The organism is Pseudomonas sp. K8, assembly GCF_014889455.1.
Classification (GTDB): Bacteria; Pseudomonadota; Gammaproteobacteria; order Pseudomonadales; family Pseudomonadaceae; genus Aquipseudomonas; species Aquipseudomonas veronii.
The window spans coordinates 1-52,745 of the sequence record NZ_VJWO01000043.1 but is presented as its reverse complement, the minus strand read 5'-3'; the positions used below and the strand labels follow the sequence as shown (position 1 = coordinate 52,745).

General features: G+C 64.0%; 40 protein-coding genes and 3 pseudogenes. 32 read left to right on the top strand and 11 right to left on the bottom strand.

The window, feature by feature from the left end:
* Positions 1 to 124 precede the first annotated feature (124 nt).
* Together INT12_RS23695 and gspH are read right to left on the bottom strand one after the other, a co-directional pair.
* Positions 125 to 715: pseudogene (locus tag INT12_RS23695) on the bottom strand (type II secretion system protein GspJ); the annotation flags it as partial.
* Positions 712 to 1,164, bottom strand: coding sequence for a type II secretion system minor pseudopilin GspH (gene gspH, locus INT12_RS23690; protein WP_017849132.1), 453 nt, complete (start codon positions 1,162 to 1,164; stop codon positions 712 to 714). The gene gspH and the pseudogene INT12_RS23695, both read right to left, overlap by 4 nt.
* A 92-nt stretch (positions 1,165 to 1,256) precedes the next feature.
* Between gspH and INT12_RS23685 the strand changes: the two genes are divergently transcribed.
* Positions 1,257 to 1,688 carry a type II secretion system protein N gene (locus tag INT12_RS23685; protein WP_046383041.1) on the top strand — a complete coding sequence of 144 codons (432 nt, stop codon included), beginning with the start codon at positions 1,257 to 1,259 and terminating at the stop codon, positions 1,686 to 1,688.
* On the opposite strand, the gene gspI is transcribed toward INT12_RS23685, so the two are convergent.
* Positions 1,675 to 2,061 (bottom strand): type II secretion system minor pseudopilin GspI, encoded by a 387-nt coding sequence (gene gspI, locus INT12_RS23680; RefSeq protein WP_017849134.1) that lies wholly within the window; start codon positions 2,059 to 2,061, stop codon positions 1,675 to 1,677. The genes INT12_RS23685 and gspI overlap by 14 nt on opposite strands.
* A 148-nt stretch (positions 2,062 to 2,209) precedes the next feature.
* Here gspI and gspG point away from each other — a divergent pair, with 148 nt between their 5' ends.
* From gspG to INT12_RS23570, 22 genes are all read left to right on the top strand, one after another.
* Positions 2,210 to 2,659, top strand: coding sequence for a type II secretion system major pseudopilin GspG (gspG, locus tag INT12_RS23675; RefSeq protein ID WP_017849135.1), 450 nt, complete (start codon positions 2,210 to 2,212; stop codon positions 2,657 to 2,659).
* A gap of 8 nt (positions 2,660 to 2,667) precedes the next feature.
* Positions 2,668 to 3,558, top strand: a complete 891-nt coding sequence (gspK, locus tag INT12_RS23670) for a type II secretion system minor pseudopilin GspK (RefSeq protein WP_158243620.1) — start codon at positions 2,668 to 2,670, stop codon at positions 3,556 to 3,558.
* Complete coding sequence (gene gspL, locus INT12_RS23665; RefSeq protein ID WP_193041103.1) at positions 3,555 to 4,637, top strand: type II secretion system protein GspL; 1,083 nt, start codon at positions 3,555 to 3,557, stop codon at positions 4,635 to 4,637. Before gspK ends, gspL begins: the two co-directional genes overlap by 4 nt.
* Complete coding sequence (gspM, locus tag INT12_RS23660; protein ID WP_017849138.1) at positions 4,630 to 5,142, top strand: type II secretion system protein GspM; 513 nt, start codon at positions 4,630 to 4,632, stop codon at positions 5,140 to 5,142. The genes gspL and gspM overlap by 8 nt, the downstream gene beginning before the upstream one ends.
* Positions 5,139 to 7,442, top strand: a complete 2,304-nt coding sequence (gene gspD / locus INT12_RS23655; RefSeq protein WP_193059044.1) for a type II secretion system secretin GspD — start codon at positions 5,139 to 5,141, stop codon at positions 7,440 to 7,442. Before gspM ends, gspD begins: the two co-directional genes overlap by 4 nt.
* A 501-nt stretch (positions 7,443 to 7,943) precedes the next feature.
* Entirely contained in the window at positions 7,944 to 9,362 is a 1,419-nt protein-coding gene (gene gspE / locus INT12_RS23650; RefSeq protein WP_046489235.1) for a type II secretion system ATPase GspE, read from the top strand.
* A complete protein-coding gene (gene gspF, locus INT12_RS23645; protein ID WP_017849141.1) occupies positions 9,362 to 10,573 on the top strand; it encodes a type II secretion system inner membrane protein GspF in 1,212 nt (403 codons plus the stop codon). Before gspE ends, gspF begins: the two co-directional genes overlap by 1 nt.
* A 459-nt stretch (positions 10,574 to 11,032) precedes the next feature.
* On the top strand, positions 11,033 to 12,205 hold the full coding sequence (locus INT12_RS23640; RefSeq protein ID WP_046489233.1) for a substrate-binding domain-containing protein: 1,173 nt from the start codon (positions 11,033 to 11,035) through the stop codon (positions 12,203 to 12,205).
* Positions 12,206 to 12,433: 228 nt separating this feature from the next.
* A complete protein-coding gene (locus INT12_RS23635; protein WP_193059043.1) occupies positions 12,434 to 25,054 on the top strand; it encodes a filamentous haemagglutinin family protein in 12,621 nt (4,206 codons plus the stop codon).
* A 436-nt stretch (positions 25,055 to 25,490) separates the two neighbouring features.
* Complete coding sequence (locus INT12_RS23630) at positions 25,491 to 26,084, top strand: transposase (RefSeq protein ID WP_046489232.1); 594 nt, start codon at positions 25,491 to 25,493, stop codon at positions 26,082 to 26,084.
* Between the two features lie 59 nt (positions 26,085 to 26,143).
* Positions 26,144 to 27,730: a ShlB/FhaC/HecB family hemolysin secretion/activation protein gene (locus INT12_RS23625; protein WP_104902986.1), complete on the top strand. Its 1,587-nt coding sequence runs from the start codon at positions 26,144 to 26,146 to the stop codon at positions 27,728 to 27,730.
* Positions 27,731 to 27,754: 24 nt separating this feature from the next.
* Positions 27,755 to 29,554, top strand: a complete 1,800-nt coding sequence (locus INT12_RS23620) for a DUF2341 domain-containing protein (protein WP_193059042.1) — start codon at positions 27,755 to 27,757, stop codon at positions 29,552 to 29,554.
* An 11-nt stretch (positions 29,555 to 29,565) separates the two neighbouring features.
* The gene (locus INT12_RS23615) at positions 29,566 to 29,991 is read left to right on the top strand and encodes an ExbD/TolR family protein (protein ID WP_017849147.1); all 426 of its coding nucleotides are present in this window, start codon (positions 29,566 to 29,568) and stop codon (positions 29,989 to 29,991) included.
* 3 nt (positions 29,992 to 29,994) lie between these two features.
* On the top strand, positions 29,995 to 30,699 hold the full coding sequence (locus INT12_RS23610) for an energy transducer TonB (protein ID WP_017849148.1): 705 nt from the start codon (positions 29,995 to 29,997) through the stop codon (positions 30,697 to 30,699).
* Positions 30,700 to 30,741: 42 nt separating this feature from the next.
* Entirely contained in the window at positions 30,742 to 32,442 is a 1,701-nt protein-coding gene (locus INT12_RS23605) for a putative porin (protein ID WP_017849149.1), read from the top strand.
* Between the two features lie 18 nt (positions 32,443 to 32,460).
* Positions 32,461 to 33,087 carry a hypothetical protein gene (locus INT12_RS23600; RefSeq protein WP_046489225.1) on the top strand — a complete coding sequence of 209 codons (627 nt, stop codon included), beginning with the start codon at positions 32,461 to 32,463 and terminating at the stop codon, positions 33,085 to 33,087.
* A 20-nt stretch (positions 33,088 to 33,107) separates the two neighbouring features.
* The gene (locus INT12_RS23595; RefSeq protein ID WP_102618446.1) at positions 33,108 to 33,578 is read left to right on the top strand and encodes a YbjN domain-containing protein; all 471 of its coding nucleotides are present in this window, start codon (positions 33,108 to 33,110) and stop codon (positions 33,576 to 33,578) included.
* Entirely contained in the window at positions 33,575 to 34,525 is a 951-nt protein-coding gene (locus INT12_RS23590; RefSeq protein ID WP_046489222.1) for a peptidylprolyl isomerase, read from the top strand. The genes INT12_RS23595 and INT12_RS23590 overlap by 4 nt, the downstream gene beginning before the upstream one ends.
* Positions 34,526 to 34,576: 51 nt before the next feature.
* Entirely contained in the window at positions 34,577 to 35,554 is a 978-nt protein-coding gene (locus INT12_RS23585) for a LysR family transcriptional regulator (RefSeq protein WP_046489220.1), read from the top strand.
* Between the two features lie 85 nt (positions 35,555 to 35,639).
* Entirely contained in the window at positions 35,640 to 36,194 is a 555-nt protein-coding gene (locus INT12_RS23580; RefSeq protein WP_193040587.1) for a histidine phosphatase family protein, read from the top strand.
* Positions 36,195 to 36,239: 45 nt separating this feature from the next.
* On the top strand, positions 36,240 to 36,995 hold the full coding sequence (gene cobF, locus INT12_RS23575; RefSeq protein ID WP_108525161.1) for a precorrin-6A synthase (deacetylating): 756 nt from the start codon (positions 36,240 to 36,242) through the stop codon (positions 36,993 to 36,995).
* 11 nt (positions 36,996 to 37,006) lie between these two features.
* Complete coding sequence (locus tag INT12_RS23570) at positions 37,007 to 37,726, top strand: alpha/beta hydrolase (protein WP_046383057.1); 720 nt, start codon at positions 37,007 to 37,009, stop codon at positions 37,724 to 37,726.
* A 131-nt stretch (positions 37,727 to 37,857) separates the two neighbouring features.
* Here the strand turns inward: INT12_RS23570 and INT12_RS23565 are convergent, their stop codons facing one another.
* The 3 genes from INT12_RS23565 to INT12_RS23555 form a co-directional block, all read right to left on the bottom strand.
* Positions 37,858 to 38,412, bottom strand: a complete 555-nt coding sequence (locus INT12_RS23565) for a hypothetical protein (protein ID WP_193059041.1) — start codon at positions 38,410 to 38,412, stop codon at positions 37,858 to 37,860.
* 76 nt (positions 38,413 to 38,488) lie between these two features.
* A complete protein-coding gene (locus INT12_RS23560; RefSeq protein WP_193059040.1) occupies positions 38,489 to 40,297 on the bottom strand; it encodes a monovalent cation:proton antiporter-2 (CPA2) family protein in 1,809 nt (602 codons plus the stop codon).
* A 143-nt stretch (positions 40,298 to 40,440) separates the two neighbouring features.
* Positions 40,441 to 41,325 (bottom strand): EamA family transporter, encoded by an 885-nt coding sequence (locus INT12_RS23555; protein WP_104902991.1) that lies wholly within the window; start codon positions 41,323 to 41,325, stop codon positions 40,441 to 40,443.
* A gap of 102 nt (positions 41,326 to 41,427) precedes the next feature.
* On the opposite strand from INT12_RS23555, the gene INT12_RS23550 reads away from it, so the two are divergent.
* From INT12_RS23550 to INT12_RS23540, 3 genes are all read left to right on the top strand, one after another.
* Positions 41,428 to 42,210, top strand: a complete 783-nt coding sequence (locus INT12_RS23550) for an AraC family transcriptional regulator (RefSeq protein ID WP_193040585.1) — start codon at positions 41,428 to 41,430, stop codon at positions 42,208 to 42,210.
* A 94-nt stretch (positions 42,211 to 42,304) separates the two neighbouring features.
* Positions 42,305 to 43,858: a DUF726 domain-containing protein gene (locus INT12_RS23545; RefSeq protein ID WP_193040584.1), complete on the top strand. Its 1,554-nt coding sequence runs from the start codon at positions 42,305 to 42,307 to the stop codon at positions 43,856 to 43,858.
* Positions 43,859 to 43,899: 41 nt separating this feature from the next.
* Positions 43,900 to 45,219 carry an Nramp family divalent metal transporter gene (locus tag INT12_RS23540; protein WP_193059039.1) on the top strand — a complete coding sequence of 440 codons (1,320 nt, stop codon included), beginning with the start codon at positions 43,900 to 43,902 and terminating at the stop codon, positions 45,217 to 45,219.
* Between the two features lie 26 nt (positions 45,220 to 45,245).
* Here the strand turns inward: INT12_RS23540 and INT12_RS23535 are convergent, their stop codons facing one another.
* Positions 45,246 to 45,623, bottom strand: a complete 378-nt coding sequence (locus INT12_RS23535) for a type II toxin-antitoxin system VapC family toxin (protein WP_026140307.1) — start codon at positions 45,621 to 45,623, stop codon at positions 45,246 to 45,248.
* Positions 45,620 to 45,979 carry a type II toxin-antitoxin system Phd/YefM family antitoxin gene (locus INT12_RS23530; RefSeq protein ID WP_226926289.1) on the bottom strand — a complete coding sequence of 120 codons (360 nt, stop codon included), beginning with the start codon at positions 45,977 to 45,979 and terminating at the stop codon, positions 45,620 to 45,622. The genes INT12_RS23535 and INT12_RS23530 overlap by 4 nt, the downstream gene beginning before the upstream one ends.
* A gap of 111 nt (positions 45,980 to 46,090) precedes the next feature.
* On the opposite strand from INT12_RS23530, the pseudogene INT12_RS23525 reads away from it, so the two are divergent.
* The 5 genes and pseudogenes from INT12_RS23525 to INT12_RS23505 form a co-directional block, all read left to right on the top strand.
* Positions 46,091 to 46,225: pseudogene (locus tag INT12_RS23525) on the top strand (DMT family transporter); the annotation flags it as partial.
* 89 nt (positions 46,226 to 46,314) lie between these two features.
* The gene (locus tag INT12_RS23520) at positions 46,315 to 46,485 is read left to right on the top strand and encodes a metallothionein (RefSeq protein ID WP_079444133.1); all 171 of its coding nucleotides are present in this window, start codon (positions 46,315 to 46,317) and stop codon (positions 46,483 to 46,485) included.
* A 76-nt stretch (positions 46,486 to 46,561) separates the two neighbouring features.
* Positions 46,562 to 47,326, top strand: coding sequence for an AraC family transcriptional regulator (locus INT12_RS23515; protein WP_046383065.1), 765 nt, complete (start codon positions 46,562 to 46,564; stop codon positions 47,324 to 47,326).
* A gap of 90 nt (positions 47,327 to 47,416) precedes the next feature.
* Positions 47,417 to 47,590: a DUF1427 family protein gene (locus INT12_RS23510; protein WP_017849167.1), complete on the top strand. Its 174-nt coding sequence runs from the start codon at positions 47,417 to 47,419 to the stop codon at positions 47,588 to 47,590.
* A 30-nt stretch (positions 47,591 to 47,620) separates the two neighbouring features.
* Entirely contained in the window at positions 47,621 to 48,580 is a 960-nt protein-coding gene (locus INT12_RS23505) for a quinone oxidoreductase family protein (protein WP_193040583.1), read from the top strand.
* 48 nt (positions 48,581 to 48,628) lie between these two features.
* Here INT12_RS23505 and INT12_RS23500 read toward each other — a convergent pair whose 3' ends face one another.
* The 3 genes and pseudogenes from INT12_RS23500 to INT12_RS23490 all read right to left on the bottom strand — a co-directional run bounded on the left by INT12_RS23500 (position 48,629) and on the right by INT12_RS23490 (position 51,080).
* Entirely contained in the window at positions 48,629 to 49,657 is a 1,029-nt protein-coding gene (locus INT12_RS23500) for a purine-nucleoside phosphorylase (protein ID WP_046489210.1), read from the bottom strand.
* Positions 49,658 to 49,711: 54 nt separating this feature from the next.
* Positions 49,712 to 50,100, bottom strand: a pseudogene (locus tag INT12_RS23495) (outer membrane protein OmpK); the annotation flags it as partial.
* A 41-nt stretch (positions 50,101 to 50,141) separates the two neighbouring features.
* Positions 50,142 to 51,080: an AraC family transcriptional regulator gene (locus INT12_RS23490; protein ID WP_193041168.1), complete on the bottom strand. Its 939-nt coding sequence runs from the start codon at positions 51,078 to 51,080 to the stop codon at positions 50,142 to 50,144.
* 268 nt (positions 51,081 to 51,348) lie between these two features.
* Here INT12_RS23490 and INT12_RS23485 point away from each other — a divergent pair, with 268 nt between their 5' ends.
* Complete coding sequence (locus INT12_RS23485; RefSeq protein WP_193059038.1) at positions 51,349 to 52,122, top strand: L-iditol 2-dehydrogenase; 774 nt, start codon at positions 51,349 to 51,351, stop codon at positions 52,120 to 52,122.
* The last annotated feature ends 623 nt before the right edge of the window (positions 52,123 to 52,745 follow it).

The following is a 52,745-nucleotide window of genomic DNA, read 5'->3' as shown; positions in this document are numbered from 1 at the left end:
ACTATCAACCGTCCATTTTCTTTTTTCTGATCCGGACCCACTCCACCAACACACACCCCCACCAATCCTCCGCCACGCCACAAAGTTTTAAAAAGCACCCCCCCCCCAAACCCGCCCCACCCCCCTGCCGATACCGCTCCACCCCCTGCGCCGTCTGCCGCACCAGGCTCACCTCCAGCCCCAGCGGATCTTCCCGCCGATTCCCGCTCAACTGCCGCCAGCCCTTGTCCGCTTCCCACACCCGCACCTGCAGATCACTGACCCCGGTCAACACCACCACCCCATCCTTAGCCGCCGGCAACGGAAAGCGATCCCGCGCCGGTGCGGCTGCGCGGTACAGGCTGTCGCCCTTGAGCCACCACCGCACCCGTTGCAGCCCATCCGCCGCGACCGGCGCGCTGCGGATCACGTCCAGGCGAAAGCCCTTGCTGTCGGAACTGCGCACCGTCACCGCCGCCAACCCGCTGGGCTTGGTTTTATCGGCTTGCAGAGAAGCCGGCACGCTCAGCTCCACGCTGGCGCGCATGTTGAGATCGCGCTGCAACTGGTTCAGCGCCCGCAACAACGCCTCGGTCTGTTCCGTGCTGGCCTGCAAGTGCTGATCCGCGCGGGTCACGCTGTCGAGGCCGCGCCAGGCGATGAGGCTGACCAGCGCCATCAGCATGATCGCCACCATCACCTCAATCAGCGTGAAGCCTTTCTGCGAGGCACTCATGGCTGGCTCACCACGCGTATCAAACCGGCGGCATCACGTTGCAGGCTGAGGCGGTGTTGCCCGTCGGACAGCTCGACCCGCACCGGCGGGTTGATCCATTCGGCGTCGAGCACCAAGGTTTGCCGGGGCTCGATCGTGACCTGCATCGGCGTGCTCTCCCATAGGCGCGGGCGCAGTTGGGTGTCGCCCTGGAATGACTCCACGCCGAGGCCGTCATCGCTGCGACGGTTGAAGCGGAAACCCTTGGCGTCCGCGCGCCAGGTGATCGGCCGCCCATCGGCGCGGGCTTCGGCCTGGGCCACTTGCAGCAACTGACTCAAACGCTCGGCATCCTTGCGCAGCAGGTGCAGCGGGTCGGGCTTGATGGTCAGGCTGATGGCGGCGCTGGCAATGCCGATGATCACCAGCACCACCATCAGTTCGATCAGGGTGAAACCTTGCTGTTTCATGGGGCGGCACCTGGAAAGCTGGCGAGGTTATGAAATAAAAACGTGCGAATTGGCCTGTAGGCTGATGCCACGGACAAACAGGAGGTCCACCCATGGCACTTGCCCTTCGTTTTTCTCCCGCCCTCGGCGTGCAGGCACTGGCCGTGGTTGCCGCGTTGGCCGGCGTGGCGGTCTGGACGCCGTTGCTGCTCACTTCCGCCGAATCCCACACGCCGCCGGCGGCCGCCGAGGCGTTGGCGGCGCGCAGCGATAACCCGGCGTTGCAGTGGTTTTCCACGGCGCCGACGGCATTGCAGGTCAAGGTCTCGGGGGTCTTGGCCGGAGCGCGGGGCGCGGTGGCGATCCTCAGCCTCAACGATGGCCCGCCGCGCAGTTTTCTGCTCGGCGAGCGCCTCAGCCCCGGCGTGCGCTTGACGGCCATCGCGGGCGACGGTGTCGAGATCGAGCGCGGCGGCGAGAAGGTGCGCGTGCAGCTCGACACGTTGCCGCAGGCGCCCGCATTGCCACGCCTCACTCGGCCTTGACCTGCGGCCTGGCCAGGGTCGTCGCCAGGCGCGCCAACGGCGGCGCCTCGCGGCTGGCGTCCCGCACCTGCACATCGACCTGCACCAACTGACTGTCGGGGCTGTTGCTGAGGGTCTGCTCGCAACGCAGTTTCAAGCGGCCCTGATCGCACGCGAAGGTCTTCTTACCGCTGCTCAAACGCCCCTCCAACTGCAACTCTGCCAGCCGGCTTTGCGCCGCCAGCATCGCCATCGACTTGTCGCGCAGCAGGCCGTTGCTCTGGGTCATCAACCCGGCCACGCGCACGGCCGCGGCCATGGCCACCGCGATGATCGCCAGCGCCACCAGCACTTCAATCAGGGTAAAACCTCGCTCGTTGCGGTGCCTGCGCATGGCGTTCTCAAAGCCTGGAAACAGGTGCGCAGCCTAGCGCTGGCAGTTGACCGATTGGCGACCGAAACTCCCGAGGATTTTCAATACGACTGACATGTGTTCTTGCAACACTGCGCCCCGAAATGCACTCAAGCCAAGGAATGTCGAGATGGATATCGCACGCCTAACATCCCCACTGCCAGGCCCTCGCGGCCAGCGTGGCTTCACCCTGATCGAGATCATGGTGGTGGTGGTCATTCTCGGGATTCTGGCGGCGATGGTGGTGCCCAAGGTACTTGACCGTCCGGACCAGGCGCGGGCCACCGCGGCGAAACAGGACATCGGCGGGTTGATGCAGGCGCTGAAACTCTATCGCCTCGACCACGGCACTTACCCGACGATGAACCAGGGCCTCAAAGTGCTGGTGGAACGCCCGGCGGATGCGAAAAACAGCAACTGGCGCGCCTACCTCGACCGTCTGCCCAATGACCCGTGGGGCCATCCTTATCACTATCTCAACCCAGGCGCCAACGGCGAGGTCGATGTGTTCTCCCTGGGTGCCGACGGCCAGCCGGATGGCGACGGCGTGAATGCCGATATCGGCTCCTGGCAGCTGTAAGGCGCGCGATGAAACGGGATTCGCCCGCAGCGGCGAAGCAGCGCGGCATGGCGATTATCAGCGCGTTACTGATCGCGGCGGTGGTGGCGGTGATCGCCGGCGCCATGCTCACGCGCCAGAGCGTATTCACCCGCAGCGTGGAGGCCGAGCAATTGCGCATTCAGGGTCAGTGGCTGTTGCAAGGCCGCCTGGAACACAGCCGCCTGTTGCTGTGGGAGGCGCGCCAGAAGGACGTGCTGACGCGCCTCGATCAGCCGTGGGCGCGGCCCCAGGGCGGGGTATTTGAAGGGCGCCTGGAGGACGAGCAGGGCAAGTTCAACCTGCGCAATCTGGTCAATCACCAGCGGCTCGACGCCGAACAACTGCAAGCTTTCGAGCGCCTGTGCCGCCTGATTGACATCGACCCGGCCGTGAGCCGACGTATCAGCCGGCGAGTGATCGCCTCCTATGATCAACGTACCGACAAGACGCTGCTGCCGGCGCGCTACCCGATGCTGCGCAGCCTGGATGACCTGAGCGGTATCGAAGGGCTCGACCCGCTGCTGCTGCGACGCCTGCAGACCTTCGTCGGCGTGCTGCCCGGCAATACCTGGGTCAACGGCAACACCGCCAGCGCCGAAGTGCTCAGCGCGGTGGTGCCGGAACTCAGCCTGGCCCAGGCCCAGGCATTGGTGGCCGAGCGCGACAGCGGGCGCTGGTTTATCAACCGTGGCGATTTCGTCAACCGCCTGCACCTGCCCCAAGTGGCGGTGGACAGCGTGCAAGTGGGCATCACCAGCGAGTGGTTTCGCCTGCAGGGCCAGGTACGCCGTGAACAGCGCCGGGTGACAATCGACGCGTTGTTGCATCGCCCTGAAGACCGCCGGCCCCAGGTGATCTGGTCGCGGGTGGGCGCATGAAACGCCTGCGGATCGGCTTGCCGCCACTCGATCAACTGACGGTCGACAGCCAGGTGCAATTTGCCTGGCTGGAGCGTGGTGCCGTGGTGAGCGAGGGCGGCGAAAGCCTGCTGCAGTTGGGCCGGTCCAAGCCGTCGGTGGAGTGCTTTCTGCACCCCGCCGACAGCCTGTCGACCAGCCTAGAGCTGCCGCCGCTGGCCGCCGCCAAAACCGCCGCCGCCGTGGCCTGTGCCGCACAGGCGTTGATCCTCGGGCCGGTGGAGCAGATGCAGGTGGCCCACGGCCCGCGCGACAGCGATGGGCGCGTGCAGGTGGCCTGGGTGTCCACTGCCGGGTTGGAGCGCCTGGGCCAGGTGTTGGTGCAGGGCCAGTTCAGGTTGCGCGGCCTGTACCCGGCGCCGTATGCCTTGCCGCTCGGCGCCGCGGCCATGCACGACGGTTATTTGCTGACACGCCATAGCCTGCACCAAGCGGCGGTGCATCCGCTCGGGCAACAGGTGTTGGATCAAGGGCTGGAGGTGCCGCTGGCGCCGGAGGCGCAACGCTGGAGTGGCGCCGTGCCTGGCTGGGGCTTGCACGGCCGCCTCAACCCAACGGCGAGCGGTGGCTGGGGCAGGGCGCTGGCCGCTGTCGCCCTGGCCACTGCCGTCTGGACCCTGGGCCTGAACCTGTACGCCGCGCGCCAGGCGGGCGAAGGCCAGCAGCTCAAGGCGCTGCTGAGTCAGCAGGTGCGCCAGGCCTTCCCCGAATTACCGGTGATACTCAACCCCTTGCAGCAGGCCCGCCAACAGTTGGCCGCCCGCCAAACCGGCGCCGCCGCCGACCCCGCCCAGCGCTTTGGTAGCCTGCTGCAAGTGGCCGGCAGCAGCCTGCCGTTCATGGTCGGCAACGTCGACAACCTGAGCTTCGAACAGGGCCGCTTGCATGTGGGCTTGCTGGCCGACAGCCGTAGCCCGACGGCGCCGGGCGATGGGCAAGCGGCGCTGGCCCAGGCCGGGTTTAGCGCGACCCGCGATGAGCACGGCTGGACGTTGGGCCCGGTGGAAACCGCCGAAAAACCGGGAGCCGCCGATGAATAAGTGGCGCCGTCTACGCAGCCAGGCCCAGGCGTTCTGGAGCGGCCTGGCCCTGCGCGAACAACGCATGCTCAGCGGCGCCGGCCTGGTGCTGGCAGGTCTGTTGACCTGGCTGGTGCTGATTCAGCCGCCCTTGAAGACGATCGCGTATTGGCAGGCCGAAACCCCCAAGTTGCGCACCCAGGCGGCCACCTTGCACGCGCTGTTGCAGGGCGTCGCGGCGCCGCGGCCCGCCGATGCCGCCACGCTGCAACAGGCCCTGGACAGCGCCGGCCTGCAAGGTCGTTACCAGTTGCAGGCGCTGGATGCCGGCGCCTGGCGCCTGAGCTTCGACAACGCGCCGGCCGATGCGGTGATGGACTGGTTACTGGGCAATCCCCGTTCGTTTTCCCTGGAGGTGTCCGAGGCGCGCTTGCAGCGTAGCGCGGACGCTATCGACAACTCGGCCGGCACTGTGTCCGGGACCGTTCGCATGGATCAGGCGCTTGGCGCTAAGGAAGCTTCATGAAGTGGTCAGTCCCCAACCCTGCGCCTTTTCGCAAGGTCGCGCCGCTGCTGTTACTGGCCTTGAGCGCGTGCAGCAACACCCCGTCGCCGACCAAGCCGTTGCAGGTGGACAGCGAACTCGGCCAGCCCCTGGCCGACACCCGGCGCAGCAGCGAGAGCGTGCTGGAGCGCCAGCGCGAGCCGGCGCCCAAGCCCCGCGTCCAGCACCCGCTGACCAACAGCGCCCGTGGCCACGCGCCGGCTGCGGTCAAGACGCGCAACCCGCTGGGCGATCAGCCGGTGCAGTTGAATTTTGTCGACGCCGATATCCAGGCGGTGGTGCGCGCGCTGTCCCGTGCCACCGGCCAGCAGTTTCTGGTCGACCCTCGAGTCAAAGGCAACCTGACCCTGGTCAGCGAAGGCCAGGTGCCGGCGCATCAAGCCTACGACATGCTGCTGGCGGCGCTGCGCATGCAGGGCTTCAGCGTGGTCGACGTCGGCGGCGTGGCCCAGGTGGTGCCGGAGGCCGATGCGAAGTTGCTCGGCGGGCCGATCTACAGCGCCGGCAGCAGCGGCATGCAGACCCGCACCTTTCGCCTGCAATACGAAAACGCGGTGAACCTGATCCCGGTGCTGCGCCCGATCGTGTCGCCGAACAACCCGATCAACGCCTACCCGGGCAACAACAGCATCGTCATCACCGACTACGCGGAAAACCTTGCGCGGGTGGCGCAGATCATTGACGGCATCGACACCCCCAGCGCCATCGACACCGACGTGGTGATGGTGCAGAACGGCATCGCCGTGGACATCGCCGCCATGGTCAGCGAACTCCTGGAAACCCAGGGCGCCGACCAGACCCAGAAGATCAACGTGATCGGTGACCCGCGCTCCAACTCGATCATCATCCGTTCCGGCAGCCCCGAGCGCACCGAGCTGGCGCGCAACCTGATCTACAAACTCGACAATGCCCAGAGCAACCCGAGCAACATGCACGTGGTCTACCTGCGCAACGCCCAGGCCGGCAAGCTGGCGCAGTCGCTGCGCGGCTTGCTCACCGGCGAGAGCGAGTCCGGCGTCAGCGACGAGGCGCGGGGCAAGCTCAGTGCCATGGGCGGCAATGCCCAAGGCACCCAGGGCAACAGCACCGCGCAGAACAGCAGCGGCACGCTCACCGGCAGCGGCGTGCAGGCCGGGTATGGCCAGGACAAACCGGCGACCGGCAGCAGCCCCAGCGATCAGAACACCGCGTTCAGCGCCGGCGGCGTGACGATCCAGGCCGACGCCACCACCAACACCTTGCTGATCTCCGCGCCGGACCCGCTGTACCGCAACCTGCGCGAAGTGATCGACATGCTTGACCAGCGCCGCGCCCAGGTGGTGATCGAAAGCCTGATCGTCGAAGTCAACGAAGACGACGCCAGCGAGTTCGGCGTGCAGTGGCAGGCCGGCAACCTCGGCGGCAAGGGCGGTTTTGGCGGGGTGAACCTGGGGGGCAGCGGGGTGAATGGCACGTCGACCAGCAAGACCAGCATCGATGTGCTGCCCAAGGGCCTGAATATCGGCCTGGTCGATGGCAGCGTCGACATCCCCGGGATCGGCAAGGTGCTCGACCTCAAAGTGCTGGCCCGCGCCTTGAAGAGCAAGGGCGGCACCAACGTGCTGTCGACACCGAACCTGCTGACCCTGGACAACGAAGCCGCGAGCATTTTTGTCGGGCAGACCATTCCGTTCGTCACCGGCAGCTATGTGACTGGCGGCGGCGGCACCAGCAACAACCCGTTCCAGACCGTGCAGCGCGAAGAAGTGGGGCTCAAGCTCAACGTGCGCCCGCAGATTTCCGAAGGCGGCACGGTGAAGCTGGATATCTACCAGGAAGTCAGCAGCGTGGACGCGCGGGCGTCGGTGGACGCGGGCACGGTGACCAACAAGCGGGCGATCGATACCAGCATCCTGTTGGACGACGGGCAGATCATGGTGCTCGGCGGGTTGTTGCAGGACGGCTACAGCCAGAGCAATGACGCGGTGCCGTGGCTGTCGGATATCCCGGGGTTGGGCGCGTTGTTCCGCAATGAAAAGCGCAGTGTGAACAAGACCAACCTGATGGTGTTTTTGCGCCCCTACATCATTCGCGACAGTGGCGCGGGGCGCAGTATCACGTTGAACCGCTATGAGTTCATGCGCCGCGCCCAGGGAGGCTTGCAGCCGGAGCGCAGTTGGGCAATGCCGGATGTGCAGGCGCCGCAGTTGCCGTCGGTGGAGAAGGCGATTCCGGGGGCTGGGCCGAGGGCGGTGATCAGGGCGGTGCCGGCTCGTGATTGATGTTGAGCGAGTGCATATCCGGGTCTTCGGGAATGGCGGCTTATGGTTCCGCCCTTACGGCGGGTCACTTTGGAAAAGCCCCAAAGTAACCAAAGGGCTCTTGCCCCACCGCTCGGCACCTCGCCTAGGCTCGGTGGGCCCGAACGCAGGCTTGCGTGGTTTAAGATCAAAAGCGGCTCGCTTCGCATCGTGTTTACGCGGGGGGGCGGTGTTTTTTCATGGCCTGGATTTGTGCCACAACCCCGCTGCAATCAATGCAGTGCCCAGACGGGTGCTGTCGGATTTGACTGAAAACTCCTGGGCACCCACCGCTTCAAAATGTGGGAGGGGGCTTGCCCCCGATAGCGGTGGTTCAGTTACAGATGAATTGACTGACACACCGCTATCGGGGGCAAGCCCCCTCCCACATTTACACTGCGCGGCGGCCCGCCGTAAGGGCGGAACCATAAGCCGCCGTTACCGCAGCAACGGATATGTACTCAATCCAAAAGGGTCAACCCCATGAGCCTGCTGCCCTACGCCTGGGCCAAATCCCAGCGCATCCTCCTGCGTCCCGGCGAGGCCGGCCTGCTGCTGACGGTCTGCCCGTCGACCCCCGGCTGGTCGATCAGCGAAGTGCAGCGTCAGTTCGGCCAGAGCCGCCTTGAACAGGTGCGCGATGATGAGCTCGACGGCCTGCTCGCCAGCGCCTATGCCGACACCGGCAGCGCCGCTGCGGTGGTCGGTGCCGCCGAAAACGAAGTCGACCTCGACCGCCTGATGCAGGACATGCCCGAGATCACCGACCTGCTCGACACCCAGGACGGCGCGCCGGTGATCCGAATGATCAACGCCTTGCTGACTCAGGCCGCCCGCGATGAGGCCAGTGATATCCATATCGAACCCTACGAAACCCACTCCGTGGTGCGCTACCGCGTCGACGGCACCCTGCGCGACGTGGTCTCGCCGCGCAAGGCGCTGCATGGCGCGCTGGTGTCGCGGATCAAGATCATGGCCCAGCTCGACATTGCCGAAAAACGCCTGCCCCAGGACGGCCGCATCGCCCTGCGCGTGGCCGGGCGGCCGATTGATATCCGCGTGTCGACAGTGCCCACCGGGCATGGCGAGCGCGTAGTGATGCGTTTGCTGGACAAGCAGGCCGGGCGCCTGCAACTGGAGACCCTGGGCATGGAGCCGCAACTGCTGGCCCGCCTCGACACGCTGATCCGCCAGCCCCACGGCATCGTGTTGGTCACCGGGCCCACCGGCAGCGGCAAGACCACCAGCCTCTACGCCGCGCTGGCACGGCTGGATGCGAGCACCAGCAATATCCTCACCGTCGAAGACCCGGTGGAGTATGACCTGCCGGGCATCAGCCAGATCCAGGTCAACGCCAAGATCGACATGACGTTCGGCCTGGCTTTGCGTGCGATCCTGCGCCAGGACCCGGACATCATCATGATCGGCGAAATCCGCGACCTGGAGACCGCCCAGATCGCCGTGCAAGCCTCGCTCACCGGCCACCTGGTGCTCGCCACCCTGCACACCAACGACGCGGTGTCGGCGGTCAACCGCCTGATCGATATGGGCGTCGAACCGTTCCTGCTGGCGTCTTCATTGCTGGGCGTATTGGCCCAGCGCCTGGTGCGGCGCCTGTGCCCGCACTGCAAGCAGGCAGACCCGGCCGTGCCGGGCACCTGGCGCCCGGTGGGCTGCGCGCAGTGCAACCAGATCGGCTACAGCGGGCGTACTGGTATCCATGAATTGTTCTGCGTCGACGACGAGGTGCGCAGCCTGATCCACCAGGGCGCCGGCGAGCAGGAGCTGCGCCAGGCGGCACGCCGCGCCGGCATGTTCAGCATGCGTGAAGACGGCGAGCGCTGGGTGCGCAGCGGCACCACCGCGGCCGAAGAAATCCTGCGCGTAACACGGGACGCCTGATGAATCGCTATCGCTATGAAGCCGCCGACGCCAGCGGCAAGGTCGAGGCCGGGCACCTGGAGGCGGACAGCCAGAGCGCGGCGTTTGCCGCGTTGCGCAGCCGTGGCCTGACCGCGCTTCTGGTGCAGGTCGAAGGCAATCAACAGGCCGCGGGCGGCAGCAGCCTATTCAGCGCCAAGCTGTCGGACAACGACCTGGCCTGGGCCACGCGGCAACTGGCGAGCCTGCTCGGCGCCAGCCTGCCGTTGGAAGCGGCGCTGAGCGCGACGGTGGAGCAGGCCGAGAAAAAACACATCGCCCAGACCCTGGCCGCCGTGCGCGCCGATGTGCGCGGCGGCATGCGCCTGGCCGATGCCCTGGCGGCACGGCCACGGGACTTTCCGTCGATCTACCGTGCGCTGATCGCGGCGGGGGAGGAGTCCGGCGACCTGGCCCAGGTGATGGAGCGCCTGGCCGACTACATCGAGGAGCGCAACAACCTGCGCGGCAAGATCCTCACCGCTTTTATCTACCCCGGCGTGGTGGGGCTGGTGTCCATCGGCATTGTGATTTTCCTGCTCAGCTACGTGGTGCCCCAGGTGGTCAGCGCGTTCTCCCAGGCGCGCCAGGACCTGCCGGGGCTGACCCTGGCGATGCTCAACGCCAGCGACTTTATCCGCGCCTGGGGGTGGCTGTGTTTTGCCGGGATCGTCGGCAGCTTCTGGGGCTGGCGCCTGTACCTGCGCGACCCGGTGGCGCGCTTGAACTGGCACAGCCGCGTGCTGCGCTTGCCGCTGATCGGGCGCTTTGTGCTGGGCCTGAACACCGCCCGATTTGCCTCGACCCTGGCGATCCTCGGCGGTGCTGGCGTGCCGCTGTTGCGCGCCCTCGAAGCCGCGCGCCAGACCCTGTCCAACGAGCGCCTGAGCCAGTGCGTCAACGACGCCACCGCCAAAGTGCGCGAAGGCGTCAACCTCGCTCCGGCGCTGGCGGTGGAGAAGGTGTTCCCACCGGTGCTGATCCACCTGATCGCCAGCGGCGAAAAAACCGGCTCACTGCCGCCGATGCTCGAACGCGCGGCGCAGACCCTGTCGCGGGACATCGAACGCCGCGCCATGGGCATGACCGCGTTGCTCGAGCCACTGATGATCGTAGTGATGGGCGCCGTGGTGCTGGTGATCGTGATGGCGGTGCTGTTGCCGATCATCGAGATCAACCAACTGGTGACCTGAATGTGGGAGGGGGCTTGCCCCCGATTGCGATGGGTCAGTCTATGCATCTTTGGCTGACACTCCCTCATCGGGGGCAAGCCCCCTCCCACATTGGACCCTACCTGTTCAGTTGATTTTGGGGTGGGCCGATACCGCCAGCCCGCAACCTCGGGTTCATCGTTTCGTCACAGCCAAGCCCCTCGCCGCAGCCTACGCCGCCTTGACGAAACCCCCACTGAAACCGCGCTGTCACCTGCCTCCAAACCGCTCAAAACCATGACCAAAACACCCGAGAATCTTTTTAAAAATCAAGCCCTTCCTCCCGAGGTTTTTTCCCTTAGCTGTCATCGGAAGCTGCGAAATTCTCTAGCCATGGCCTCACCCGCAGCCACCCCCGAGACACGGCTTGGGACCGGAGCCATGGCGTCATGCAAGAGCCATCTACCTCAAACGTACAAACACGACGAAAGGAGATTCTTCATGTTTAAGCGCACTATGATCGCGGCCTCTTTGGCAGTTGCAGCACTGGCTTCGGCCCAATCCATGGCCGCAGTGGTCGGTGGCGGGGCCACCTTGCCGGAAAAACTCTACGGCAGCACTGCCACATCGACGACGGCTACCGGCATCCTCTCTGCCAGCATTCCAGGTTTTAGCCCCTACATCGGTGTGGGCAGCGGCGACGGCAAGAAGGCGTTCTTCGGTAACGATTCGACCAAGCTGAAATTGGCCGCGGGTATTACCATTGATTATGCCGGTAGCGACTCGGTGGTGAGCGCCGCGGAACTGGCTGCTTACAACGCTGACACCGTTAAAGGCCGCGCCGCCTATGGCCCGCTGGTTCAAGTCCCGGCTGAAGCCACTTCGGTGACCGTGCCTTACCACATCGACGGTAAAACCTCGCTGCAGCTCACCAGTGCTCAGTTGGCCGATATCTTCGCCGGCAAGATCACTAACTGGAAAGACGTGCAATTCAACGGGGCTGCCGGTCCAGACCTGCAGATCAAAGTGGTCTACCGTCAGGAAACCAGCGGTACCACCGAGATTTTTACCAACCACCTCAAAGCGGTAAAACCCGCATCGGTACCGAATGTCAGCAACAGCTTCGTCACCGCCATCGGCTTTGACCCAGCCACCAGCGCTCCGGTCGGTTCAAGCTACCTCGCTGTAACCGGCAGTCAAGGTGTCGCCACTGCTATCACCAATAACAATGGTGCCATCGGTTACGTCAGCCCTGACTACGCAGCGTTCAACAGCGCCGCCGCCGTTGCCTCGGTCAATGGCTTCCTGCCGACTGAAGTGAACGTTCAAGCTTCTCTCGATACTATTGCGCCACCGGCCGTCGGTTCCACCGCCGCCGCCGACCCGTTGAACTGGGTCCCTACGTTTGCCAACCCGACTGCGGGCTACCCCATCGTCGGCTACACCAACCTGGTCTTCAGCCAGTGCTACAAAGACTCCACTGACAACATCCGCATCCAGACTTTCCTGAAACGTCACTACACCGGCGTGAATAACGCGGCTATCAGCAGCCACTCGTTCATTCCGTTGTCCACCACCTGGCAGAAAGCGGTCTACGACAACTTCGTTGCCACCACCAGCTCGCTGCGCATCGGCGACACCAACACCTGCAACGGTATCGGTCGTCCGCTGTAACACCCCGTCTCGACAGGGTTGGCCCCACAACCGGCAATGACTTCGCGTCATTGCCGGTTTTGTCGTTGTGCATCGCGACCCGCCAGTTGAACCGCGTTGTATGAACATTGTGTGACATCAGTTCGGTCGCACCCCTCGGCAACCGCCTTAAGCAATAACCACAACACGTGCCCGCGCAGTGTTCGCGCGCCCGTCGTTCGCCTGCCCCGTCAAAAGGACCTGTAAGTGATGCGTTCCCGTCTGAAGCTGCCTGCCAACCGCGCTGCCAACGTGCCTGCCACTGCCGGTCAACCGGTGTTGCGCCTTAAACCCCTGGCCCATGTGATCGCACTGCTGGTGTTTACCGGCGGTGCCCACGCGGCGCAGCCCCATGCGTTCAGTTCGGGTTGGTTTGCCGCCAAGGGCGTGACGCAGGTCGATGGCGGCGCACGCCCTGGCGCGACGTCGCCGGGAACGCCGCCGCCGTTGGCCCAGCAACAGGCGCTTGGTCAGCAGTTGCAACGCTCCTTTCAGACCCTCAACACCAGCGTCGCCGCAATTGCCGCGCAACAGGCGGCGCAGGCCGCTGCCCGCAATAACGCCAGCGCGGGGCCGGAGACGATCCATAACGGTCTGGGCGGCAACGGCTTGAATGTGGTGATCGGCGCGGATGGCAAGCCGCTGTTCGTCAACGCCGAGGGGCCGGTGCAAACCGATGCCAACGGCAAGACGCTGGTCTCGATCAAGCAAACGGCCGATAAGGCGATCCTCAATTGGGACACCTTCAACATCGGTCGCAACACCACCGTGCAGTTCCAACAGAACAGCGATTGGGCCGCGCTCAACAAGGTCAACAACAGCACGGCGCCGAGCCAGATCCAAGGGGCTCTCAAAGCTGACGGCACGGTGCTGATCCTCAACAGCAACGGCGTCGTGTTCAGCGGCAGCAGCCAGGTCAACGTGCGCAACCTGGTGGCTGCCGCCACGGGCTTCAGCGATGAGCAATTCACCGCCAAGGGGCTGTACAGTTCAAGCAACAGCGCGCCCGGATTCACCCAGGCCGCCGGCAAGGTGACGGTCGAGCGTGGCGCGCAGATCCAGACCCAGGTGCCCGCCACCTCCACTGCGGGCGGCGGTTATGTGCTGTTGCTCGGCAAAGAGGTGGAGAACGCCGGGACCATTTCCACCGCGCGAGGCCAGACCACCCTGGCGGCGGGCGACAGCTTTGTGATCAAGAAGGGCTACAGCACCGATGGCAATGTCGCGTCCACCACGCGGGGCAATGAAGTCAGCGTCACCGGCAACGGCAAGGTCAGCAACAGCGGGCTGATTCAGGCCTCTACCGGTGACATCACCCTGGCCGGCCAGCAGGTGTTGCAAAACGGCGTGTTACTTGCCAGTTCGTCGGTGGAAGCCCGGGGTACCCTGCATGTAAAGGGCACGGGCAACAACGCTAGCGTGACCCTGGGCGAGGGCAGCCTCAGCGCGATTTTGCTCGACAGCAGCAGCGCCCTCGACAGCCAGCGCGCTGGGCTGATGACGCCGTCGCTTGATCAGAACGGCAACATTGTGCCGGCCGATACCTACCGCCGTGACCAGTCCCTGGTGGAAATCACCAGCGACGGCACGGTGGATTTTCGCAGCGGTTCCGTGACCCTGGCCACTGGCGGCCAAGTCGGTATCAAGGCTGCGCAGCGCACCCTGGTGCGCGACGGCGCGGTGATCGACGTGTCCGGCGCCACCGGGGTCAAGGTGTCGATGGCGTCCAATAGCGTCAAGGTCAATATCCAAGGCAACGAGCAGCGCGATGCGGCGGTCAATCGCGACGACAAGTCCCTGAATAACAACGATGTGTGGGTGGATGTCCGCGACTTGATTTTTGTCGCGGCTGGCACCAATGGCTATGCCACCGACCGCTGGTACACCGCAGGCGGCCTTCTGGAAGTGGGCGGTTATTTGGGCACCCGTAACCACGGCATTGGCGAGTGGATGGCCCAGGGCGGTACGGTGACCTTCAGCGGTAAGGACGTGGTGACCCAACAGGGTTCGCAGATCAACTTGTCCGGCGGCACCCTCGATGTGCAGGCGGGCAAGGTCCAGCAAACCTGGCTCAAAGGGCCTGACGGGCGTTTGTATGAACTGTCCACCGCGCCGGGGGACTTGCTCTACAGCGGGATTTACAAAGGCTATGAGGACCACAGCCAGCGCTGGGGCGTGACCGAGTATTACTACAACCCCTTGATCGCCCCGCGTGAGCGTTCAGAAGGTGCCTACACCGTAGGGCGCGATGCCGGACGCCTGGTCGTCAGTACCGCCAGTGCGGTTCTGGAGGGCCAGGTTGTGGGTGACACCTATCAGGGCGAACGCCAGACCCAGGCCGCGCAAAAAGGCCTGGACGGTTATTTGCAGTCGCAAAAAGCCGTGGCCCGCGGTGCCCAATTCGTGGTCGGTAGTTACGTGCCGTATTACGTCAAGGACAGCGCCACGTTGCAGTACGCCCTGGGGGCGGATGCCAGCACCGTGAAAAACGTCGTGCTCGGGCAGCGGGCGGCGGCTATCGCCGCAGGTCTGGACTTGACCACCGCACTGCCGGCTGATCGGGTGTCCACGCTCTATCTGGACACCGATGCCTTGAACGCGACGGAGCTGGGCACGATCAAAATCGCCAGCACCGGTTCGATTCTGGTCAACGGTGCGCTGGAGGTGGCCGCAGCCGGCGACATCACCCTGTTTGCTCCGAAAATCGAGGTCAATGCCAACCTGACCGCGCATTCCGGCAGCCTGCAACTGGGTAACGTACAAACGCAGATCACCCCCGCCGGCAAAGTCGATGTGACCCTCGGTGGGCGTGGCAGCCTGACGGTGAACAACGGCGTGTCCCTGGATGCCAGCGGCCTGTGGAGCAATCAGCGGCTGGGCACCGGCGATGGCAGCCGTTTGCCCTATCTCAACGGCGGCAGCGTGGCGTTGCGCAGTAGCGGTGATATGACCCTGGCGGCAGGTAGCCAGGTCGACGTGTCATCCGGCGCAGCCCTGGATGCCAAGGGCCAGCTCACTGGCGGCAAGGGTGGTGACCTGACGCTCGCGGCCAACGCCAATAGTGGCGACAGCCGAGGCAGCCTGGCCCTCGACGGTGAGTTGCTCGGGTATGGGGTCAATGGCGGCGGGCGCCTGAGTGTGCAGGCCGGCCAGGTGCTGATCAGCGATTCGGCGGTTACCCCAGGTACCGGGACGTTGCAGCTCGGCAGTGGGTTCTTCAATAAGGGCTTTGGCGCCTATGACATTACGGGCAATGAAGGTCTGGTGGTCGCCGATGGCACCCAGCTTGCCGTGACAACCCCGGTGTACCGCCTCAATGACAACGCACAAAGCGTGGCGAGCGGTGCAGCGCCACGCACTGCGCTGGAGATCTGGACCCCGCCGCAGTATCAGGAAAACCCCACCAAGGGCCTGTTGACCCCCCGCAAAGGCGCGAGCATGAGCTTGCAAGCCGGTACGTTGTTGTCGACAGCGGCGCAGATGGCGTCGGCGCAACTGCGCATCGGCCAGGGCGCGCGGATTGAGGTTGATCCGGGTCAAGCGATCAGTCTACGCAGCATTGGCCAGTTGACCGTGGATGGCAGCCTGAATGCCTGGGGTGGCAGCATCACGCTGGGCGCCGTCAGCGTGCAACCCAACGTGGCCGATGGCGTTGAAAACCAGGGCCATGGCCGTTCGATCTGGATCGGTGAACACGCAGTACTGGACGTGGCCGGGCGGGCGTTCACCGCAGTGGACAGTCTCGGCCGGCGCTACGGTACGGTCGGCCAGGGCGGCACTATCGTGATTGGCGGGGTGATCGACCCGGCCACCGGGATCGCTTCCGCCGCCAACCTGTTTGTGGTGGTGCGCGAAGGCGCGCGCCTTGACGCTTCCGGCAGCCAGGCGGTGCTGGACCTGGACGGTGCCGGCCCGAGCGTGATCGCCAGCCGTGGCGGCAACATCTCCCTGGCATCCAACACCGGCGTGTACCTCGACGGTACGCTCAAGGCCGGCAGCGGTGGTGCCGGTGCGGCGGGTGGTTCCCTGAGCCTGGCCTTGGAAACGCCGCTGTACGCCGAATCAGCCGCGGCTCGCGTGCGGCAAGCCCGTGAATTGATTGTCAGTGCCGCCGATCCGGGCGTGCCGTTGCCCGCCGGCAGCACCCCCGAATCGGCCGCGGGCAGCCTGGTCTACGGTCATGGCCGGCTCACGGTCAGCCAGGTCGACGCCGGCGGCTTCGATAACCTGTCGCTGTTGAGCAATGGTCTGATCAGCTTCGACGGTGACGTGTCCCTGCGTCTGGGGCAGAGCCTGAGCCTGTATTCCGGGGCCATGGCGTTGACGGATGGCGCGCCCCGACAGTCCCAGGTGCTCCTGGCGGCGCCTTATGTACGCCTGGCCGGGGTTGGCAACAACAGCCAGGGCAGTGACGGCGCCGTTCGTCCGACGGTCCAGGGTGGCGTTTCCACGCAGGGTACAGCCGGGCTCTTGAGGGTTGAAGCGGCAAACGTGCTGGATGTGCGTGATAGCCTCAACTTCGGTGCCCATGCCGAGCGCTCCAAGGCGTTGGCCAACGGCATTGACCGACGCGCCTTCGATCAGGCCCAGTTGGTCAGCCTGGGGGATATGCGCTTTCTGGCCCGCAGCGCGAACAATACTAAAACCGCCTTGACCACCCAGGCCGACTTGAGCCTGACGGCGGCGCAGATTTACCCGGCTACGGGGGCCGTTGCCGAGGTCACGGCCGGCTACACGGGGCCTAACAGCGACTTTGACCCGACACGCACCTTGCGCATCGGCCGGGTCGGCAGTGAGGCCCCGGCGCAACCTTATTCAGTGTTTGGCAGCTTACTGCTGAGTGCCTCGACCATCGAACAAGGCGGCGTGTTGCGGGCGCCCATGGGCGTGCTGACCCTGGGCATGGATGGCGGCATCGTCCGTTCCACCAAAGTGATCAACCTGTTGCCTGGCAGCCTGACCTCCGTCAGCGCCGGTGGCCTGGTGCTGCCGTATGGCGGGACAGTCGACGGCGTGACCTGGCAGTACAACGGCAAACAGGTGGAGTTGCTGGGCGTCGGCGGCACCTATAACACGGGCAGTCTGGCCGTTGGTATGCAATTGGTCGGGCGCTCGCTGAATGTGCAGCAGGGCGCGGTGCTGGACCTTGCCGGTGGCGGTGAGTTGCTCGGCGCGGCGTTTGTCTCCGGGCGCGGCGGCTCCACCGATGCGCGCTACAACCCGTTGGTGCAAATCGGTGCGGACGGGCGCTTTACCTTGCCGGGGCTGGCCACCAACCCGATCTATGCGATTGTTCCCGGCGCCCAGCCGGGAGTCGCGCCCAGCGGTGGCGAGCCGGGTGCGACCCAGCCGCTGGTGGGGCAACAAATCAGTATCGGTGCCGGGGTTCCAGGCTTGCCGGCGGGGACCTACACCTTGCTGCCGTCTAGTTACGCCTTGTTGCCTGGGGCGTTTCGGGTCGAGATCAACGGCTTGGCAACGGCGTTTGCCGCAGGTTCGATGCCGAACGCTTCGGCCATGAATAACGGTTCCTGGTCAACCGAGGGCTTCCTGTCGATTGCCCACACCGGCATTCGCGACAGCCTGTCGAGCCAGGTGATCGTCACGCCGGCGGCGGTATTGCGCCGGTATTCCCAGTACAACGAAACCCGTTACGCAGACTTCGTGCGCGCTGACGCCGCGCGCCTGGGCGTCCCGCGTGCGGCCCTTGAAGCCGACGCCAAAACCCTGAAGTTGCAACTGATCGCCGGTCAAAAAGACGTGGGGTTCACCTTTGATGGCGAGGGGCGTTTTAAACCCGCGGAGGGTGGATTCGGTGCCACTGTAGCGGTGCAGGGCAACGCCATCGAGGTGATTTCTGACACTGCCCAAGCCAGTACCACACCGTCGACGGTGGCGGTACGCGCCAGCGATTTGAATGCCTTGGGGGCCGCCCGTTTGGTGGTGGGCGGCTTGACGACGGTGATGTACGGCCAGGGTGGTAATTTCGTCGGGTTCGACACAGGATCCAGCGCGAACTCGGTGATTGTGCGTCAGGGGGCGAGCTTGGCGGCGCCGGAAGTGTTCTTGATGACGGGTACGTCCTCGGGCGCCATTGAGATCGAACAAGGTGCGTCGATCAACACCCTGGGGCTCGGCAAGGCTGCCTATGACTCGGATGATGGTTTTATCTATCGACCAGGCGCTCATAGTGTCCTGGCAGTGTCCAACGGGCGCTTGCAGATGCTGGCCCCAACCGCTGGCGACAATAATAGAGGACCAGGCAGCATCCTGATCGGCCAGTGCAATCCAGGGGCTTGCAGCGGTGAAACGTCACTGTATTCCGAGGGCTCGATTGCCTTTGCCACCACCAACCGCTTTGCCTTGGGTGACGGTGTGCGCTACGGCACCCGTCATCTGGCGCTGGCGGTGGGTGGGATCAACGTCGGCAGCCCGGAGGCGTTGGCCGAGGCAGCCGCGCGCGGCGTGTTGCCGTCGGGCTTGACCCTCAATCAGCAAGTGATGGATCGTCTGTTGCGCGGCGATACCTCACGCGGCGCACCGGCCCTGAAAAGCCTGGCACTGACAGCTGGGCAATCCTTGAACTTCTATGGCAGCGCAACCCTGAGCACCCTCGACAGCTCGGGTAAGTCACTGCTGGATGAACTGTTACTGACGACTCCGGCGATCTATGGCTATGGCAACGCGGCGGATGTGGCGTTGATCCAGACCGGCACCTTGGTGTGGGGAGGCGATACCAGTGCGCCGCCGGCCGTGATCAACCAAGGCGCGGGCACTGGCAGCGGCACCCTGGAGCTGCAGGCTCGGCGCATCGAATTCGGCTATGGCCGCAACGCCCAGCCCGATGGCCTGACCGAGAATGGCCGCATGACCCTGGGCTTTGCCAATGTCCACCTCAACGCCGACGAACGCATTACGGCCAACCACAAAGGCAGCCTGGCGGTGCATCAGTCCCAGGGCGCTTATGAAGCGGGCAAGGGCTTTGCCTACAGTGGCGGCAACTTGACCATCACCGCGCCGTTGTTGACCGGTGAAGCCGGTTCGATCAACCGGATCACCGCCGGTGGCGCAGTGACCGTAGTGGCCCCGGCCAACGGTGCGGCCCCGGCGGATGCGACGGCCATCGACGCGTTGGGCGCCGAGTTATTGCTGTCCGGGCGCAGCGTGGCGGTCGATACGGCGGTGGTGTTGCCCAGCGGCAAGCTGACCCTCAGCGCCGATGAAGCGCTGACCCTGGGCGCCTCTTCGCGTCTGGACCTCAGTGGTCGCACCGTGCGGAACAACGACGTGAGCAAATACAGTTGGGGCGGTGACGTCAGCCTGGAAAGCCGCCACGGCAACATTTATCAGGCGGCAGGTGCGCTCGTCGACCTGTCAGCCCGATACAACCAAGGTGGCCTGCTCAAAGCCGTGGCGGTGGACGCCGGAGCAGGGCAGGTCGACTTGCCAGGGCAGATCCGCGCCGGTAGCAGCGGCTATTACGATGCCGGTGGCACCCTGGTACCGTACCAGGCGGGCGGGGTGGACATTCGTGCGCAGCAGATGGGGGATTTCGCCGCGTTGAACCAACGCTTGAACCAGGGACAGGTGTGGGGTTCGCGCAGCTTCCAGCTCAAGCAGGGCAACCTGGTTATCGGCGATGAACTCAAGGCCAATCAGGTCAACGTCTCGGTGGATAACGGCAGTTTGACGGTGGTGGGCACTATCGACGCCAGTGGTGAGCGGGTCGGCAGTATCCGCCTGGCCGGCAAGCAGGGTCTGACCCTCGCCGGCAGTGCGGTGCTGGATGCCCACGGTACGGCGTTGCGGGTCGACAGCTACGGCAAAATCATCGATGCGCCGAACCGGGCGATGGTTGAACTCAACAGCGGTGACGGTCAATTGACCTTGGCCGATGGCGCGCGTATCGACGTGCGCCACGGCATGGCTGCGGTCCTGGGCCGTGGCCCGGGGCAATACGACGGCCTGGCCCGTGGCACCCTGGAACTGAATGCCCCCCGGCTGAATGCCAATGATGTGGCCATCGATGCGCGCGGGCGCGTCGATATCCTTGGCGCTCGCTCCATCGCGCTGAACGCCGTCGCCCGTTACACCGATGCGCCGCCCGGCGTTGAGCCGTCGGTCAGTGGCCGGCCGTATCAGATGATCGATCAGGATTACCTGAATAAAAAACACGCGCTCAGTGAAACCTTTATCAACAATGCCTTGAACAACCTCGGGTTGACGCAAGGCAAGCTGGCGGGCTTGAACAACAGCCGCTACGCCGACGCCTTCCACCTGCGCCCAGGCGTGGAAATCGTCGCCGAAGGCGATGTGGTGGTCAGTGGCGACCTGGACCTGTCGGGCATGCGCTATGCCAGCCTCAACCGCAATACGCCGAAGACGTTGGTGTATGGTTCGGGCGAGGTCGGCAGCCTGGTGGTGCGTGCCGGTGGCAATCTGGACGTCTACGGCAGCATCAACGACGGTTTTGCCCCGCCGCCGCCCACCCCGGACGACAACGGCTGGGTGCTGACCCCCGGCCTGCAAGGGTTCGGCAGCGATGTGATAGTGCCCGGCCCTGGTGTGGTGCTGGCAGAGGGCAGTGCATTCCCCACTGGCAAGACCCTCAACTACTCGTTACCGATCCAGGCCACCACGCTGGCGCAAGGCACTGTGCTGCCGACGCAGGGCATCCTCGATGCGCCACTGACCCTGCCGGCCAATACCGTGTTGAGCGCGGCGGTGCGCGACAGCGCCGGCAACCTGCTGTATGCCGCCGGCACGTTGTTGCAACAACCTGTGGTGCTCGCTGCCGATACACGACTGGACGCCGGCACCGTATTGGCGGGCGCTGCCGCCCTGCGCGCGATGACCTGGCCGGCCGGCGTGCCGTTACCCAGCCGAGGGGTGCTGATCGGCAGTGCGACCGACGGTGTTTTGCTGGCTGTGAACCTGGCTCTCAAGGTTGGCGCGCTGATTCCTTATGGCACGGACGTCAAACTGCCGAACGGCGCGATATCGGTGCCGTTGCGCACCGTGACCGGCGCCACGGCACGCCAGAACTGGGCTGTGGCGCCGATGTTGGCCGAAGGCTCGCAGTCGTGGTCGTTGCGTCTGGTGTCCGGTGCTGATACCCAGGCGGCCGACACGCGTTCTATCCAGCCGGCCTTTGCCGGCGACCTGACCCTGGCGGACACGCACTACGGCATTTACGAGACTCACAGTAAAACCATCATCCCGGGGCAACCGGCCCGGCCAGGCGGCGCCTGGTACTGGAGTGACTTTGCCGCCGAGCTGTTCGGCGTCACGGCGGGTACTCCGGTGCCGGAGTCCGAGTGGGCTTCTTGCCCGGACTTGTGCGTGCGCGTCAACTACGTGTGGAGCGACTTAGCCGAGTTGTTTGGCTTTACTCCCGGGGCGCCGGTGTCACCCGAAAACGAAAGCACGTGCGACGCAGATCTGTGCGTTTCCTTGGGCGAACCCACTCCAGCAATCCCTGAGCAGGTGATCGTCGGTCCGGTCAAACTGGTTTCACCCGTGAGTCAGCATTTCAGTGTGCTGCGCACCGGCACCGGTGATCTGGATCTGATCGCTGCGGGCAACGTCTCAATGCAATCGCCCTACGGCGTGTACACCGCAGGGGCGTCCAGCGCGTCTCGCGCAGGTGGTGCCGCCGCCGACTTCAACCAGGCTCGCGTCACCGCTGCGGATGGGACGGTGCTGGGCAGCGCGGCCAAGGCGTATGAAGCCTTGGTCGATGAAAGCAGCGCCAGCCCTTACGCCGCCTGGTACCCCGACGGCGGCGGCAACGTGTTGCTGCGCACCGGCGGTAGCCTGACGGGCGCTGTCTGGACGCCGATGCAAGATAGGCCAATGGACAATGACGGTCGCAGCCAACTCAACAGTGCGAACCTGGGCAACTGGTTGTGGCGCCAAGGCACAGGCAGCACGGCGGGTGTCACCCCGATACCGACCAGTTGGTGGATCAACTTTGGCACTTATATAAAGGGCAAAAGCGGCACTGCCAACCGGTATTTTGACGACGCTGCACAGATAGACCAGCTGCCACGCCTGGTGGGGTTCACCGGTGTCGGCACGCTGGGGGGCGGCAATCTGACCCTGGACCTGGGCAGCGATGGTGGCATGCAGACGCGCCGTGGCTCCGTGGATGGCTTGAGAGCACCGCGCAGTGAAGGCCTGGTGTTGGCAGTGGGGAGTACCGGGCGGGTGGTGGACGGTCAATTGCTGTTGACGGGGGGCGGCGACCTGGATGTACGCATGGGAGGCGATTTGAACCCTGGGCTGGACGCTCGTGCGACCCGCAGTAATACCGCCAGCTTGCAATCAGTCGACTATAAGGCACAAACACTCAGCCTCAATGGCGTGCTGACCAACCTGCGTGGCGCCTTGAACCTGCAGGCAGGCAGTCTGGGGGGCATTGCCTTGAATTACGGCAGTATGCGTAACGATCAGGATGTCAAGGAAAGCCGAGCCTACTCGCCGTACACCGCAAGCCTGGGCACGGCCACGGGCGGGATCACCTTGATGCTGGGCGACGCCACGGCCACGCTGTCGACGCGAGGTGACCTGGTGTTGGCGGGGACCGGCGACCCTGGACGCGTCTCTACCGAAAATACCCAAGCGTTCAGTTACAACGGTAGCGCTTATGGCAATGGCACCACATGGTTCTCATTATGGACCGAACGTACCGCCATCGACTTGTTCTCCGCAGGTGGCAGTTTGACGCCTAGCGTGCAGAGCATGTCGCTGAGCGCCAATGGCCAGCTGAATCCTCTGCCCGAGCAAAACTACTCCAGTTCGGACGGGCGTTTCATCTTCCCCTCCAAGCTCGGCGTGGTAGCAGCCAATGGCAGTATTTATCTCGGCGCATCCGCGCTGGGTGCTGGCCCGCTGCCTAACAATCCCGCTTATTCGCTGTTATTGGCGCCGTCGAGCAAAGGACGATTGGCCATGTTGGCCGGGGACTCAATTTACGCCAGCGGTTATGCGGTCAACCAGTCGGGTGACAGCCAGGGTGCTATACCGACGCCGTTCGCGCCAGCCTTTGTCGGCAGGAATGGGTTCAGCCTGGTCGTCAACAACCTGGGCAGTGACGCGATACAGGACGACCTTTCCTTGTTCGCCTTCCGCAGCGCGACTGATCTTGCGCGTCCGGCTTCCCAGGCAGAGCCGGCCAGGTTTTATGCCCAGCAGGGCGACATCGTAGGGTTGCGCAGCGGTGAGATCCTGACATTCGGCAGCCCGCGTCAAGGCCAGGTCCGCTATGAGTCCGCAGGCCCGGTCTGGATGCGGGCGGGGCGCGACATTGTCAGTTCAGGTACCGATATGGGCTCGTCGACGGTGCTTCCTAAACTGTTGGGTTACAACGGCGATTACTTGGGTGAAAGCCGCGGCAACCTGTTCGTTCACAGCCGCCCTGAGGACGTGTCAGTGGTTTCCGCCGGGCGCGACATTCTCTACAGCAGCTTCAACGTCGCCGGCCCCGGCACCCTGGAAGTCAGTGCCGGGCGCAACCTGTTGATGGCCGACAAAGCATCCATCACCAGCCTGGGACCGGTGGCGGTGGGCGACTCCCGTCCGGGGGCATCCATCGTGCTGGAAGCCGGGGTCGGGCTCAACGGCCTGGATTACCTGAAGTTCGTCACGCCCTACCTGGACCGCGCTAATCAGGCGGTCGAGGGTGTCGCGCTGGCCGCGCAAGCCGGCAAGGTGGCGAAAACCTACGAGGCCGAACTGTTGCAATGGCTCAACGAGCGCTACGCCTTCAGCGGCGATGCCGAGCAGGCGCGGGCGTACTTTGCAGGCTTGGGCCCCGAGCAGCAACGCATCTTCGCCCGTTCGGTGTACTTCGCCGAAGTGCGCGAAGGTGGTCGCGAATACAACCTGGCCGCTGGCCCGCGTTCCGGTAGCTTTGTCCGCAGCCGCGCGGCCATCAACGCACTGTTGCCGAGCAAGGACGTGGCGGGTAACCCGATCGTGTACAACGGCGACATCACCCTGTACGGCGGTGCCGGGGTGCATACCCTGTTTGGCGGCAATATCCAGATGCTCAGCCCGGGCGGGCAGCAGGTGTTCGGGATTGAAGGCAACGTGCCGCCGGCCAGTGCTGGGGTCCTCACGCAGGGTGCCGGGGATATTCAATTGTATTCCCGGGGCAGCATCCTGCTAGGCCAGAGCCGGATCATGACCACCTTTGGCGGGGCGATTCTCGCCTGGTCCAACGAAGGCGACATCAACGCCGGCCGTGGCTCGAAAACCACCGTGCTGTACACACCGCCCAAGCGGCTCTATGACACCTGGGGCAACGTGACCTTGTCACCCAGTGTGCCAAGCGCCGGTGCCGGTATTGCCACCCTGGCACCGATCGCCGAAGTGCCGGCCGGTGACATCGACCTGTTGGCTCCGGCCGGCACCATCGACGCGGGCGAGGCGGGCATTCGGGTCTCGGGCAACGTCAACATCGCCGCCTTGCATGTGGTCAACGCGGCGAACATCCAGACCCAGGGCAAGTCGTCCGGGGTGCCGGTGACGGCCAGCGTCAATACCGGCGCCATGAGCTCGGCCAGCGCGGCGGGGGCGGCGGCGTCCCAGGCGGCGGAAGACGCGGCGCGCAGCCAGCAGGCGGCGGCCAAGCAGGGCAGGGCGTCGATCGTGACGGTGGAGGTGTTGAGCTTTGGCTCCGAGCCGGTGCAGCGCGAGCCGCAGGAACAGCCGAAGACCTCGGGGTACAACCCCAACAGCCCGGTGCAGGTACTGGGCGCCGGGCCGCTGAGCGAACAGGCGCGTGCGCGGTTGACGGATGAGGAGCGCAAGCAGATCACGTTGTAGGTGGAAGGACCTCTCGATGTACGTTTGGGGCAATCAGTGATTGCCCCGTTTTTTTTGCTGTTGGCGCGGCGGCCTAATAGCCGGCTGGTGGTTCATGGCTAACTCGGCTGGAAGGGTGGGAGGGGGCTTGCCCCCGATGGCGGTGGATCAGTCATGCATGTAGTGACTGACACACTGCCATCGGGGGCAAGCCCCCTCCCACATTTTGATCTCCATGGATCAGATATCTCCATGGATCAGAACCCAAAGAACCGGACATGTAGCCGATCATCCCCTCCCCAAAAAATGCCCCCCACTCAATCCAAAATGAAGCTTTCGTGACAAAAGTTCGGTAGTGCCCGGCCACGCCCGTCTTGCCTATGTAACGCGCTGGAGGCGGCCACAAGTCGTCTCCCCAGCCGTCAGCAGGACGCCAGGAGTGGGGCACATGGGAACTATGGAACGTTACTCGAAAGTCGGCATGCAGGAGCTCGATCAGCGCCTGTCGAAGATCGTCGAAGCCGCGCGCAAGAAGCCGGTTTCGGTGTACCGCTACGGCGCGCCCTGGGTGTGGATCGTTTCGCAGGACGATTGGCAGGGCGCTTTGAAGGAAGTCTCCAGCTACATCCCCGCCGGCCATTCGCTGGTGTTGTTGCGCCCGCAGATCGATGCGGTGTTCGACCGGCACCACGACCTGCTGCAGCCCGCACCCGGGATGCAGATCGCGCCGCGCACCGTGTTGCAGATCCTGCTGCTGCAATTGCTGTACTCCGTGCCCAGCGAACAGCAACTGCACGAACAGCTCAATTACAACCTGCTGTTCCGCTGGTTCGTCGGCCTCGACCTGCACCAGAAGGTGTGGGGCATCCAGGTGCTGCAGCGCGATATCGCCACCCTGTTGAGCAACCCGCGGGCGGTGCAATTGATCCAGACCGTCATCGGTGAAGTGTTTTGTGGCGCCTTGCTGCACATGCCGGAGTTCTCGTTGAACTTCGCCTTGTTGCACACCTGGCTGGCACGGCACAGCCAACTTTCGATAACCCGCAATTGAGCAGGCCAAACGCCGTGCAATCGGCGAGGGCGCAACATTTTAGATATTTAGGGGGCGGTGTGGAGCATCTGTTCAAGTCAACGCTGGCGCTGTGTTGCCTGGCGCTGGGCACCTTGGTGCAGCCGGCGCTGGCCGAAGAGGGCGATGCCCCGGCGCGCCGGGTGGACGTCAACGAGTACTTCGTGCGCGGCAATACCGTGCTCGATGCGGCAACGATCGAAGAGGCGGTGTACCCGTTTCTCGGCCCGCAAAAGACCCTGAACGATATCGAAGGCGCCCGCGACGCGCTGCAGAAGATCTACCAGGCGCGTGGCTACCAATCGGTGTTTGTGGAGCTGCCGGAGCAGAAGGTCGATGACGGCATCGTCTACCTGCAAGTCAGCGAAACCAAGGTCGGCCGCGTGCGGGTGGTGGGGGCCAAGCATTACTCGCCGGTGGAAATCCGCGAGGAAGTACCGGCGCTCAAGGAAGGCGCCGTGCCGGATTTCGCCAGCGTGCAAACCCAGCTGGCCGGGCTCAACCGCAGTGCCGGGCGCCAGGTCACGCCGCTGGTCCGCGAGGGGCAGCGCCCCGGCACGATGGACGTCGACTTGCAGGTGGAAGACCAGAATCCGTGGCACGCGAGTATTGGCCTGAACAACGACTACAGCGCCGACACCGAGAAGCTGCGCTCGGTCGCGACCCTGGGCTACGACAACCTCTGGCAACTGGGCCACAGCATCTCGCTGACGTATTTCACCGCGCCCCAGGACAGCTCGAATGCCAAGGTCTGGTCGGGTTCCTACAGCGCGCCGTTGGATGAACGCTGGACCTTGCAGTTTTCCGGTTATCAGTCCGACAGCAACATCGCCACTATCGGCGGCAGCAACGTGTTGGGCAAGGGCCATTCCTACGGGGTGTCGGCGATCTACAACCTGCCGCTGGACGGGAACTGGGCCAACTCGTTCTCCTTCGGCATCGACTTCAAGGACTTCGACGAACAGCTGAAATTCGGCGCCAGCAGCGACCAGGTGCCGCTCAAGTATGCCCCGTTCACCTTTGGCTACAACGGCTACCGCTACAGCGAAAAATCCCAGCTGGGCCTGGGGTTGAACCTGGTGGTGGGCACCCGGGCGTTCTTCGGCTACGGCAGCGATGCCGAAGAATTCCGTGCCAAGCGCTGGGACTCCAGCCCGAGTTTCGCCGTGCTCAAGGGCGATGCCAATTACACCTACACCTTCGCCAACGACTGGCAGTCGGCGTCCAAGGCCGGCTTCCAGCTGGCCTCGGGACCGCTGGTGTCCAACGAGCAGTATTCCGCTGGCGGCGCCACCTCGGTGCGCGGTTACCTGGCGGCCGAGCGCACGGGGGATGAGGGGTTGCTGCTCTCCCAGGAGTTGCGCACACCGTCTTTGGCCAAGTTCCTCGGCAGTTATGTGCAGGAGTGGCGCTTCTACGCGTTCGCCGAAGGCGCGCGCCTGCGTCTGCACGACCCGCTGCCCGAGCAGGAAGACGAATACAGCCTGGCCAGTGTCGGCCTTGGCACCCGCGCCAGTTTGAGCAAATGGTTGTCCGGCAGCCTGGATTGGGGCTACCCGCTGCTCGACGGACCAAACACCCAGAAACAGGACTCGCGACTGCACTTCAGTGTGCAGGCGACCTTCTGACCCTTTTCCCCGGAGATTCTTCCCATGCAACGCCTATTCCTGAGCCTGTTGATCTGCCTGGGCTTCGCGCTCCCGGCCACCGCCCATGCCTGGTGGCAGGACGATTGGCACTACCGCAAACAGATCAGCGTGGACACCACCGCCCAAGGCGCCGCGATCAACCAGGCCCTGGGCCGCACCGCGCTGCTGGTGCGCCTGCACACCGGCAACTTCACCTTTGACGGGGTCAAGGATGACGGCAGCGACCTGCGCTTTGTCGGTGCCGATGACAAGACCGTGTTCAACCACCAGATCGAAAGCTTCGACCCGCTGATGGGCATGGCGCTGATCTGGGTCGATGTGCCCAAGGTCGAAGGCGCTCAGCGCCAGGACCTGTGGATGTACTACGGTAACCAGAAGGCCCCGGCCACCGCCAACGGCCAGCTGACCTTCGACCCGAATTACACCGCGCTGTATCACTTTGACGGGGCCAGCGGCACACCGCCACGGGACACCACGGCCTACGCCAACACCGCGCTGAATGCCACCGGCAGCAGCATCGACGGCGTGGTCGGGCGGGCCTTGCAGTTCAGTGGCCAGCCCTTGCTGTTGCCGGCCAGCCCGTCGCTGCAACATGCCGCCGGTGGCGCCTTCACATTCAGCGCCTGGCTGCGCCTGGACCAGACCAGCGGCGAGCAGATCGTCCTCGCCCGGCGTGAGGCTCCGCATAGCCTGTTGCTCGGGTTGAACCAAGGCATGCCGTTCGTGGAAGTCGACGGCCAGCGCGCCGTCTCGACCCAGCCATTGAACCCTGGTCAATGGCAGCACCTGGCGTTCACCGCCGAGGGTGAAAAAGTCACGCTGTATGTCAACGGCCGCGAAACCGCGAGCCTGGCGGTGGCGATGCCGGCGTTCAATACACAACTGGCGATCGGCGCCGATCTGCCGGAAGCAGCCGGCCCGCACTTGCCGTTTGCCGGGGCGATGGATGAGCTGCGCCTGTCCAAGGTGGCCCGCCCGGCGACCGTGTTGCTGGCCGATGCGAGTGCCCAGGGCGCCGAGTCGAAACTGGTCGCTTACGGCGTGGATGAAGAACAGTCGGGCTTCGGTTTCGGCAGCCTGGGCTTTCTGCTCAACGCGGTGCCGGTGGATGCCTGGGTGATCATCCTGGTGCTGGTGGCGATGATGTTCCAGTCGTGGGTCATCATGATTCGCAAGAACCGCATGGTCAGCCGTGTGAGCAGTGCCAACGAGGCGTTTCGCGAGCAGTTCGCGCAGATCGGCACCCGCCTGGAAATGTTCTACGACGACAGCGTACTCGCCGAACGCCTGAGCCATTCTTCGCTGTGGCGCCTGTACTGCGTGGCGGTCAAGGAGATCCGCACCCGCCGCGCCCAGGGCGCCGACACCTCATCGGTGTCGGCGGCCACCATCGAAGCCATCCGTTGCTCCATGGACGGCGTGCGTACCCGCGAAAACCAGGCACTCAGTTCCAAACTGTCGACGCTGTCCAACGCCATCGCCGGCGGCCCGTACATCGGCCTGCTGGGTACGGTGCTGGGCATCATGGTGGTGTTCCTCGGCACGGCCATGGCCGGCGACGTGAATATCAATGCGATCGCCCCGGGCATGGCGGCGGCCTTGCTGGCCACGGCCATGGGCCTGTTCGTCGCGATCCCCGCGCTGTTCGGCTACAACCGTCTGATCACGCGCAACAAGGAAGTCAGCGCCGACATGCGCGTGTTCGTTGACGAGTTCATCACACGCCTGGCGGAGATGCACGGCGAGAGCCAGTTCAGTGACGCGGCGCACCGCGTGCCGCACCACGCGCCGGTTTCGGCCTGAGGAGAATCGCCATGGCTTCCGTAAATGCCTCCCACGACGATGACGACGATGCCGCCGTCGACAGCATCAACATCACGCCCCTGGTGGACGTGCTGATGGTGGTGCTGGTGATGTTCATCCTCACTGCCACCGCCCAGGTCTCGGGCATCCAGATTCACCTGCCCAAGGCCAGCGCCTCGGTGTCGCTGTCGGAGGCCAAGACCAAGGCCATCTCCGTCAACGACGGCGGCCAGGTGTTTCTCGATGCCTATCCGGTCACCCTCGGCGAGCTGGAGGAGCGCCTGCGCATCGAGAAAGCGCTGAACCCGGATTTCCCGGTGATCGTGCGCGGCGACGCCACGGTGCAGTACCAGAAGGTGATCGAGGTGCTCGACCTGCTGCGGCGGTTGGAGCTGTCCCAGGTCGGGCTGGTCACCGGCAAACCGAGCCAGGGCTGAGTCATGACCGCACAGATCCCGATGCCGCCGTTGCCCGTGAAGAACAAGCCGCCGCTGCGCCCGCTGAAGTGGGGCGCCGGCCTGCTGCTGGGCGCCGTGGCCGCCTGGTTTCTCTGGCAATGGGCCAATGACATGAGTGGGGTACGCCGCGAAGCACCCAAGGTGCCGACCATTATCCCGTTGCCGCCACCACCGCCACCGCCGCCGGAAAAACCCAAGGAACCCGAGCCCCAGGTGGAAGAAAAAGTACCCGAACCGGTGCCCACGCCCGAGCCCGAAGAGGTGAAGCCGGCGGAAGAAGCACCGCCTTCGCCGGCCGATGACTTGGCCAACCCGATGCAGATTGATGGCGATGCGCAGTCCGGCAATGACGGCTTCAACATCGGCGCGGGCAAGGGCGGTGGCATGGCCGGTTCCGGCGGCGGTGGCCTGGGTGCCGGCACGTACAAGCAATACCTGGCGGGGGTGTTTCAACGCCTGCTGAGGGAAGACCCGGAGTTACGCAAAAAGGCCTACGCGGTACAGGCGGATGTGTGGTTGAGCGCCGAGGGCCAGGTCACGCGTGTGGAGCTGGCCAAGTCCAGCGGCGACCGCGAGACCGACGCCCAGGTGCTGGCGGCGTTGCGTGTACCGCATGCCGCGCAACGCGTTCCAGCCTCGGTGAGCATGCCGGTGCGCCTGTCCCTCAAGGGTCGGCGTCCGGATTGATCGAACCCATTTTTTGCAGTTTTTTACAGGAGTTGCTTACGAATGATTTCCCCCGTGAATCGCCTGACTCTGGCGGTCGGCATGGTCATCGCGACCCTGGTCGGCCAGGCGACGGCCGCCCCGGTCGCCCCTTCGGAAAACGTCACGATCAACCTGATCCGCCTGCTGGTACAGCAAGGCGTGCTCACCCAGGACACCGCCAATGGGCTGATCGCCCAGGCGGAAAAAGAAGCCCAACAGGCACGCCAGGCCAATGCCGCGCCGGTGGTCGCCAGCGGCCCGACGGCGGCACCTGGCGATGTGCGCGTGCAGTATGTGCCGCAAGCGGTACGCGACCAGATCCGCGATCAGGTCAAGGCCGAAGTCATGGCCACCGCCAAGCAGGAAAACTGGGCCCAGCCCAATACCTTCCCGGATTGGGTCTCGCGCATCAGCTTTGATGGCGATATCCGCCTGCGTGACGAGTCGCGCTATTTCTCGGGTAACAACAGCAATGAAATCCTCGATTACGCCAAGCTCAATGAGAACGGGCCTTACGACGTCAACCGCAACTCCAACACCAAGTTGCCGCCGCTGCTCAACACCCGTGAAGACCGCGAAAGCCTGTTCCGCCTGCGTGCGCGCCTGGGCATGAAAGCGGTGATCTCGCCGGAATGGACCGCCGGCATTCGCCTGGGCACCGGCTCTGACAATAACCCGGTGTCCACTACCCAGACCCTGGGCGGTGGCTTCGGCAAGAAGGACATCTGGCTCGACCAGGGTTACCTGAGGTGGAAAACCACCGACTACATGACCTTGACCGGCGGGCGAATCGCCAATCCGTTCTACGCCACCGACATGATGTATTCCAACGAGCTCAATTTCGACGGCGTGGCCGCGATCTTCAACCACAAGCTCAACAACGAGTGGGGCCTGTTCGGCACCCTCGGTGCATTCCCGGTCGAATACACTGCGGATGCCGCCAGCAGCAACGGCATCGACAAGGAAGACAGTCAGACCAAATGGCTGTTCGGCGGGCAAATCGGCGCCGATTGGAAGATCAACCGCGGCAACAGCCTTAAGCTCGCCGCGGCCTATTACCAGTTCCAGGACATCCAGGGTGAGCGCTCCAGCCCTTGTTCGCCGTGGGCCGGCGCCCCCGGTTGCGACACCGACGGCACGCGTGTGGCCTTTATGCAAAAAGGCAACAGTGTGTTCCTGCTGCGTAACAACACCACCAACCCGGCGGACCCTGTCAGAACGCCAGACCCGCAGTACGTAGGCCTGGCGTCCAAGTTCGACGTGCTGGACCTCAACCTGGTCTGGGACAGCGAACTGCCCAGCGACTTCAAGTTGCGCACCCAAGGCAACTACATCCGCAACCTGGCCTACGACAAAGGCGAGATGCTCAAGCGCAGCGAAGGCCAGATCGTCAACAACATCAACAGCAAGGGCCAGTTTGAAAGTGGCGGCAACGCCATGATGGTGCAGTTCACCCTCGGCAGTGCGCTGGAGATGCGCAAACGTGGCGATTGGAACGTGCTGGCCGGCTACAAGTACATCCAGCCTGACGCCTTGCCCGACGGTTTCAACGACTCCTCGTATCACCTCGGCGGCACCAACGCCAAGGGCTACTTCATTGGCGGCAACTACGGCATCGACAAGAACATCTACGCCAGTGCGCGTTGGTTGAGCGCGTCGGAAGTGTATGGCGCGCCGTTCGAAGTCGATGTGATGCAACTGGAACTCAACACGCGCTTCTGATGCGCAGGGAGATGCCCCATGAACACGCGAATATGCGCGCTGCTGTTGCTGCTGGTTACCACCGGTGCTTCGGCCGAAGGCATGGAAGAGCGCCTGCGCACGCAACTGCGCAGCACCACCCAGCAGTTGCAGGCGCTGCAAAGCGAGCAGGCCCAGGCCAGTGCCGCGCGCCTGGCGGCGGAAAACCAGGCCAAGCAGGCCCAGGTGCAAATCAAGCAATTGACCGCCGAGCTGGAAAAGGCCCGTGGCGTGGCCGAGCAACTCGCCGGCCAGCAACAGAACCTGCACAGCCAGGCGCAAGCCCAGGCGGCGGCGAGCAACGAGCAGATCGGCAAGTTCAAGAAGGCTTATGACGAACTGCTGGTGTTGGCCAAGGGCAAAGAAACCGAGCGCGCACGCCTGCAGGCGCAACTGAGCGAACGTGACACACAAGTGCAGCAATGTTCAGCCAAGAATCAGCAGATGTACGGCGTGGCTCAGCAGTTGCTCGCGGCCTACGAAAAAATCGACGTGGCCGAGGTGATGAGTATTCGCCAACCCTTCGCCAGCGGTGCGCGGGTCAAGTTCGAGGAACTGGCCCAGGGTTTTGGCGACGATCTGTACAAGACCCGCTTCGATGCGCCCCAGGCGGGCGTCAATCATTGATCCACAAGGAAGAGCAGACCATGAACGAATTGATCACCAGCGTCACCGCCCAGAGCCTCACCGAGTTGCTGCAAGAGGCCGGCTACCGGGTCAACCAGAGCGAGCAGAACGGCATCGTGCAACTGCTCAGCGCCAGCCAGGGCATCGGCTTTGCGGTGCGTTTCGGCAACCCGGCGACGGAGCCGGGCAGCTACGTGGATTTCACCTACAGCTGCGCGCTGCGCGTGCAGGGCGACTTGCCCGAAGGCCTGGCCCAGGTGTGGAACGCCTCGCGCCGTTTTGCGCGGCTGTCGGTGCAGGGTGAATTTCTGCTGATGGAAATGGACGTGGTGGTGGCCGGTGTCGGCGCCACGCACCTGCGCAGTCAGTTGGAACTGTGGGACCGCCTGCTGCAGGAATTTATCGTCTACCTGCGTGAGTACAGCCAGCACGCCGCGCAGTTGCAGGCCCAGGCGGCTGAACCTGTAGCTGAAGAGGTACCGGTGCTGTGAAGAAGCGAACCGTGGTTGTCGGCGCGGGGGCGCTGACGTTGCTGGTGGTGGCGGTGGGGTTGAGCCTGCGACCGGGCAGCGACCCGGTCGCCGCTCAGCAACCGGCACCTGTCGTCACGTCCTCGCCCAACGAGCGTGGCGCGCCGGCGGTGGCGCGCCTGGGCAACCAGCAGATCGACGTGCCTGAACTGAAAAGCGTGCTGGCGAGCCTGCCGGCCGAATCCCGTGAGCAACTGCGCGGCAATCGTGGCGCCCTGGAGAGCTGGCTGCGTTCGCGCCTGGCGCAAAAGGCCGTGCTCGAACAGGCCGACGCCCAGGGCTGGCGCCAACGTCCGGAGGTGGAGCAACAGACCCGCGCCGCCACCGAACAGATCGTGTTTCGCGACTACATGCTCTCGGTCAGCCAGGTGCCGGCCGACTACCCCAGCGCCGCTGAATTGCAGCAGGCCTACGACGCTGGCAAAGCACAATGGATGACGCCGCCGATGTACCGGGTCAGCCAGATCTTCCTGGCGCTGAATGACCCGCAAAGTGTCGACGCGGTACGTCGCCAGGCCCAGGAACTGAGCCGCAAGGCCCAGGCCGCGCCGGGGGATTTTGCCGCCCTGGCCACGCAATACTCGCAAGACCCGGACACCGCCCAGCGCGGCGGCGACTCGGGCTTGCAGCCGTTGCAGCAACTGGTGCCGGCGGTGCGCGAAGCGGTGTCGCGGCTCAAGGTCGGCGCGGTCTCGGAGGTGGTGCAAAGCCCGGCGGGGTTCCATGTGCTCAAACTCACCGCCCAGCAACCGGCGCGCACCGCCACCCTCGACGAACTGCGCGAGCGCCTGACCCAGGCCCTGCGCGCGCAACGCCAGGAACAGATCGCCAAGGCGTATCTGGAAGGCATGCTCAATACCGCGACCTTGAGCATCGACGGCGCGCAGTTGAACCAGGTGCTGGAGTAACCCGCGTCAAGCGCATTGGATGCACAAGACCTACAAGACAGGGAGTCTCCCATGGCATTTCTAGAACCGTCTGGCCCCCAGGGGCCTGCACCCTATCGCGAGCCGAGCCAGTCCCGCAGCGCCTGGTTGGCTCTGGCCAACGACATCGAGCCGGAGGTCGCGCGCTACTTTCTGGTGAGTGCGCGCTGCGGCTGTTTCATGCAGGCGGCGCGCAGCCTGAATATCAAGGCGACGCTGCTGCGCAAACGCCTGGCGCAACTGGAGGAACAACTGCGCCATGTGTTGTTCATTTTTCAGGGCAACGGCCTGGTACTCAGCCGCGATGGCCAACTGCTGCAGGCGCAATTGATTGCCCTGGCCCATGCGCGGCGCCTGCCGGTGGTGGAGCAGCCGCTGATTCGCCTGGCCGTGGCCGAGCCGATCCTGCACGACATCCTCGGGCGCGACCTGATCGCCTTGCTGCGCCGCAACGCCAGCGTGCGCCTGGAAATCATCTCCATCGACAGCCAATTGTCCCTGCAAGCGGTGGACGTTGACGTGGTGCTGTGGCTCTCCGACGCCGATGGCCCCACGCCCGGCCCGAGTTTCCCCACTGCGCCGCCTCAAGTGCTGGCGCGCTTGGAGTACCTGCCGCACATCGCCAAGCGTTACTCGCGGCTGACAACCCGCCCCGACAGTGTCGAAGACCTGGATGACTACATGCTGGTGCAGTGGCAGCCGGATGGGCAGGTGAACGCCTTACAGCCATGGAACACGGTGGTGGCACAGCGCCTGGCCGCGGTCGTGCAGGTGCATGCCTATTCGTTGATGCTCGAGATGATCCGCTGCGGCGCCTGCATCGGTTTGCTGCCGCGCTACATGGGCAGCTTCGACCGTGGCCTGGTGGCCTTGCCGGGATTGCTCGCCGAGCCCATGCAGCGCCAGGTGTGGCTGGCGGTGAAAGCGCAGGTGCAGCATGCCGAGGCGGTGCAGATGATCGTCGAGTTGATCACCAGTACGTTCGAGGGGCGGCGGGAGTGGTTTGATTAGTGCAGGATCCGGCCCCGGACGTTGCGTGATCGCCCCAACTGCGCCAGTCTTGGCGGTCTCATCTTTCCTGTAGCTGCGATCCGCGATGCAAGCCACCCGTTTGACTCTGATCTGCCATGCCGTCACGCCATTGCAAAAGCGCGGCTGCTTTGCCGATGACGAATCGTTGGTGATGGATTGGCAAAACGCGGCGTTATCCCTGGCCGGTCGCTTCAAGAAAAACGTGCGGCTGTGCTGTGGGCCCGAGGCGCGAACCCGTCAGACGGCGAGCTTGTTCGGTGATCGGGCGCAGATCGATGAGGCCTTGCGTGATGGCGATGTCGGGCACTGGAAAGGCCAGGACATCGCCGCGCTCGACAGCGCCGAACTGACGACCTGGCTCACCGACAGCGCGAGCGCACCCCACGGTGGCGAGTCGGTGGATCGGCTCTGCGCGCGCGTCGCGCGGTGGATGCAGTCGCTGCAGACCGAATCCGGCCATGTCGTGGCCATCACCCATCCGTTTGTCATCCGCGCCGCGTTGCTCTACGTCATGCAGTTTCCCGTCGCGATGTTTTATCGCATCGATGTGGAACCGCTGTCTTGCACGGAGCTGCGTTTCAACGGCGTCTGGCGCCTGCGCCTGGAAACTCACGCCTGAGTGCGTGAACATGGCAAAATCCACGCCCCGCAATGAGAGCAACCCATGAAACGCATCCTGATCATCGGCATTGGCGCCGGCAACCCTGACTACATCACGATGCAGGCCGTGAAGGCGCTGAACCGCACCGACGTGTTTTTCCTGATGGACAAGGGCCAGAGCAAAGACAAACTGATCGACCTGCGCCGTGAGATCTGCGCGACCTACATCACCGAGCCCGGCTACCGCTTCGTCGAGGCCGATTGCCCCGAGCGGGTGCGCGGGGACATCGACTACACCCGCGCCGTGCAGGACCTCAACCGCGATAAGCAGCAGACCTTCGAGCGCATGATCAACGAAGAAATGGCCGACGGCGAAGTGGGGGCTTTTCTGGCTTGGGGCGATCCGGCGTTGTACGACAGCACCATCCGCATTCTGCAGGCGATCCTGGCCAGTGGCCGCTGCGTCTTTGAATTCGAAGTGATCCCCGGCATCACCAGCGTGCAGGCCCTGGCGGCCCAGCACAAAGTGCCGCTGAACCGCATCGGCCGCTCCATCGAGATCACCACCGGGCGCCGTTTGGCGGCGGGGCAGGCGAGCGATGCCGACACCCTGGTGGTGATGCTCGACGCCGAAGACTCCTACCGCACCGTGGCCGATCAGGATCTGGACATTTATTGGGGGGCCTACCTCGGCACGCCGGATGAAATCCTCATCAGCGGCAAGGTGAGTGAAGTCGCTGAAGACATCCAACGGGTGCGCAAGGCTGCGCGTCTGGCCAACGGCTGGATCATGGACACTTATTTGCTGCGCAAACCCTGAGGTCGATCTCCATGTTCAAACTGTTCGCGCTGGTGTTGACCCTGGTGGCCGGTGCCGCCCACGCCGATTCCGACCTGCACACCGACTTGCCGTTGTTGTACCTGGAACAGACCCAGGGCGATGCGCGCAACCAGCCGCTGGTGATTTTCCTGCACGGTTTTGGCAGCAACGAGGAAGACCTGTTCGGCATCAAGGATGCGCTGCCGTCCACCTGGACCTACCTGTCGGCGCGCGCGCCGATGCCGGTGGACGCCCAAGGGTTCCGCTGGTTCACCAAGACGCCGGGTGACGGCGATTACGATGGGATGACCGACGACCTGCAGAGCAGCGCCAGGCTGATCAAGGCGTTTGTCGCCAAGGCTACCGTCAAATACCACACCCAGCCTGACCGGGTGTTCCTGGTGGGGTTCAGCCAGGGCGCGATCATGTCTTACGAGGTGGCGTTACGTGACCCTGAGTTGGTGCGCGGGATTGCGGCGCTCAGTGGCAGCGTGCTGCCGGTGCTCAAGGCGCAGCTCAAGCCGGATGAGCGATTGGGCCAGCTGGCGATTTTCATCGGTCACGGCACGTTGGACCAGGCGCTGCCGTATGCCTCGGCGACGCGGGCGAACGAGGTGTTGTCGGGGTTGGGGCTCAAGCCGCAGTTTCATACTTATCCGGGCATGAACCACACCATCAGCGCAGCGGAAGTGCAGGACTTGAAGGCCTGGCTGGAAACCAATGTGAAGTGAACACCGCTAAAAATGTGGGAGGGAGCTTGCTCCCGATAGCAGTGTGTCAGCCAACACATGCATGACTGATGCACCGCCATCGGGATGCAAGCCCCATCCCACAGTTGATCGGTGTGGTTTTAACGGTCGGTTTACTTGCTGCCAGTGATCAGTTTCACCAACTGCGCATGCCCCTTCACATCATCCGCCCGCGAAATCGCCTGGATCACCAGTAAGTGATTGCCGGAACCGCCGAGGAAGGTGGAGTTCAAGGTTTTGCCGCCGCCTTGGGTGGCCGTGCTGTCCACCTGGCGCAGGCCGAGGCCCTTGAAGGTCAGTTTCTTTTCGTTCTGTTTCTTGAAGTCGGGCAGGGCGGCGCTCTGGTCCTTGACGAACCCGGCGACTGCGCCGTCGAGAAACTGCGGGTCATTATCGTTAATGGTCACCCCGTTGTTGCGCACGGTTTCGGCGACGATGACCACACTTTTCGTGGTTTGGTTCGCGTACATCGTACCTTGGGTATCCCCGGTGCCGTCTGCTGCCTTGCCGGCTGGCAGGGTGTCGGCGACATAGGCCTTGGGCAGGTCGAAGCTGAACTTGCCGCCCAAGGTGGAGATGGTCTGATCCGCCGGCTTGGCCGCGGCGAATACGCTGCCGGCGCTAAGCGCCAGGGCCAGCAGGACGGCGGTCTTGGTGAAAGTGGCCATGAAGAAGCGCTCCGGTAGATGAACGAAATTGCGCCGTATTCTGTCAGAAAATTCGCAAGATCGTTCATCTGCACCATCACACCTTGTCGGACTCTTCCTCAAGACGGTCCATTTCAAACAACCGCGCCAGTTCCGCACGGGCTTCCTGGGCGGTCTGCATGACCTTGGCCGCGTCGTCGTACACCGCGTGCTGGGCGGCGAGGACCTGCAGGTCGTGGTTCTTGAACCGGGTGATGCGCGCGTCGGCCTGGGCTTGGCTCAGGCCTAGGCCCACCAGGGTGCGGCGGCTCATTTCCAGGCTGGAATAGAAGGTTTCGCGCACCGGTGACGCGTCGAGGTCCACCAAACGGTGGACGTGCTGGCGGTTACGGGCGCGGGCGATGATCTTCATGTGCGGATAGAGGCTGCGCACCAGTTCGGCGGGTTTTATGTTTATCTCCGGGTCATCCATCGCGATAACGAAGAACTCCGCCCGGTCGACCTTGGCCGCGTGCAGGATCTCCGGACGTTGCGGGTCGCCGTAGAACACCGGCATGCCGCCGAAGCTGCGGGTCAGCTCGATGGTTTCGACCGAGGTGTCCAGGGCGATAAACGAAATGTTCTGCGCGCGCAGGATTCGCGCGACGATCTGCCCCATGCGGCCCATGCCGGCGATGATCACGCGCGGCGCATCGCTTTCGATGGTGCGGTATTCCTCGGGGACTTCCACGGGTTTGACCTTGGGCTTGAACAGCTTCGGGCAGACCAGCAACAGCAGCGGCGTCACGGCCATCGACAGGGTGATGGTCAGCACCAGGATGTCGTACAGGTGCGGTTCGAACAGGCCCTGGTCGCGGCCGATCTTGAACACCACGAAGGCGAATTCACCACCTGCCGCCAGCACCACGCCCAGGCGCAAGGCGCTCTCGCGGTTGAGATCGCCCACCAGCCGGCCGACGGCATACAGCAGCGGCAGTTTCAAACCGATCAACAGCAGGGTCAGGCCGATCACCACCAGCGGCGAGCTGAGCAGCAGGCTGAGGTTGGCGCCCATGCCCACGCTGATGAAAAACAGGCCGAGCAGCAGGCCCTTGAACGGTTCGATCTGGGATTCCAGTTCGTGGCGGTATTCCGAGTCCGCCAGCAGCAGGCCGGCGAGGAACGCGCCCAGGGCCATGGACACGCCGACCAACTCCATCAGCCAGGCGGTGCCGATCACTACCAGCAACGCGGTGGCCGTGGACACTTCGCGCAGGCCGGTCTTGGCGACGACGCGAAACACCGGGCGCACCAGATAGCGCCCGCCGATGATCACCACGGCGATGCTGCCGAGGATCTGCAACACGTGCTGCACGCCCTGGGCCTGGGTGCTTGGGTGATCGCCCCCGGCCAGCAACGGCACCATGGCAATCAGCGGGATCGCCGCAATGTCCTGGAACAGCAGAATCGCAAAAGCCAGGCGCCCGTGGGGCTGGTTCAGTTCCTTGCGCTCGGCCAGGCTTTGCAGGCCAAAGGCGGTGGACGACAGCGCCAGGCCCAGGCCCAGCACGATTGCGCTGTTCCACGACTGGCCGAACAGCCACAGCGCGACCCCGCCCATCACCAGGCCGGTGAGCAGCACCTGGGCCAGGCCGACACCGAATACCGCCTTGCGCATCACCCATAAACGTTTCGGCGACAGCTCCAGGCCGATGATGAACAGCAGCAGCACCACGCCCAACTCCGAGAACTGCGCGACGCTTTGCGGGTTGCCGATCAGGCCCAGTACCGACGGGCCGATGATCACACCGGCGAACAGATAGCCCAGCACCGCGCCCAACTGCAGGCGCTTGGCAAGGGGCACGGTCAGCACGGCGGCGAGCAGGAACACCACGGCTGCTTGTAACAGGTTGCCTTCATGGGGCATTGCGAACTCCAAAATCTTTAAAGCCAATCAACAGGCGGCTATTAGAGCGCTTTTTACATGTCGATAATTGTGTTTTTGCAGTGTGGGATCGTGCTGGGCAGGTGATTTTTTGCTGGGCGACCGCGTTCTCGCGGGCGTGTCTTTCACTGGCTGAGTGTTTTTCCAGGCGCACTGGCGGGCGTGCGGTACAACCCCACGGCCAGTCCCGTGATGATGAGCGCAATCGAGAGCAGGTTGGGCGTGGATATGCGCTCGCCGATGATCAGCATCGAACTGGTCATGCCGAACACCGGAATCAGCAGGGACAGCGGCGCTACGGTGGATACCGGGTATGCCTTGAGCAGTGAGTTCCAGCCCCAGTAGGCAAAGTGCGTGGCCAGGTAGACCTGGAACAGGATGGAACCCGCCGCCGTCAGGTCGAGGTTGGCGCCCACGTTGGCGAACGCTGCGCTGCCGTGCAGCCACCAGGCCATGAGCCACAGCGGAATCGGTGGGAACAGACTGGCCCACACCATGAACGAGAAGATCTCTTTCACGCCCGATTGCTTGATGATCACGTTGCCGACACTCCAGGCCAGCGCGCTGAAGACGATCAACAGAATACCCAGCAGCGCGTGGTCGCCGTGTTGCGTCGCGATAATCCCCGCCAGGCCGGTCACCGCGAGCACGGCGCCGAGCACTTGGGCCCTGCGGATTTTTTCCTGGAACAGCACATAGCCCCAACCCATGCTGAAAAACACGCTGAGTTGGATGATCAGCGAGGCGATTCCCGGGCTGACGCCGACCTGAATGCCGTAGTTGATCACGCCCCACATCCCCAGCCCGAAGATGAGCCCGTAAGCCGCCACATAGTGGAAGCGCACGGCGGGGCGCTTGATGAAAAACACCAGCGGCAGAGCGGCGAGGGCAAAGCGTATGCCGGTGAGGACAAAGGGGTCGATTGCACGCAGGCCCAATTTTGTCAGGGGGAAGTTCACCCCCCAGACCAACGTAACCAGCACGGCAAGCACCAGGTGTTTTTTCTGCATGGGGTTTCCTTTAGGCAGAGTGCAGCTTCAAAGGCGTCGATGTTAGGCGGCAGGGCAGTGGCCCGCTTGCTATGCCAGGTCAACTTTTGACAGAATCGGGCCATGATGCCGACTTTTGATGCCGACAGCCCCGACGCGCTGGTGACGCTGCGCGAATACCCCTCTGGCACCGTGTTTGCGCGGCACACGCACCCGCGAGGTCAGTTCGCCTACGCTTCCACCGGCGCACTGAAAATGTTTACCGACCTGGGCAACTGGGTGGTGCCGCCGCAGCGGGCGATCTGGGTGCCCGGCGGCGTGCCCCATGAAATGCAGATGCGCGGCGATGTGGTGATGCTCAATACCTACCTGGACGCCGGCGCCGCCGCACGGGCGGGGTTGCAGGCACGCTGCCAGGTGTTTGAAGTGTCGCCCCTGCTCAGGCATCTGTTGCAGGCGGCGCTGACCATCGAGCCTTCGACCTTACCCAATGCCAGGCAGGCCTGCGTGCTGACGCTGCTGATCGACGAGATCGGAGCGATGCCCGAGTTGCCCCTCAGCGCGCCGTTGCCCCGCGAGCCACGGCTGGCGAGCGCCTGCCAGCGTTTTCTGGAGGCCCCTACGCAACACACTTCGATTGACGAAATGGCCGCGTGGTCGAGCATGAGCCGGCGCACCTTTACCCGCCATTTCCTTGAGAACACGGGCATGACGTTCGTCGCCTGGCGCCAGCAAGTCTGCCTGCTGGAAGCCACTGCCCGGCTCAGCCACGGCGTGTCTATCACCGAGGTTGCGCTTGAGTTGGGCTTCAGCAGTGCCAGCGCCTTCACTGCGTTGTTCCGGCGCAACCTGGGCGATACCCCGGCGCGTTATCTGACTAAATCAAAGGCCGCGTCGTTGTTCTGAGGGGGTTGCGGCGTCCGCGCCCGTCAGGATTCACCTTCCTGTGGCCCGCCCTTTGTTACTATCGGCGTCCTTCGTCACCAGGAGTCATCGGCCCATGCAGCACCAGTGGGATGAAATGCACCGTACCCGCAAGCCCACGTTCGTACTGTGCGGCGAGCCTCAGGGGGACGTGCTCAATCTCTATGTTCACGGTTACTCGGCGTTCTTCAACCGGCAGCAACTGGGCAACTTCACGGCGCAACTGGCAAGTATCGAAGGTTCGACCAACCTGATGCTGTTCTGGCCGGCCGGGCATTTTCTGGAAAACCTGTTCGCACCGTTCAAGGACGTGATCACCGCGATGCTCGGCGGCGGCGGCCTGGGAGCGGCGACGGTAGGAGTGGGCAAGGCGATCGGGTATTTTCTCGACCATTACAAAAGTGTCGAGGCGCGGGTGGATGAAGTGGCCCGCAGCCTGTTGCCGGAACTGGCAGAGTTCCTCCACGGCGAGTCGCTGCAGGTGCGGCGCATCAACCTGATCGGGCATTCCCTCGGCGCGCGCATCCTGGTCAAGAGCGTGTTGGCCAACCCCGACACTGCGCGCGAACTGCCGTTGAACCATTTGCTGTTGATGGGCGGGGCGATCTGTACGTCGAGCCCTTGGGATGAAGTGTGCGCAGCGCTTTCGGGGCGGGTGATCAACTGTCACTCCAGTAAGGATTGGGCCCTGGCGATGAAACCGGATACCGAGCGTTGCATCGGTCGCTACGCCATCCCGATCACGCCCGCGCTCAAGGCCAAGGTGACCAACGTTCACCTGGCCAGCTTCGATCACGCGGCCTATTGGCCACAGTTGCAGACGGTGGTGCAGTACACCGACCTGCTGCAGGAGCGACGCGGCATGATCCGCGCCGACCAGCGCAGTAGCGAGGTGCGCTTTGTCGAAGAAGATGACGAACTGTTCCCGGTGCTGGTGCGGGCGCGCCCGGACGAACTGAAGTTCCTCGCCGAATTGATCGCGCAAAAGCGCAGTGCCTCGATTGATGCCACGGTGCGCGAGCCGCTGAAGTTGGCCATCGAGTTGCAGCGCATGGGCGGCGACAGCTTCATGAACCTCGCCCGGGGGCACGGTGTGGGGTATCGCCAGATCGCCGAGGATGTGGCGCAGCGGCTGGGGATCAAGTTCGATGAACCGATGGAGACCGTCGTGCTGGCGGACATCGAAGCGCAGGTCGCGGAAAAACTCATCGAACAATACAAGGACAAACTCAGCCACGCCGACCGCCAGGCGTTCGACGCCGAGCTTCAGGCGGCGGCGCAAAAGGAGCAGGGCCTGTTCCATCGCATCGATGTCGGCCGTTCGGCCGCCACGGCGTTGAGCGGTACGGCGTTGGCGGGGCTGACCGGGTTCATCCTGCGGCGCGGCGCGGCCACGGCGATTCCGCTGGTGGGCCAGGCGCTGGCGGCGGCGATGTTGCTGGTGAGCGGGGTGCGTGCGTTTTCCGGCCCGGCGTATTCGATCACGACCTTGGCGGTACTGGTGATCGGGGTGATCCGCCAGCGCATGGAGCGCGAAGCGTTGAACCAGGAAATGGACCTGGTGGTGCAAGTGGTCGAAGCGTTTGACCTGCCACGGGACACGGTGATGCGAACGGTTGCATCCGACTGATAAGCTACGGGCTTGTCTAGAGTGTTTGCCTGGGATACTGCGTGAAATTCAGCCTGCCGAAAATCGCTACCGCTCCGTTTTGCCCGCCGGAAGTGGCTGGCTCTGTCATCGTCGACCCCAAGGCGTCGTTTTTCAAACGAATGCTGATGTTTGCCGGCCCCGGCTTGCTGATTTCCATCGGCTACATGGACCCGGGCAACTGGGCCACGGCGATCGAGGCCGGTTCGCGCTACGGCTACAACCTGCTGTTCGTGGTGCTGCTGGCCAGCCTGGCGGGCATGGTGGTGCAGTGCCTGTGCTCGCGCCTGGGCATCGCCACCGGCAAGGACCTGGCGCAGCTGTGCCGCGAACGCTACAGCCAACGCTCGGCCCGCACCCAGTGGGTGCTGGCGGAAATTTCCATCATCGCCACCGACCTCGCCGAAGTGCTCGGCTGCGCCCTGGCGTTTCACCTGCTGCTCGGTGTTTCGTTGACCACCGGCATTGTCATCACCGCGTTTGACACGCTCTTGGTGCTGGCCCTGCAAAACCGTGGTTTCCGCCGCCTGGAAGCGATCATGTTGGCGCTGGTCGCCACCATTGGCGTGTGTTTCTTCATCGAGCTGGTGCTGATCAAACCCTATTGGCCGGACGTGTTCAGCGGCTTTGCGCCGTCGTTGTCGGCCATCAGCGATGCCGCGCCGTTGTACCTGGCGATTGGTATCCTCGGTGCCACCGTGATGCCGCATAACCTCTACCTGCACAGCTCGATCGTGCAAACCCGGCTGATCGGCAAAGACCTCGCCAGCAAGCAGGACGCGGTCAAGCTGGCGCGTATCGACACCATCGGCTCCCTGGCCCTGGCCTTGCTGGTCAACGCCGCGATCCTGGTGCTTGCCGCCGCTGCGTTCCATAAAACCGGGCATACCGATGTGGTCGAGATCCAGGACGCCTACCACTTGCTCGATCCTCTGGTCGGCGGCGCCTTCGCCAGCATCCTGTTCGGCATCGCCTTGCTGGCCTCCGGGCCGAGTTCCACGTTCACCGGCACCATCGCCGGGCAAGTGATCATGGAGGGCTACCTCGACCTGCGCATTCCTTGCTGGCAGCGACGCCTGATCACCCGTGGGCTGGCGCTGATCCCGGCGTTCGTGGGGGTGTGGCTGATGGGCGACGCGGCCATTGGCAAGTTGCTGATTCTCAGCCAGGTGGTGCTCAGCCTGCAGTTGCCGTTTGCGTTGTATCCGCTGATCCGCATGACCGGCGACGCGCGCCTGATGGGCCCGTTCGTCAATCGCCTGCCGACGCGCGTGCTCGCGTGGTTTCTGTTTGCGCTGATCAGTGGCGCGAATGCGTGGTTGATCGGGCAGTGGTTGTTTTGATCCAAGGCCCGCAGTGCTGGGGCGATCTACACCAGGACCGCCAGCGATGTGTATTGGGCAACCTGCGGATCGGCCGTCAATAGCTTCATCGGTTCGCTCAGGGCGGTTGCAGCGATGAGCCGATCGAAAGGGTCTTTGTGATGAGGCTTGAGATCCTTGACCGCAATGGCGTGTTCTGACGTGATGGGGAGTTCGACGAAACCGCTTTGCAGGCAGCACTCACGGACTTCATCCAGATCGACAGTGAGTTTCCCCAGGCCGACCTTGATCGCCAGTTCCCAGAATGTGGCGGCACTGACGTAGATCTCTGCGGCATGTTCAATCAGCTTTCGGGCTTTGCTGGAGAGCTTGGGGTCATCGTTCAACGTCCACAATAGGATGTGGGTATCCAGCAGCACTCTCATGAATGAGTGCCCTGGAACGCCTCGATGAGGTCGTCGGACAAAGGCGCGTCGAAGTCATCCGGGATCACCAGCTTGCCTTGCATGGCGCCAATTCGCCTGCCTTTGGATTTTCCAACAGGGACAAGCTGCGCCATCGCTCGCCCATGTTTGGCGATGGTGATGATTTTGCCGGCAGCCGCCTCATCAACCAGTTTTGACAGCGTGTTTTTGGCTTCGCCCAACGGCACTGTAATCATGGGGCTCTCCGCATATTTTGGCCAAATATAGCCAGAACTGCTGGCGCTATCAAAGACAGCCTGACCGCTGGTTGACGCCAACCGTTTTGAGCGCGACGGGTTGCGGTACATGACATCCATGGCATTGCTCCAAACAAGGGTTTCGCCGAAGTCTGTCGCAGCGTGCCGGGCTTAGGAATAGTGGCCCGAAAAATCGGAATGGACCTACTTTAACCGCGAGGCGTTTTCCCCATGAGCGTGCTGATCGACCATTTCGGCTGGCTGGGCCACCCGGCCATCGAACTGTCGGGCAGCCGGATCGTGGCAATGGCCTGCCTGGCGCTAGCGCTGGTGTTCAGGTACCGCAGCAACACCCGCACCGACTGATGGTAGGAACCATCCGCGCCGGCCCGCAGTCACTGCTAAAGGTGTCGGCGCCCGCCGCACCGGGACGACCATGACGAAGGAGTCTGACCATGCCAGATACAACCTGTGCCTGCCCACACTGCAAATGTGTGCTGGGAGTAGAGGCGGTGATGAAAGACGGTAAGGGCTATTGCTGCCAGGGCTGTGCCGAACACCATGCCCATGGTGAGCCGTGTGTGGCACCGACGGGCTGCGAATGCGCCAAGTCGGCTAAAGGCTGAGCGCGGTAAAAATTCGCTCGGTTTGTCGGGCGCTGGTCATTACCATGGCCGCTCACCCTTGCCGGATGTGTTCCCCATGGCCCTGGCCACGCCCCCCGACCTCAGTGATCACGCCGTGCCCGTGCAGCCGCTGGCGCGGACCTACCCGCGTGGTTGGTACGTAGAGCCCCATCGGCATGACTGGGGCCAGTTGCTCTATGCCATGAGCGGGGTGATGTGGGTCGAGACGCCACGCGAAGCGCTGGTGGTGCCGCCCCAACGCGCCGTCTGGCTGCCGCCGGGCGTGGAACACGGGATACGCGTGGTTTCGGATTTGCAGATGCGCAATATCTACCTGCGCCCGGCGTTGGCCGCGACGCTGGACAGCCAGGTGCAGGTGATTGAAGTCGGCGGGCTGCTGCGCGAGTTGATCGTCACCCTGGTGGAGCAGGGCGACAGTGGCGATGCCGGCTATTACGACGCGGTGGTCGGCCTGGCCCTGCTGGAGCTGCAGCGCGCACGTCGTGCGTCAATCCGCATCGCCATGCCGCTGGAGGCCGACCGCCGCCTGGTCAATGCCTGCCAGGCGGTGATGGCTGCGCCATCCCTGGCGATTCCCTTCGAGCATCACGCCGAGGCCGCCGGTGCCAGTGTGCGGACCTTGGCGCGGCTGTTCCAGAACCACCTTGGCATGGGCTTCGCCGAATGGCGCCGCCAGGTGCAACTGGCCACGGCGGTGGCTGAGTTGATCCAAGGCCAGTCAGTCAGCGCGATCGCACGGTCCCTGGGTTACTCGCCCAGCAGTTTCAGCGACATGTTCCGTCGTGAACTCGGCGTGGCACCGTCGCAGTACCGCGGTTGAAGGTTTGGCCGAAATCCTGAAGCACTTGGCCGATGAGGTGGGCGGCGGCTTCCTACACTAAGCGCCATCCAACCACCAGGCGCTGCCCCCATGAGTTACTTGATCTCCCTAGCCATTGGCCTCTTCGTCGGCGTGATCTACGGTGCGCTGGATTTCCGCTCGCCCGCGCCGCCGGCCATCGCGCTGGTAGGCCTGATGGGCATGTTGCTCGGCGAAAAACTGTGGCCGATGGGGCGTCAGTTGGTCAGTGGTTGGTTGTCCTGAATGTCCTTTCCCCTTTGATGGATGCCGCTCATGAAAGCGCTGCAATTTTCCGCCACCGGCGACCTCTCCACCCTGCGTTTCGTCGACGTCGCCACCCCGGTGCCCGCCACCGGGGACGTGCTGGTACAGATCAAGGCCGCCGGTCTCAACCCCAGCGACGTGAAGAATGTGCTCGGTCGCTTTCCCTACACCACGCTGCCGCGCATTCCCGGTCGCGACTTCGCCGGCGTGGTGGTCGAAGGCCCGCAGGAATGGGTCGGGCAGGCGGTCTGGGGCACCGGGCGTGACCTCGGTTTCTTCGCCGACGGTTCCCACGCCCAGTACCTCACTGTGTCGGCCAAGGGCGTGGCGCACAAACCCAGCCACCTGAGTTTTGCCCAGGCCGCCAGCCTCGGTGTGCCGTACACCACCGCATGGGACGCCCTGCAGCGCAGCGCGGTCGGCGAGGGCACGCGGGTGCTGGTCATCGGTGCGAACGGGGCCGTCGGCAGTGCGGCGTTGGCCTTGGCGAAAATCCTTGGGGCGCAGGTACTGGCGGCGGTGCGACGCCCTGAGCAGGCCGAAGTGTTGCAGGCGCAAGGTATCGCCGCGATTACCCCGGGCCAGCCGGAGGATTTGGGCGCGCAGGTCAATGCCGTGTTCAAGGGCGGCGCCGATGTGATCTTCGACACCACGGGGTTCTGGTTGCCCGCCGCTGTGGCGGGGCTGGCGCCGTTCGGGCGCATCGCGATCATCGCCGCGCCGGTCGACGGTCATGTGCAACTGCCGGCCCTGGCCCTGTATCGCAAGGGCGGTTCGGTGGTGGGGATCAATTCGTTGCTCTACAACTGCGAGCAATGTGCAGTGATGCTGGAGCAGTTCGGGCACTTCTTTGACGAAGGGTTGCTGCCGCTGCCGAGCGGCCTGCGCGAAGTGGCGTTGGCCGAGGGTGTGAAATGCTTCGAGGAGGTGAATGTGGGCAGCGCCGATAAGATCGTCTTGCTGCCCTGACGCGCTTGAACAGGTGGGAGCAAACCCGCTCCCACCGGTGGTTTTTGACTAGGCGTCGGGCACGCCTTTTTCCCACGCCGACCAGTGCTTCAGGATCGCCTGGACCAACGGGTTGCCCGTGCGGTACAGGTTTTCCAGCGCCGGCACGAAGCCGCCCTGGTCCGCATATTTGAGCAGGTTATCCACCTCGCTGTAGCCCGGATAAGGCCGGTCGAAATCCGACCCGGCGCGCACCACCGCCAGACGCTGGATATCCACCAGCCCTTCGCGACTGGCGCGCAGCAGGGCTTCATAGGTGGAGTTGTCTTCCTGCTGGGTGGTGCAGTATTCGCCTTGGTTGTCGGTGAGCAACCGCGTCCAGACTTCGGCGCGCTCGCTCAGGCGCGTGCCGGAGAACCAGGTGTTGCCCGCCAGGGTGTCGCAGCGGGTGACTTGCGGCGGTTGGTTGGCCGGTGCCGCAGGGTAGTGTTTGCGCCAGGCGCTGGATTCCTGGCTTTCCGTCAGCTCAACCTTCTGCGACAGGGCAAACGCCTTGGCCTGCAGTTTCGGGTTCAGCTCGAACACTTCGGTCTTGTAGTCCAGCGGCGGTTTTTCGTTCGGACCCTTGGTGTTGATACCGATGTAGCCGGTCGGCCAGTCTTTGGGCGCGTCCCGCGAATCGATTTCCCACTGGGTGCCGAACTCCACCAGGTAATGCGCCCAGGCGGTGGTGCCGAGGGTGCCGTGTTTGGGGCTGATGCCGGCGATCCCGGCGATCAGAAAGTAGCTCTGGCGCAGGTCGAACTTGGGTGACAGCGCCAACGCCAGGGTGGACGCGGCGGCGTTGGTCTGGCCCATGCCGGTCACCAGCAGGCAGACGTCTTCGGTATTGCAACGAATCACCGGGTATTCGGCGGACAAGCCCGGCACGCGGACTTCCTGCTTGAGCGCCAGGCGATCGATCCAGGTTTGCGCCTCGGGGGCGAACATGGTGACCAGCATCACCTTGGGCTTGATCGGCGCAGGCGCCTGCGCCAGTACCAGGTGGGGCAGCAGCGCCAGGCCGACGGCCAGCGAGACACGGGTAAACAGACTCATCTAAAACTCCTTGATCAGAATTGGTAGCCTACGCCGGCGTAGTAACCCCAGCATGTTAGCGGTGTGCGCCGGGTTTTCCTTGCGCAGGTCCTTGCCGAAATCGCAGTTGGTGAAGCCGATATAGGTCAGTGAGGCGCCGTCGTTCAACTGCCGGATGGGCGCGAAGTATTTCAGCTGCGCACGGTGGCCGTCCCATGCGTATTCATTGCTGGCGCCATTGTGCTGCCGTGGTCGTAGATCCAGTCAAAGGCCGCGTACCATTCCTTGACCGCGCCGATGGCCAGGCTGCACGCCGCCGGATCGTCGATGGAGGCCCGTGGTTCGTGCTCGATGAACAGCGGCGAGCCATGATCCCATGCGCCTTTGTCATTACGGTTACCGATGCCGAGAATCTTCGACACGTCGATATACCCCTTCCGTTCGAAACAATCCTTGTGGCCGAAGACTGATGTCCTGGCTGCCGATCAATGTCGGGTTCTTGGGGTCAGTATTGACGCAGTGTCATTTTTTCGCTGCGCTGGAACAGGTGCATGGCCGTTTCGCGCCGATACTCGCTGGGCGTCTGGTGCATCTCGATGCGAAAGTGCCGGTTGAAATTGGACAGGTTGGCGTAGCCCACTTCAAAGCAGATCGCCGCCACGGACAGCTCGCTTTGCAGCAACAGCCGGCACGCCCGCTGTATGCGGAACTTGCGCATCAGGTCGATAAAACCGTGGCCGGTGTTGCGCTTGAAGAAGCGTGAGAAGCCCGCTTCGCTCATCTCCAGTTGCCGGGCGATTACCGACAGGCGCACATCGCCGGTCAATTCGCGCATCAGGTAGTCGAACGCCTTGTTGATGCGCTCGGCGCTGCGCGCGTCCAGGGTCGGCGCATAGCACGGGCTGGCCAGGGCCTTCACCTGCGGCGGCGGGGCGTTCTTGAGGGTGTCGAGCAGTTGCAGGAACAGGATCAGGCGTTGCAGGCCGTGGGCGCTGCCGATGTCTTCCAGCAGGCGGGCCGCTTGCACGGCAGTTTCGCCGCTGAATGCCAGGCCGCGCCGGGCCTGTTCGAACAACGGCTGCACGTCGCCGAGTTCCGGCAGGGTCTTGCGCAGGGCGAGGAGGGCGCTGCCATCGAATTGCAGCACCACATCGCGGCCGCTCTGGTGTTCGCCGGGGGCCAGGTCGCCGATCCAGTCGTGGGGCAGGTCCGGGCCGATCAGCGCAACATGCCCGGCACTGAATGCGCCGATGTAATCGCCCGCCACCAACTTGCCGCTGCCTTGGCGGATCAGGTGGATCTCGAATTCCGGGTGGTGATTCCAGCGCGCCAGTTCGTAGGGGTAGTCATGTTCGAACCAGCGAAAACAGTGTTCCGGCTCGGGCAGGATCACTTCGAGTTCCGCGGGGCGGTGTTCGAACAACTCGGCGCGGCTGATGGGCATGGTGATGCCTCTTGTACTTGGGGAATTGCGCCAAAATACGCGTGTTGGCGACAGCCGCGCTACCGAAGCTTTCGCCCGGCACTGATACTTTTTTGATCCCGGGCCTGCGGTTAAAAAAGTATCGGTCGGGCATTCGCTACGGGTTTGTGAGGGCCCGGCCAAGCTGCTGTAATCGGCCCTCGACCATAAAAACAAGTGGTGGACACCGCCGAGCACGAGATCAAACGCGCCGGTTATCCCCCATCAATGCCCGAGGGACACGCACCCCATGAAACGACTGGAAGGTAAGAGCGCGCTGATCACCGGATCGGCGCGAGGCATCGGTCGCGCCTTTGCCCAGGCCTATATCCGTGAAGGCGCCACGGTTGCCATCGCCGATATCGACCTGCAGCGGGCCCAGGCCACAGCAGCCGAACTGGGCCCGCAGGCTTACGCGGTGGCAATGGACGTCACCGACCAGGCGTCGATCGACGCCGCGATTGCCGCCGTGGTGGCCCATGCCGGCCAGCTGGATATTCTGATCAACAACGCGGCGCTGTTCGATCTGGCGCCGATTGTCGACATCACCCGCGAGAGTTTCGAGCGGCTGTTCTCTATCAACGTCGCCGGCACCCTGTTCACCCTGCAGGCCGCGGCCCGGCAGATGATCCGCCAGGGCCACGGCGGCAAGATCATCAACATGGCCAGCCAGGCGGGGCGGCGCGGCGAGCCGCTGGTCGCGGTGTACTGCGCGAGCAAGGCGGCGGTGATCAGCCTCACCCAATCGGCGGGGCTGAACCTGATCAAGCAGGGCATCAACGTCCACGCCCTCGCCCCGGGCGTGGTCGATGGCGAGCATTGGGACGGGGTGGACGCACTGTTCGCCAAGCACGAAGGCCTGGCGCCGGGTGAGAAGAAGCAGCGGGTAGGCGACGAGGTGCCGTTCGGACGCATGGGCACCGCTGAAGACCTCACCGGTATGGCGATCTTCCTCGCGTCGAAGGACGCCGACTATGTCGTCGCCCAGACCTACAACGTCGATGGCGGTAATTGGATGAGTTAGGCCATACACCGATCAACATGTGGGAGCGAGCATGAGGCTGCGATAGCGGGCTGTCAGCCAGCAAAAAAGTCAGCAGTACCGGCCCCGTCGCAGCCTCGCCGGGGCTCGACACCTCCCACAGTAGATCGCCATGTCCGGCCGCAGCGCGGTCTTCTTGTGGGAGCTGTCGAGCTTCAGCGAGGCTGCGATAGCGGACGGTCAGGCGCCAAAACTGTCAGCAGTACCGGCCTCGTCGCAGACTCGCCGGGGCTCGACACCTCCCACAGTAGATCGCCATGTCCGGCCGCAGCGCGGTCTCCTTGTGGGAGCTGTCGAGCTTCAGCGAGGCTGCGATAGCGGACGGTCAGGCAGCAAAACTGTCAGCAGTACCGGTCTCGTCGCAGCCTCGCCGGGGCTCGACACCTCCCACAGTAGATCGCCATGTCTGCCCGCAGCGCGGTCTCCTTGTGGGAGTTGTCGAGCTTCAGCGAGGCTGCGATAGCGGACGGTCAGGCGGCAAAACTGTCAGCAGTACCGGCCCCGTCGCAGCCTCGCCGGGGCTCGACACCTCCCACAGTAGATCGCCATGTCCGCCCGCAGCGCGGTCTCCTTGTGGGAGTTGTCGAGCTTCAGCGAGGCTGCGA

Bases quoted from the DNA above. Each gene is read 5' to 3' on its own strand.
- gspH (WP_017849132.1), bottom strand. From the start codon at position 1,164: ATGAAACAGCAAGGTTTCACCCTGATCGAACTGATGGTGGTGCTGGTG.
- INT12_RS23685 (WP_046383041.1), top strand. From the start codon at position 1,257: ATGGCACTTGCCCTTCGTTTTTCTCCCGCCCTCGGCGTGCAGGCACTG.
- gspI (WP_017849134.1), bottom strand. From the start codon at position 2,061: ATGCGCAGGCACCGCAACGAGCGAGGTTTTACCCTGATTGAAGTGCTG.
- gspG (WP_017849135.1), top strand. From the start codon at position 2,210: ATGGATATCGCACGCCTAACATCCCCACTGCCAGGCCCTCGCGGCCAG.
- gspK (WP_158243620.1), top strand. From the start codon at position 2,668: ATGAAACGGGATTCGCCCGCAGCGGCGAAGCAGCGCGGCATGGCGATT.
- gspL (WP_193041103.1), top strand. From the start codon at position 3,555: ATGAAACGCCTGCGGATCGGCTTGCCGCCACTCGATCAACTGACGGTC.
- gspM (WP_017849138.1), top strand. From the start codon at position 4,630: ATGAATAAGTGGCGCCGTCTACGCAGCCAGGCCCAGGCGTTCTGGAGC.
- gspD (WP_193059044.1), top strand. From the start codon at position 5,139: ATGAAGTGGTCAGTCCCCAACCCTGCGCCTTTTCGCAAGGTCGCGCCG.
- gspE (WP_046489235.1), top strand. From the start codon at position 7,944: ATGAGCCTGCTGCCCTACGCCTGGGCCAAATCCCAGCGCATCCTCCTG.
- gspF (WP_017849141.1), top strand. From the start codon at position 9,362: ATGAATCGCTATCGCTATGAAGCCGCCGACGCCAGCGGCAAGGTCGAG.
- INT12_RS23640 (WP_046489233.1), top strand. From the start codon at position 11,033: ATGTTTAAGCGCACTATGATCGCGGCCTCTTTGGCAGTTGCAGCACTG.
- INT12_RS23635 (WP_193059043.1), top strand. From the start codon at position 12,434: ATGCGTTCCCGTCTGAAGCTGCCTGCCAACCGCGCTGCCAACGTGCCT.
- INT12_RS23630 (WP_046489232.1), top strand. From the start codon at position 25,491: ATGGAACGTTACTCGAAAGTCGGCATGCAGGAGCTCGATCAGCGCCTG.
- INT12_RS23620 (WP_193059042.1), top strand. From the start codon at position 27,755: ATGCAACGCCTATTCCTGAGCCTGTTGATCTGCCTGGGCTTCGCGCTC.
- INT12_RS23615 (WP_017849147.1), top strand. From the start codon at position 29,566: ATGGCTTCCGTAAATGCCTCCCACGACGATGACGACGATGCCGCCGTC.
- INT12_RS23610 (WP_017849148.1), top strand. From the start codon at position 29,995: ATGACCGCACAGATCCCGATGCCGCCGTTGCCCGTGAAGAACAAGCCG.
- INT12_RS23605 (WP_017849149.1), top strand. From the start codon at position 30,742: ATGATTTCCCCCGTGAATCGCCTGACTCTGGCGGTCGGCATGGTCATC.
- INT12_RS23600 (WP_046489225.1), top strand. From the start codon at position 32,461: ATGAACACGCGAATATGCGCGCTGCTGTTGCTGCTGGTTACCACCGGT.
- INT12_RS23595 (WP_102618446.1), top strand. From the start codon at position 33,108: ATGAACGAATTGATCACCAGCGTCACCGCCCAGAGCCTCACCGAGTTG.
- INT12_RS23585 (WP_046489220.1), top strand. From the start codon at position 34,577: ATGGCATTTCTAGAACCGTCTGGCCCCCAGGGGCCTGCACCCTATCGC.
- INT12_RS23580 (WP_193040587.1), top strand. From the start codon at position 35,640: ATGCAAGCCACCCGTTTGACTCTGATCTGCCATGCCGTCACGCCATTG.
- cobF (WP_108525161.1), top strand. From the start codon at position 36,240: ATGAAACGCATCCTGATCATCGGCATTGGCGCCGGCAACCCTGACTAC.
- INT12_RS23570 (WP_046383057.1), top strand. From the start codon at position 37,007: ATGTTCAAACTGTTCGCGCTGGTGTTGACCCTGGTGGCCGGTGCCGCC.
- INT12_RS23565 (WP_193059041.1), bottom strand. From the start codon at position 38,412: ATGGCCACTTTCACCAAGACCGCCGTCCTGCTGGCCCTGGCGCTTAGC.
- INT12_RS23560 (WP_193059040.1), bottom strand. From the start codon at position 40,297: ATGCCCCATGAAGGCAACCTGTTACAAGCAGCCGTGGTGTTCCTGCTC.
- INT12_RS23555 (WP_104902991.1), bottom strand. From the start codon at position 41,325: ATGCAGAAAAAACACCTGGTGCTTGCCGTGCTGGTTACGTTGGTCTGG.
- INT12_RS23550 (WP_193040585.1), top strand. From the start codon at position 41,428: ATGATGCCGACTTTTGATGCCGACAGCCCCGACGCGCTGGTGACGCTG.
- INT12_RS23545 (WP_193040584.1), top strand. From the start codon at position 42,305: ATGCAGCACCAGTGGGATGAAATGCACCGTACCCGCAAGCCCACGTTC.
- INT12_RS23535 (WP_026140307.1), bottom strand. From the start codon at position 45,623: ATGAGAGTGCTGCTGGATACCCACATCCTATTGTGGACGTTGAACGAT.
- INT12_RS23530 (WP_226926289.1), bottom strand. From the start codon at position 45,979: ATGGATGTCATGTACCGCAACCCGTCGCGCTCAAAACGGTTGGCGTCA.
- INT12_RS23520 (WP_079444133.1), top strand. From the start codon at position 46,315: ATGCCAGATACAACCTGTGCCTGCCCACACTGCAAATGTGTGCTGGGA.
- INT12_RS23515 (WP_046383065.1), top strand. From the start codon at position 46,562: ATGGCCCTGGCCACGCCCCCCGACCTCAGTGATCACGCCGTGCCCGTG.
- INT12_RS23510 (WP_017849167.1), top strand. From the start codon at position 47,417: ATGAGTTACTTGATCTCCCTAGCCATTGGCCTCTTCGTCGGCGTGATC.
- INT12_RS23505 (WP_193040583.1), top strand. From the start codon at position 47,621: ATGAAAGCGCTGCAATTTTCCGCCACCGGCGACCTCTCCACCCTGCGT.
- INT12_RS23500 (WP_046489210.1), bottom strand. From the start codon at position 49,657: ATGAGTCTGTTTACCCGTGTCTCGCTGGCCGTCGGCCTGGCGCTGCTG.
- INT12_RS23490 (WP_193041168.1), bottom strand. From the start codon at position 51,080: ATGCCCATCAGCCGCGCCGAGTTGTTCGAACACCGCCCCGCGGAACTC.
- INT12_RS23485 (WP_193059038.1), top strand. From the start codon at position 51,349: ATGAAACGACTGGAAGGTAAGAGCGCGCTGATCACCGGATCGGCGCGA.